We start from the raw sequence: 55,056 nt of genomic DNA, 5'->3' as shown, positions 1-55,056 counted from the left end.
CGCTCCCGAATGGACGCGGGACGCGCGAGGCCGGCAGGCCGGAAACGCGACAGGGCGGCGGCCGGTCCACCTCGGACCGGCCGCGCTCCCGGACGGCGGAGCGATGGGCGGCGCCCCGCGAGGGTCACTGTCCGGCACAGAGGACGCGCCGTCAGACTGACGCGCAAAGGACCTGCGAAACAGATGGTTTTCGCAGGTCAAAGCACCCAGCGAGGCCCCGCCGTCCGCACGGCCCGCAGTATCGCCGCAGAGGCCCTGCGGCCGCGCGCACACCGCCCCCATTCCGTGATGCGATTACACATTATTCGCGCCGTCAATTCCCACATCAAATGAAGGGAATTGACTGAACGGAAAACAAAGAGCTGACTCAATTCACGGAAAACATTGTTTTGATAAATTCTCTCCGATAGAGTGCGGAACGCGTCGCCCCGGAAACAATCCCGGTCGCATACGAAATCATCGTGTGCGGAACAGGCGATCCGACCGGAGAAAAGGAGCAGACATGCTCGAGAAGCTGGAAATGCTGGGTGACCGGCTGTTGAGCCGCTTCGTACCCGCCACCACCGCGGCGGCGAGCTGCCCATGCGGTTCCTATCCGTACACGGGCCCGTGCTGGTACACCCTCAGTTGCGGTGGAGGCAAGCACCAGGACTGCTATTGCACGGACAGCGCCCGTTACATTTCCTGCAGCAGCTGCCACTAGCCTCCACCGAGACCGTTGATGGCACACGTCCTGCTGGGCTGCCAGATGCTCGTGGCGGTCGTCTTCGCGGCAGCGGTGGTCAGCAAGCGGCCCGGTAAGGCGTTTGCCGAGTTCACGGCTTCGACAGGTCGGCTGCTGCCTCCCCGCTTGACGGGGTGGCGGCGGCCGGCCGCACGGGGGGTGTTCGCGGCCGAACTGACCACCGTGGTCCTGGTGGCCGTCCCCGCCACCGCCGCGGCCGGGTTCGCCCTCGCCGCCACGCTGCTGACAGGGTTCGCGGTCGGGATCGCCGGGGCCCTGCGCCGGGGCGAACGCACTCCGTGCCGCTGCTTCGGCGCCGCGAGCGCGCGGCTGGGCCCGGCGCACCTGGTGCGCAACCTGTCACTGGCCACAGTGGCGGCGGCCGGACTGGTCATGGCGTCACTCGCATCGGCCGGCCCGACGCAGCCAGGTCCTGCCGCGGTCGCGGCGGTCGCCTCTCTCTCCGGCGCCGCCCTCGTGATCCGCATGGACGATCTCATCGCCCTGTTCGCTCCCACCTCCGTATCCCGAAGCAGAAGGAAGTAGCCGACATGTTCGTTGTCGCGGCCGTGACCCTGTGCGGCGTCCTCACCGTCCTGAACCTGGTCCTCACCCTCGGGGTGATCCGCCGGCTGCGGGACCACACCGACCGCCTCACCGATCTGGCCCAGGCGAGGCCGATGCCCGATCCGATCATCGTCCCGGGCAGCCGCCCCGCCGCGTTCGCCGCCGACACCGTGGACGCCGAGCCGATCACCGAAGCGCACCTGGCCGGCGGCGGGCTGGTGGCGTTCTTCTCCCCGACCTGCGGCGCGTGCGAGGAGTGGATCCCGCGGTTCGCCACGGCGGCCCGGGCTCTGCCGGACGGCCGGCGCCGGGCGCTGGCCGTGGTCGTGGCACCGGCCGAGGCGGACGCGGCCGGCATGGTGGCGAAGCTTCGGGACGCGGCCATGGTCGTGGTCGAGGAGGACAAGGGCCCCCTGGCCACCGCGTTCAAGGTCTTCGGTTACCCCGCCATGTGCCGCCTGGGTGAGGACGGGACTGTGGTCAGCTCCGGGAAAGACGCCGTGACCGTACCGGTGACAGCGTGAGCGGAGCCCCTGCGACGGTCCGGCTCACCCCCCGGATGGCGCTGGGTCACGTCCGCACGGCCGCCCGGCTGGCGCTGAAGGCGGCTCCCGGAAGCCTGGCCGGGCTGGTGGTCCTGACGGTCGCGGGGGGACTGGCGCCGGTGGTGACCGCGTGGCTCACCGGGCTGGTGCTGGACGGTCTGGTCGGTGGCATGTCCGGCCCGGCGCTGGTCTGGCTGACTGTGGCGCTGGCCCTCGCCGGGATCGCCACCGTGGTCCTGCCCCGGCTGTCCCAGTACGCCGAGTCGGAGCTGGGGCGGCGGGTGCGGGTCATCGCGGCGGACCGGCTCTACACCGCGATGAACCACCGGTTGCGGGGCCTCGCCAGGTTGGAGGACCCGCGCTTCCACGACCGGATCCGGCTGGCGCAGCAGGCCGGTAGCACCGCGCCGGGCGACCTGGTGAACAGCGCGACCGGGATCGGGAAGAGCACGCTGACCCTGGCCGGGTTCCTGGTCACCCTGCTACTGATCAACCCGTGGCTGGTACTGGCCGTGGGGGTCGCCGCGATCCCCACCGTACGCGCGGAAGTCCTGCTGGGCCGGCGCCGGGTGGGGGCGATGTGGCGGATCGGCTACGCCGAGCGGCGCCAGTACTTCTACGCGAATCTGCTCAGCGCGCCACGGGAGGCCAAGGAGGTCCGGCTCTTCGGGCTCGGGGCTTTCTTCCGGGACCGGATGCTCACCGAACTGCGGTCCGCCAACGCCACCAACCGGGCCCTGGACCGGCGGGAACTGGGAGTGCAGACCATGCTCGGCGTCCTGGGGGCCGCGGTCGCCGGCGGCGGGCTGGTCTGGGCGATCCAGGCCGCCCGGTCCGGACAGATGACCGTGGGGAACGTGATGGTGTTCGTGGCCGCGGTCGCCGGGGTCCAGGGTTCCCTCTCCGCGATCGTGGGGCAGTTGGGCGGCGCCCACCGGGCGATGCTCATGCTGGACCACTACCACGTGGCGACCACGATGGAATCGGACCTGCCGGTCCCCGCGTCCCCCGCCCCGGTGCCGGCGCTGGTGGCGGGCATCGAACTCCGGGACGTCTGGTTCCGGTACGGCCCGGACCGGCCGTGGGTGCTCCGCGGCATGAACCTCACCATCCCCGCCGGTCGGACCACCGCGCTGGTCGGGTTGAACGGAGCCGGGAAGAGCACGTTGGTGAAGCTGCTCTGCAGGCTTTACGACCCCGTCCGGGGCCAGGTCCGCTGGGACGGGGTCGACCTGCGGGAGACCGACCCGGCCGAACTGCGGGAGCGGATCGGCACGGTGTTCCAGGACTACGTGGAGTACGAACTCTCCGCGGCGGAGAACATCGGCCTGGGTGATCTGACCCACCTCCAGGACAGGGACCGGATCGAGTCCGCCGCCCGGCACGCCGGGGTGCATCATGTGCTGGCCTCGCTGCCGAACGGCTACGACACCATGCTGACCCGGATGTTCCTGGAGGGCGTCGACACCGAGGGCCCTGAGACCGGGGTGCTGCTGTCCGGCGGGCAGGGGCAGCGGCTGGCGCTGGCCCGGGCCCTGCTACGGGACGAGCGGGATCTGCTCATCCTCGACGAACCCAGTTCCGGCCTCGACGCCGAGGCCGAGGCCGAGATCCACGCCCGGCTCCGGGAGCACCGCGCCGGCCGTACCAGCCTGCTGATCTCCCACCGCCTGAACACAATCCGCGAGGCGGACCAGATCGCGGTCCTCGCCGATGGGAAAATCACCGAATGCGGAAACCACGACCAGTTGATCGCCGAGAACGGCGCCTACTCCCGGCTCTTCGCCCTGCAGGCCCAGGGCTACGTCGAGACGGCGCCCCGGTGATCTGGTTGCCACTGGCCGTGACGGGGGTGGCCGCACTCGCGGGGTGGCTGGTGTGGCTGCGCCGGCGGCACCTGGTGGTCACCGTACGGGGCCCCAGCATGACCCCCACCTACCGGCACGGCGACCGGGTGCTGGTGCGGCGTCGCTCGGGCGGCCGGATCCGGACCGGCCAGGTGGCGCTGGTCGACCTCCCCGAGCGGATGCGGCCCGTCCCCGACGGCACCGCCTCCGAAGACATCCTGCGCAATCGGCGGGTCATCAAACGCGTCGCGGCGGTCCCCGGCGACCCGGTGCCGTTCCCCGTCCAGGGGCCTGGGCCGGTGGTGCCCCCCGGCTGCCTGGTGCTTCTCGGCGACAACCCCGACGGCAGCGGGGACTCCCGGCAATACGGCTACGTCCCCACCGACGCCGTGGTGGGTGTGGTGCTCAGGCCGCTGCACACGCGGCCGTGAGGCTCCCGCTCCGTCGCCGGGCGTCGCGGCGCGCTCGGCGGGCGGCCCCATGGGGCCGCCCGCCGCTTCACGCTTCCGCCCTCGGGCTCTGTCAGGAAGTGGAGCTGGGACTCGGGCTGGAGCTCGGCTCGGGGCTGGCGTCGGGCGTCGGCGCGCCGTCCGGGATGGGGCTCTCAGCCGCGGTCTTGTCCGTGCTGTTGGTTCCGTCGCAGGCGGCACCGAGCTCGGGGGTCTCCGGGCCGTTCTTGAACTTGGAGACGAACTTGGGCAGACGGGGGTCGTCGGCGTTCTCCAGGGGCAGTTGCTTGTTCCAGGAGCTCAGAACGACGGGCGACGGGAGGCCGGGGTAGGGGCTGAGCAGGATGTAGTCGGCGGAGGCGACCTTCTTGAGCGTCTCCACCTGCCCCTTGGGCAGGTCCGGACGGTACGTGATCCATACGGCGCCGTGCTCCAGTGCGTGCACGGCGTTCTCGTTGTTGACCGGCTGGTCGTAGATGCCGCACCGCTGCCACACGGAATTGTGCTCTCCGCCCATCGGCGGGATCTCCGCGTATTTGACCTTGGTTTCCTTGTGCGCCCCGCCCTGGTACTTGGCGCTTTTGACCGCGTCGAGCGAGGTCTGCGCCCTCTCGTTGACGAGGTAGAAGCCGACCAGGCCGACCAGCAGCACGACGACCAACCCGCCCGCGCCCCACATGAGCATCGCGGTGCGACGCTCCTTGCGCTTCTGCGCGTCACGCATCCGGGCGAGGTGCTCACGTCTCGCCTGCGCCTTTTCCTTGGTCATCAATCCTCCACAGGGCAACCAACTGCGGGTACTTTATGCCCTGTAGGCATATAGCGAGAATAAATACCACACATCACTTACGCCTCTTGGCGGCCGGTAGGCTGGAGAGGCAATGGACATGGACACCTCAGTAGAGCGCCCCGCCAGATCACGCCTCCCACTGTTGATCTTGGCGATACTCACCAGCGTCGTGGCAGCCGCCTCGCTGCTGGCTCTGGGGAACAGTCAGCCTCCGAGTGACTCCTCGCCCGAAGCGGGCTTCGCCCGTGACATGGCGGTGCATCACGCGCAGGCGGTCGAGATGTCCTTCATCATGCGGGACGCCTCACCGGACGAACCATTGCGAGTGCTCACCTACGACATCATCGTCACGCAGACCGCCCAGCGTGGCATCTTCATGGGCTGGCTGCAGCAGTGGGGGCTGAACCAGTCCGGCGAGCGGCCGGCGATGGCGTGGATGGCCGGTCACGGCCACGGCGCAACGGCCTCGGCCTCTGCCACGATGCCCGGCATGGCCGGCGAGGAGGAGCTCAAAAGGCTCCGCGAGGCCACCGGAGAGGAGCAGGAGATCCTCTTCCTGCAACTCATGACCCGCCATCACGAGGGCGGCGTGCAGATGAGCCAGGCACTGTTGAAACTGTCGGACCGCGACGAGGTGGCCTCGATGGCCGGGCACATCGTCAACGCTCAGGCGGGTGAGATCAAACTGATGACCGACATGCTGCGGCAGCGCGGTGCCCAACCGCTGCCTTCCATCCTTAAATAGCGTCGGCGCGTCCCTGCACGGCCGGTTTCCGGCCAGGGCAGCATGGAGCCAACCTGGCCGGAGGAGACAGAAGATCATGGTGAACGACGAGCCGGAGAACCGCCTGGAGGTGAGCATCTCCGCCGAGGTCGAAGCGGGGCAGTACGCCAACTTCGCCTCCGTCTGGCACACCCAGGATGGCTTCGTCCTGGACTTCGCGGTGATCACCAGACCGCCCCAGCTCGCCAACGACCCCTCCTCGGGACAGCACTTCGTCAGCGTGCCGACCCGGATCGTCAGCCGGATCCGGATCCCCCCGAGCCAGGTGTTCGAGCTGATGAAGGCTCTCGAACAGCAGCTCACCGCCTACGAGAACGAGACGAACCACAAGAGCTGATCCGCGGGGGCCCGTCGTCCCGGCACGTTGGAACTCCCGCGGATCAGGGGACCTCCTTCAGGGCAGGCCGATCGCCACACGGGCCGCGGCCACCAGGCCGGCGGTGCGCTCGACGGCCTGCGCGGCCCCGTCGGCCAGCAGGCGCGACAGCTCGGCGGGATCCGCCGACAGCTCCGTATGGCGCTCCTGGATCGGCCGCAGCGTCTCCACCACGGCCTCGGCCGTGTCCCGCTTGAGCGCGCCGTAGCCCTCGTAGGCGAGCGACTCGACCGGCTGCCCGGAACAGACCGCGAGCAGGGTGAGCAGGTTGGAGACGCCCGGCTTCTCCTGGGGGTCGTAGCGGACCTCGTCCTCGGAGTCGGTCACCGCGCGCATGACCTTGCGGCGGATGTCGGCGGCCGGGTCGAGCAGGTAGATCGTCCCGGCCGCCGAGCCGTCGGACTTGCCCATCTTCGAGGTGGGCGCGGTCAGGTCCATGACCCTGGCGGCGATCGGCGGGTGGGCGGCCTCGGGCACGGTGAACGTCTCGCCGTAGAGGCGGTTGAAGCGCAGGGCCAGGTCACGGGTGAGCTCGACGTGCTGGCGCTGGTCCTCTCCCACCGGCACGAGGTCCACCCGGTGCAGCAGGATGTCGGCGGCCATCAGCGCGGGATAGGTGAGCAGCGACAGACGCACCTCCTCCTGGTTCGCCGATTTCTCCTTGAACTGGATCATCCGCCGCATCTCGCCGAAGTAGGCGGTGCTCTCCAGCAGGTAGGCGAGCTCGGTGTGCGCGGGCACCTGGGACTGGATGTAGACCAGCGAGCGGTCCAGGCCGGAGGCGAGCAGCAGGGTCGCCGCCTCGCGGGTGCGGGCGCGCAGGCGCTCCGGGTCGTGCTTGATCGTCAGAGCGTGCAGGTCGGCGACCGCGTAGACGCAGTCGGCCTCGTCCTGGAGCCGTACGGCGGGCAGGATCGCGCCGAGGAGGTTGCCGAGTGTGAGGTGGCCGGTGGGCTTGAACGCCGAGAAGACGCGCTTGGTCATGGTCACTCCTTGCTGGGAAGGGGACCGCCGCGCGCCGGGCCGTACCCGGAAACGGAGAACGGCCGCCGGTTCACGGCGGCCGTCTGGTTGCGCAGTCGAGGCTGGCTAGCGGGTCCGCCGATGGGCGGCCCGCCACAGCCCCAGACTGTGCTTGTTCATGCTCAGGAGTGTATCTCCTCCGCCACGGCGGCGGCAAAGGCGTCCACGTCCGCCTCGGTGGTGTCGAACGCCGTCATCCAGCGGACCTCGCCGGTGGCCTCGTTCCAGGTGTAGAAGCGGAAGCGTTTCTGCAGGCGCTCGGTCACGTCCGGAGGCAGGATCGCGAAGACCGCGTTGGCCTGTACCGGGCGCGGGACCTCCACGCCGGGGATCTGCCGGACGGCGGCGGCCAGCCGCTGGGCCATGGCATTGGCGTTGCGGGCGTTGCGCAGCCACAGGTCCCCCGCGAGCAGCGCCTCGAACTGGACCGAGACGAACCGCATCTTGGAGGCGAGCTGCATCGAGGTCTTGCGCAGGTAGCGCAGGCCGCGGACGGCGTCGGGGTTGAGCACCACGACGGCCTCGCCGAACATCATCCCGGCCTTGGTGCCGCCGAAGGACAGCACGTCCACACCCACGTCGGTGGTGAACGCGCGCAGCGGCACCTCCAGCGCGGCGGCCGCGTTGGTGGCGCGGGCGCCGTCGAGGTGGACGAGCATGCCGAGCTGGTGGGCGTGGTCGCAGACCGCCCTGATCTCGGCCGGGGTGTAGAGCGTGCCCAGCTCGGTGGTCTGCGTGATCGAGACGACCTTGGGCTGGGCGCGGTGCTCGTCGCCGAAGCCCCACGCCTGCCGGTCGATCAGGTCGGGGGTGAGCTTGCCGTCCGGGGTGGGCACGGTCAGCAGCTTGAGCCCCGCCGACCGCTCCGGCGCCCCGCCCTCGTCGGTGTGGATGTGCGCCGACTCGGCGCAGACCACCGCCTCCCAGGGCGCGGTCATCGCGCGCAGCGCGACCACGTTGGCACCCGTGCCGTTGAACATCGGCCAGGCCTCGGCCGTGGGGCCGAAGTGCCCGCGGAAGACCTCCTGCAGCGCCCCGGTGTAGACGTCGTCGCCGTAGGAGGTCTGGTGCCCCTCGTTGGCGAGGGCGATGGCCTGGAGGATCTCCGGGTGCACCCCGGCGTAGTTGTCGCTGGCGAAGCCCTTCACCAGCGGGTCGTGCCTGCGGATCGCGTCCGTCACTTCTTTCCCCTCAGCGAGGCGGCCGGTGGTGCGATGACCGGCCGCCGTGGTGCCTGTCACGCTCACTCGCGGGTGAGGTCCAGCCTGGTGCCGTTGGCGTCGGTGTCCCAGAGGCCGTCGATCGCCCCGGCGAGGTCGTCGACGTCGGTGAAGCCCGGGAACTTCCGCTCCGGGGCGGCCTCGCGCATGGCCTCGTTCACGAGCGCCTTGACGACCAGGATATTCGCCGTCGCGCCGGTGCCCTCCAGGGCATCGGCGAAGGCCAGCGTCCAGGCCTCGGAGGCGGCCTTGGCCGTGCCGTAGGCGGCGTTGCCCTGGGTGGGGCGCTCGGCCGCCTTGGCCGAGACGATGGCGAACCGGCCGCGCTCGCTCGCCTTGAGCAGCGGCTCGAAGGCGAGCGTGACGTGCTGGAGGGTGCGGACCAGCAGGTCGTGCAGCAGGTCCCAGTCCTCCAGCCTGGTCTCGGCGAAGGTCTTGGACCCGCGCCAGCCGCCGACCAGGTGGACGATCCCGTCCACCCTGCCGTGCTCGGCCTCGATGTCGCGGGCGAGCTTCCTGACGGCGTCGAAGTCGAGCAGGTCGACCGCGAGCGTGCCGTCGGCGCCGGACTTGTCCACGGCGATGACCGTGTGGCCCTTGTCCGTGAAGCGGCGGACGACGGCCTGGCCCGCGGGACCCGCCGCACCGGCAACAAGAATGATCATGCTCGGATCCCCTTCGTGGATTCGACGACGTCGCCGAGCTTACGGCGCAGGGCCTCGTAGAACATGCTCAGGGGGAACTCGTCGGGCAGCACCGCGTCGACCACGGCCTTGGGGAAGCCCTCGACCGGCAGCGCGGCCACGCCGCGGTTCCAGACCGAGGCGGGGTGCGGCTCCACGTAGGCCGCGACGAGCTGGTGCGCGGCCAGCCAGTGGGCGAGCTTGGAGCGGTCGATGCCGTCGCGGTAGAGCTTCTCCACCTCGGCGCGCAGGTCGGCGACGCCGTCGGCGAGCCGGTTCCAGTCGACGCTCAGCCGGTTGTCGGTCCACCGGACGATGTCGTTGCGGTGCAGGTAGGCGAAGAGGAGCTGGCCGCCGAGCCCGTCGTAGTTGCGGACCCGGTCACCGGTGATCGGGAAGCGGAAGAGCCGGTCGAAGAGGATCGCGAGCTGGACGTAGCGGGCGTGCGGCACGCCCTCCCGCTCCAGCTTCACGGCCTCGCCGAACGCGGTGAGGTCGCAGCGGAGCTCCTCCAGCGAGTACAGCCAGTACGGCATGCGCTGCTTGATCATGAACGGGTCGAACGGCAGGTCGCCGTGGCTGTGGGTGCGGTCGTGGATCAGGTCCCAGAGCACGAAGGTGTCCTGGGCCAGCTCCTGCGACTCGATCAGCCGGGCGGCGTCCGGCGGCAGCGCCAGCTTGAGCGTCGCGGCGGCGGCCTCGCTCACCGCGCGGAACCGGGCGGCCTCGCGGTCGCAGAAGATGCCGCCCCAGGTGAAGCGGGGCGGAACCTCCCGGACGGCGATGGTCTCGGGGAAGAGCACCGCGGAGTTGGTGTCGTAGCCGGAGGTGAAGTCCTCGAAGGCGATCGGCACGAACATCGGGTTGTCGTAGCGGGTGTTCTCCAGCTCGGCCAGCCACTCGGGCCAGACGGTGCGGATCCAGACGGCCTCGATGTAGCGGAAGGTGGTGCCGTTCTGGGTGTACATCGGGAAGACGACCAGGTGCTCCAGGCCGTCCACCCGCTGGGTGTCGGGGTGGAAGGCGTTGAGCGAGTCCAGGAAGTCGGGCACGCCCAGCCCCTGCTCGACCCACTTGCGGAAGTCGGCGACGACCGCGGTGAGGTAGGCCTCGTCGTGCGGGAAGCGCGGGGTGAGGCCGTCGACGTGGTCGACGATCTCGGAGATCAGCGCCACCGCCCGGTCGCGGTCGCCCTCGATCGAGCCGTCCTTGGCCTGCAGGGGCTTGAGCGCCTCCACGGCGTCCTTGAGTCCCTGGAAGGCGGAGCGGGCCTCCGACTCCTTCACGGCCGCCGGGGCGGGGACGCGCGCGGCCCAGGTGACGAGGTTGCCCCAGAGCGCCGCGTGGTCGTAGTCGCCGATGGAGTCGTCGCCGAACAGGTCGGAGTCGGCGAGGACCACGACGCGGCCCTTGCCGTGCCGTACGGCCACCGCCAGGGGCCGGCCGGCGGGGTCGGCGGTGGGCGACGTCCGGAACAGGACGGTCGCGTCCTCGGGGGCGACGAGCACGCCGGCGCGGTAGAAGCACGCGCGGCGGGCTCCGGCGAGGAGATCCTGGCCGTCGGTGCCGCCGGGGGAACCCAGGACCCAGGAGGCCACGCCGTTGTGGGCGCTCCGGGGGTCCTGGACGGTGGTGTGCTCGACACCGACGCCGAAGCGGGCGAGCAGCTCGTCGAGGTTGCTGCCGTACTTCTCCTGCTCGCACTCGGCCAGGACGACCAGGCCGCCGCCGTCGGCGACGTAGGCCTCGACCGCGTCGAGCTCCTCCACGGGGAAGACGGGGCTGCCCAGGCCGGTGGTGCGCTCCCAGCGGTCGGCCGAGGGGTGCGCGATCACGAAGACGTCGCTCGGGCTCAGCAGGGCGGGGGTGATCGGGCCCTCGGTGTGCGCGGCCACGGTGTGGCCGAGGCCGCGCAGGATGTCCGCGGCGCGCGCGTAGCTGTTGTCGTCGGGATGCCCGGGATTCATCGTCTCGGCCACGTCCCGCCGGATGGTCCACGACTCGCTGTGCGCCTCGTCGAACAGTACGCGCGGGAAAGCTCTCACGATAAATCCTCCCTCAGATGAGACCTAATGACGGAAAATATACACAATCCCTCCCAATATTGACACATCCCTTACGGCTGAACCCGGAGAACCAGCACGGGACCGCACCCGGGGCCGGACGTCGCCCGCTCCGGACGGCGACAGGTGCGACGTAAAGCTTGCTTGACATGAGAGAGGTGTCAAGGATACTTTCCATGCAGCGGGAGATGTAAAAGGAGCTTTACATTGTGGACAACGACGTCAGGGAGTTACGAGGCTCCGCAGGGCTCTCCCAGCAGGCTCTCGGAGAGCGTCTCGGCGTGTCCCGGCAGACGATCAACGCCATAGAACAGGGCCGGTACGATCCCTCACTCCCCCTCGCCATCCGACTGGCCCGGTTCTTCGGCCGGACCGTCGAGGAGGTCTTCCACTGTGACGACTAAACGCTGGTTCTTCGCGGCGTTCTGCCTGCTGCTCGGCCTGCTGCTGGGCGTGCCGTTCATGGTCCGCGGCGAGGTCGTGATCGGACTCGTGTTCGTCGGCATCATGGCCGGCTACGCCGCCGTCCTCCTGCTGACGCGCAGGCACAGCGAGACCACGGCGATGCTGAGCGGCGAGCTGGGCGACGAGCGGCGCAGGCTCAACGAGCTGCGCGCCCGCGGCGCCATGGCCAACGTGCTCATGACGATCCTGGTGGGCGGGTTCCTCGTACAGGTCTGGCGCGGCGAGGATCACACGCTGTTCGCCGGCCTGGCCGCCGCCGCGGGCGTTTCCTATGGGATCGCGCTCTTCTACTTCTCCCGGCGAGGCTGACACCCCCTCCTGATGCCAGGCGTCGCGTCCCACCCAACCCCTGTGAGGGAAGAGTCTCATGTTCAAGCGGAACGGCCTGGCGTTCTCCCCGGGTCAGCTGCTGGCCGCCGCGGTGGCGGCGGGGCTGGCCGCGCTCATCGCCTTCGCCGTCGTGCCCACGCCGCCGCGGCTCGGGGCCGCGACGACGGGTGACCGCGCGCTGGCCCAGGCCGTGCGCGAAGCGGCGGGATCCGACGGCTACCGCGCCCTGTCCGTGGCACTGGTCGAGAACGGCGTCATCCGCACGGCCGGGGTCGGCGACACGGGCGGGCCCGTCCCGCGTCCGGTCGACGCGTCCACCCCGTTCGAGATCGGCTCGGTTCCCAAGGCGTTCACCGGCATGATCCTCGCCGACATGGCGGCCCGGGACGGCCTCGACCCGCGTTCGCCGGTGCCCGGCCTCAAGGACTCGATCACCTACGAGGAACTGACCAGCCACCGTTCCGGCCTCCCCCGGCAGCCCGGCGGCCTGGGCATGCTGCTGAAGGCGATCACCGCGAACTACAGCCACGGCAACCCCTACGGCGGACAAGACGTCTCCGACGTGCGCGAGGCGGCCGCCTCGGCCGGGCTCTCCGGGCGCGGCAAGGTCTCCTACTCCAACCTCGGCGTGGCGGTGCTCGGAAACGCGCTCGCCGAGCGGGCGGGCCTCCCCTATCCCGAGCTGCTGAAGCGGCGGGTGCTGGAGCCCCTCGGCATGAAAGCCACCACCACGTCGGCCCTGCCGTCGGGCAGGGCGCACGGTTACACGGAGGCCGGACACGAGGCGGACCCATGGACGGGCACGGGCTACGTCCCGGCGGGCATCGGTGTCTGGTCCACCAGCGCCGACCTCGCCCGCCTCGCCGACGCGATGCTCAAGGGCAGCGCCCCGGGCGCCGACGCCGCGACGCCGCGCTTCACCGAGGACCAGACCCGTCGCATCGGCTACGGCTGGTTCACGACGAAGACCAGCAAGGGCCAGGTCACCTGGCACAACGGCGGCACCGGCGGCTTCAGCTCGTACGTCGGCTTCGACCGCGACAGCAAGCGCGGCGTGGTCGTGCTGGGCAACACCGACAAGGGCGTCAACCACGTGGGCCTGCGGCTGCTCGGCCACGACGCGCCGGAGCCCTCCCCCAGTACCCAGGCCCTCATCACGATCGCGATCACCCTGCTCCTGCCCCTCGGCGCCGCCCTGACCGCGTGGGAGTCGGCGACCCGCCGCACGCCGACCCGCAACCGCCCCCCGCTCGACCGCCTCGGCGTGGTCAACACCACGACCACCGCCGTCCTGATCCTCTGGATGGCCTGGCTGGTCGGAGCCTGGGGCACGCTGCCCTCCGCCCTGTTCATCCTCGCCACGGCGGCCACGGCCGCCGGCACGGCCCTGACCCTCACCCGCTGGCGCGACCTCCCCGCGGCCCGTCAGCCCGGCCGCTGGCTCCCCTCCCTCTTCGGCCTCCTCGTCAACGTCGCGATCGCCACAGCCCTCCTCCTCGCGACCTGACCCTCGCAGGCCGCCCGGCGACTCCTCAGCCACCACGCGACACGTCCGTTTCCCCGCCGGGTCCGGAGTCTTCCCGGACGCCGGTACGGCGAGTTGATCGATCAGGAGAAGCGGCGGCCCTCGTCCCGGCGGTACGCCCAGGTGGCGGCGGCCGCGGCGAGGATGATCCAGACGGCGAAGGCGGCCAGGGAGACGGGAGATGGGGTGCGGCCCGCCACCGCGGCCCACATGAGTTCGATCGCACCCCGGCTGGGCACGAACGGTGCCAGGGACTGCACGAAACCCGGCATGACCTCCAGCGGCACCAGCAGCCCGCCCAGCGCGGCGATCGGGAAGTACGCCACCTGCGACACCGCGATCGCCGCCTTGGGCGACACCGCGTACCCGATGAACAAACCCATCAGCATGAACGGCACAGAGCCCACCAGCAGCGCGCCGATGCCCAACGCCAGGCGGAGCGGGGAGATGGCTGCGGCGGTGAGGAAGGCCGAGATGAGCAGGACCGGCACCACCGACAGCAGCATGCCGGCCATCGTGGTCAGGATGCGGCCGGCGAAGCGGGGCAGCGGGCCTGCGGGCAGCGTGCGCAGGTAGGGGTCCCAGGGCTGCTCGCGGTCGTGTGCCACGCTGATGCTCAGCCCGATCAGCGCCGCCGACATGGCGCCGAACAGCATCATCCCGGCCGTCGCCGATGTGGCGCTCATCGGGTCGGCGCCGGTGAAGGGCACTACGAACGCCAGCATCGCGGCCGCGGGGAAGAACGCGCTCGCCACCAGCGCGATCGGGACGCGCAACTGCTCCAGGAACTGGTAGCGAGTGTGGATGAGGATGAGATCAGACACGAGTCTCCTCCTTGGAGGTGATGGTGATGAAGGCCTCCTCCAGCGAGGTCGGCCGCACCTCCAGGTCGGCGAAGGCCGTCCCGGCGCGTACCAGCTCGGTGACCAGCCGGTCGGAGTCGGCGGTGAGCAGGTGCACCCGGCCGGCCTCGACCGAGCTCCGCAAGATCCCGGGTAGTTCAGGTACAACCGGCGCAGCGAAGGAGACCCGGCGCACGCCCACCACGTCGCGCACGGCCCGCACGGTGTCGTCAGCCAGCACCCGGCCCCGGCCGATCACCACCACCCGCTGCGCCAGCGCCTCGATCTCCTCCAGGTAGTGGCTGGTCAGCACCACTGTGCCGCCGTCGGCGTGGAAGCTCCTGATCCCCTCCCACAGGGTTCGCCTGGCCTCCACGTCAAGCCCGGTGGTGGGCTCGTCGAGGAACACCAACCGCGGCCGGCCCGCGAATGCCAGCGCCACCGCCAGACGCCGCCGTTGCCCGCCGGACAGCCCCCCGACCTGCCGTCTGACCAGGTCAGCGAGGCCGAACCTGGCCAGCAGCTCCGCCGCACCGTAGCGCTCGGGGAAGTGCGCGGAGACGAAGTCGACGATCTCGCCGACACGCAGCGACTCCGGCAGCCCGCTCTCTTGGGGGGTCACGCCGATGCCCCGCCGTACGGCAGGGTCGGAAGGCGAGCCGCCGAACAACTCCACCGTGCCCGACGTCGGCCGGCGCAGCCCGACCAAGAGGTTGATGAGGGTGGACTTGCCGGCGCCGTTCGGGCCGAGCAGCCCGACCAGCTCGCCCGCCCTGATGTCGAGCGAGACGCGGTCGAGCGCGAGCACGTCACCGTAGCGGCGGGTGGCCTCGATCGCTCTGGCGAGGACGGTCATGTCATGTCTCCTGTGCAGTGTCAGCGTTGTCCAGCGGGGTGCGCATGGTCGTGGGCGGGCCGCCCGCGCATGATTGGCGGGTGACGGACCCGGACGGGTTCATCGCGGCGTCAGCCCCAGGACGAGCACGATGCCGACGACCAGGTGCATCAGGATCAGCACCAGCATCGTGGGTATACCGACGGCGCTGCCGAACGGCCCGAGCAGGGACAGGACGAGTACGGCCAGGGCGACGATCGTCCAGATCCGGCCGGGCCGGGACGCGAACCGCTCCAAGACGGTCAGCAGAGCCCAGCCCGCCAGCCCGACCAGCAGGCTCACCACCAGGACCGATCCCGGTTCGACCGGCTGCGTGCCGGTGCCCATGCGCACGGTCGGAGTGGTTCCGGCGACCGGCACGGCCAGGGCCCAAACGGCCAGGGCGGCCGCGGGGGCGCCGGCGACGGTGAGGAGGATTCGCTTGGCTGAGGTGTTCATGCCGGTCAGCTTCGCCCGGTCGCCCGATCCGCCACATCGGGCGCGCGGTCGCTCTGTGTTCTCCCCCGGTGGGGTACGGGTCCTCCTTTGGTAGGTGACGGCGCCTGCCTTTGGTAGGTGATGGCGCCTGCGGACCGGCGATTACCCTGACCCGGTGAACAAAACCCGCCCCCCGCACCCGATCGCGGTGGCGATAGTGGTCCTTGGGATGGGCGGCCTGAGCGCCCTGACGCTGTGGAGCCTGGCCGACGGGCCCACGTGGGGGCTGGACGTCGTCGTCACGACGGTGAGTCTGGTAGCGGCGCTCGCCCAGCTGTGGTGGCCGACCTCGGGAGCACTGGCCGCCACCCTCCTGGCCGCCCTCTCCCCCGTGGCCACTCCGGCGGCGACGATGGGGGCGCTGCAGGTGGCCCAGCGCAGGCGCTTCCCCGTCGCGGCGGCGGTGGCGGCCGCAGGCGTCGCGGCACGCCCTTGCTGATCGACATCCGCAACCCGCTGGCCCCGGCGGGCACCGCCCCACTCGCGCCCGGCAGCGGCCTCGGCCTGGTCGGGCTCACCGAGCGGGTACGGCTGGCCAGCGGGCAACTGGATCACCGCAACGCCGAAGGAGAGTTCCGGCTCCAGGCCCGGCTACCATGGCCCGCGTGATCCGCGTGTTACTGGTCGACGACGATGCCCTGATCCGCGCAGGGTTGTCCATGATGCTGGACGGCGCTGCCGGCATCACGGTCGTCGGCGAGGCGGCCGACGGCCAGGAGGCGATCACGGCCACCGACGCCCACGCCCCTGACGTCGTCCTGATGGACCTGCGGATGCCGCGGGTGGACGGCATCACCGCCACCCGCCGGCTGCGCGCCCGTGCCCGCCCGCCTGAGGTGATCGTGCTGACCACATTCGACACCGACGAGAACGTCCTGCACGCCCTCCGCGCGGGCGCTGCCGGGTTCCTACTGAAGGACACCCCGCGCCGCGGATCGTGGAGGCGGTCACCCGGGTCGCCGCGGGCGATCCGATCCTGTCCCCGCGCATCACCCGGCGGTTGATGGAGCGCACCGTCGCGCAGGCCGGCGCCTATGAGCGAGCCCGTGCCGCGCTGGCCGCCCTCACCCCCCGCGAGCACGAGGTGGCCCTGGCGATCGCGCGCGGCCAGACGAACGCCGACATCGCCGCGGGCCTGGCCATGGGCATCACGACCGTGAAGGCGCACGTCTCCAGCATCCTCACCAAGCTCGGCATGGACAACCGCACCCAGATCGCGATCCTCGCCCACGACGCGGGTCTGACCTGACCAGCCTGGAGCGAAGCAAGCGCCGGTATCGCTCATCTCCGCGTACGCGCCGTACTACCTGGAGAGCCTGGGAACGCCCTCCGACGAGGCGTACCTCGCTGGTGAGCACCGACGACATGCTGCACACCGTGCTCCGCCGCCGCGCGAACGGCGAGTCGGTGGAGGCCATCCGCCTGGACCTGATCATCCCTACCGGCAAGCGCGAGGGACAGCACCCCAGCCTGGCGAGCATCTACCGGGCGCCGGCCGAGCACGAGAAGCGGCAGGCGTATCCCAAGGCCGTGGAGCAGGCCCACGCCGACTCCGCCATGCTCCAGGCGCGCACCCGATCGGCACGGCCAACCAGCCGCATCATCGCTGACCAGCGATATCCGCCCGATTTTCGGCGGCGACCACGGCTACCTCGACACGGACCCCAACGGCATCGGTGAGCGGCCGATCATCCGATGGACGTCGGCGCTCACCTCGCTAAACCGTGTCGTCGGTGCGGACCCAGCGGGTGAAGGCGGCCCACTCCCCCGATGTGAACACCAGCGCCGGACCCGCCTGGTCCTTGCTGTCGCGGACACCGACCCGGCCACCGGACAGCTTCGCGACCTCCACGCAGTTACCGCCGTTGCCACCCGAGAACGGCGACTTCACCCATACGGCCTCGTTCAGTTCCCGATCCATCGTTTCTTCATCTCCCCAATAAGCTCAAGCGACGCTCGCTGAGGAAGTGCCTCGGCTCGGATCGCCTCGTATTTGGTCGTGATGTCCGCTACGTCGTCGGGGCGGTCGGTGACCTGGCCCTGGCCAGCCGACTCCATGTAGACAGTATTGGCGAGCCCTCGGACCTGCGCAATGACAAAACCGCCCAAAAGACCGACCGTGCTGCCCGACCCGAAAGGCAGGACCTGAATGGTGACATGCGGCATATGTCCAGCATCGAGAAGATGATCCATCTGTGCTGCCATGGTCGTGTCGTCACCGATGCGGCGGATGAGCACACCCTCATCGATGACGACCCAGAGCATGGGCGCGTTCTCCCGCTCCAGGACGTGCTGCCGCTCTAGCCGGGCGGTCACATCCAGCTCGGTCCGCTCTGCCGAGGCGCGAGGCTCACCGTTGAAGAGCACCCGCGCGTAGTCCGCTGTCTGGAGCAGCCCCGGCACGAGAAGCGGCTCCCAGGTCCGCAGACTGTCAGCCGCCTGTTCGACCTCCACCCAGGGGCGGAACCAGGCCGGCAACCGGGCTGCGACGTTGTCCATCATCTCCTTGATCCGGATGAGCGCTCCCTCGACTCCGAGCGCCTCGTCACACCTCCGCACGAAATCCTCGGTCGGAGGCCGCCGCCCGGTCTCCGCCATGGAGATCGTGCCCAGCGCGAATCCGGTCCGTCTGGCCAGCTTCCCCTGGGACAGCCCGGCCTGCTGCCGGTATCGGCGCAGCTCGTAGCCGAAGAACGCGATCGGCGACGTGGTGGGATCGAGGTCTTTGGGATTCGGCATCGGTGGTCACCCCGGTTTCACCAGCGGTTTCACATGAACCGTTGAACATAAACGCATTCGTTCCGCTACTCACTGTAGTGATGCGATGTGATCCTTGAAAAGTGATATCGGGAAATCGACCGGTGGAGCAGGTGGACATGGATTCCGTGGTGCGCCCCGAAGAGAAAGACATGGACGCCGGGCCCGAAGTGCTCGGAGAGGCATTCCTGAAACTCGAACCGACTTCGGCCGCACAGGCACGCGGTTATATAAGTTCCTGGATCGGGGGCGACCACCCGGCATACGAGAACGTGGTCCTGACGACGTCGGAACTGGTGACGAACGCCATTGTGCACAGCAGCCGGGGGCGCCCTCACGACCTGATCCTGCTCACCCTCACCCGGATGGCGGACCTCCTCCACCTGGAGGTCCTGGATCCGGGCGGCACCGCCTGGGAACCGCGTCCGCCCGAGGCCGTACCGGACGACGGGGAACGCGGGCGCGGCCTGGCCATCGTCGGCGAGATCTCCCGGCGGCGCTGGGGAGTCCACGACCACGGGCCGCTGGGCCGCACCGTGTGGTGCGACGTCGACGGCATCCCCGCCCCGGCGGAGCGGCCATGCGGGTGATCGTGACCATCACCCGCGACGGAGTCAGGATCAGCGCCCCCGAGCAGGAGGGCGTCCAGTTCGGATTCGACGCCTGGGAGGCGTTTCTCCGCCGGGCCAAGAAAGGCTGGTTCGACCTGACACCGCCATCGGGAGCGTCAAGGTGAAACCGACCCGGATTCCAGCACCACCCTGCCCTGCCGCACTTCCGCGCGCCGCTTCGAGGAGGGGCGGGTGAACAGACGGCCGATCCGGTCGACGATTCCCTCCGCGACGTTTATCAAATCATCCGGTCCGCCGGTGCGTGTTCTCACGACCACCCGGCAGGAAAGGGCGTCGAGACGGAAATGCACGCCGGTGCTTCCGCAGGGCCCCGGCGTTGATTCGCTTTGTCCAGTTCCAGCATGTTGATTAGATGTCGTAGACGGCGACCGCGGCCTGGTGGTCGAGGAGGTCGCGGCGAGCGCGGGCGATGTTGGCCCGATCAGCCAGACGCATGGTGCTGATCGCCAGGTTGCGGAAGCCGGCCAGGGCTCTGGGCGCGGTACCCGTCCTGAGCTGGGAGTGATCCTCTCGGAAAGTCACGTCCCGGACCCAGTGGAGCCGGTTCTCCACTGACCGGTGCGCCCGCTCGTAATGGTTGTGGTGAGTGGGCCTGGCCAGCGTGGTGGGCGCCCAACTGCTCGGTGATCAGCCGGGCGGTGGTCATCGGCCGCCAGCTCCGCTTCCCACAACGCCAGGTCGGCGAACCGGTCAAGACAAGGGACGAAACAGGGGCCGGCCGGGGAAGATGGGGACACGAGCGCGACTCCTGCGGCGATCTTCGGATTCGAGACCTGAAAGATCACCAGAAGTCGCGCTCTTTCGCATCCCACCTGCCGAAACCGTCAACCGCGCCATACCCCATCAGAACTCAAGAACGCCGGGGCCCTGGGGTTCGCTGGGGCCTCTTCGGCCTCTATGGCCACAGGACCTGGGCTTATGTGCTGATGCTCCGACTTCTCTAGGTGTTGATGAGGCTTCAGGGATTCTGAAGGTCTACGGGGGTCCCAATGCTCTTGACCCTGCATGAAATTCAATACATAGTGGATGATGTTTCATACAGAGGAGAGTCTGATGACCAACCCCCACCCGACTTACGAGCAGATCACCACCCGCGGCGGCTCCGAGATCCACCTGCGGCTCGGCACCGCTGAGACCGAGCTGCTCGGCGAGGCCGCACTGCACCTGGCCGCCGGCCTGGACACCGCTCTACGCGCCATGGCCGAGCTGCGCGCGGGCGCCTGGGACCGCACTGCCCCCGGCCCGCATGATGATGGACGGCCCGGCGCCCAGCGTCAGCGCATGGGCGAGACCGTGCACGCCCTGGCCCGCGACCTCATCCCGCGCCTGGAGGCGATCCAGGCCGCCACGCTGCGCCGCTGGAAAGCAGAGGGAGCCAGCTACGCCGAGATCGCCTCAGCGATGGGCTTGAGCAACGCGGCCGGGGCGCCGAACCGGGCCACCGCTCAGTCCCGGCTGCGCGCTCTGGAGGACGCCGGGCCGTCCCCGCTGGAACGCTGGGTGTGCGGGCCGATCACGCACGCCCGCGACGTGTGCGACCACACCTCCATCGGCGTCATCGTCACCGACGAGCACGGCCGGTATCTGCTGATCGAACGGGCTGAGTACCCGCACGCCTGGGCTCCGCCGGCTGGGCATGTCGACGACCGCGACACCCCGGGAAGGACCGCCTGCGAGGAGGTCGCCAAGGAGACCGGCCTGACCGTCGGCCAACTGGAGCACATGACCGGCGGGTGGCGGCCCAACCGGTGCTGCCGTCTCGTCCGCCAGGGACGCACGCCCGGCCACCACTGGACCGTCTACCGCGCCGTCGTTACCGGCGAGCCGGCCCCGTCCGCCGACAAGACGCACGTCGCCCGCTGGGTGACCGGCGCCGAGCTTCAGGCACTGGCCGACCGGACCGCCGCCTACGCCCGCGGCAAGGTCACCGAGACCGAGTGGGCCGCCTCCCCCGGCCTGGAGGACGTGTGGAGGTGGTGGCTGCGCCGGGTCGGCATCCTCGACACCACGGACGCGGCCAGATGAGAGCCCGGCCGCACCCCTGATCACCCGCGCCCCCGCACAGGCGTGCGGGCGGCCATCATCTGGATCGGCCGAGCACGCTTGCCATCCTGGTCGGCGGCTCGGTCGCCGACGCCGTGCCGGCCACACGGAGTAACGCTTCGATACTCGCGCCAACCCTCAGGTGGCTCTCGAATTCACTAACACGGCTCCAGCCCCACCAGGCGCTCACAGAGCCACTGACCGACATCCGGCTCCCGAAGATCAGAGGTCTCTGACACCACCTGATCCGAGGGGAAACCGTGCCCGTCACATCATCATCGCCCACGCCACCACGGCTCGGCCACCAGCGCATCCTCGATCCGTGAGGTGTCGTAGCCGACCTCAGCGTCGAGCGGCGGCCGTCCGGGCGGCGCCCCTTCCCTGTTGACGTCCTCGACCCGCCCCCTCATTATGAACATACGTTCATGAACAAGCGTTCATAACGAGGGCCGTACGGACGCCGGGGAGCCGGCGCGGCCGTTCGGCAGCACCCGGCCAGGAGGAGAACCGATGAGTTCCATCGCCAACACCGAGCAGGCCGACGCCTGGAACGGCTACGAGGGAAACCACTGGGCCGATCACCAGGACCGCTACGACGCCGTGAACAGCGGCTTCAACGACCACCTGCTCGCGGCGGCGGCCGTCGGCGAGCGGGACCGGGTGCTCGACGTCGGCTGCGGCAACGGGCAGGTGACGCGGCTGGCCGCCCGGCGGGCACGGCTCGGGCACACCACCGGGATCGACCTGTCGGCACCGATGCTCCGGCGGGCACGTGCCTGCGCGGCCGACGAGGGTGTCGCCAACGTGACCTTCGAGCGGGGAGACGCCCAGATCCATCCCTTCCCCGACGCGGGCTTCGATGTGGCCGTCAGCCGGTTCGGGATCATGTTCTTCGCCGACCCGGTCGCCGCGTTCGCCAACATCGGCCGCGCGCTGCGGCCGGGGGGCCGCCTGGCCTTCCTGTCCCTGCGGGAGATGGGCGACAACGACCTGGGGCCCGTCTTGACCGCGATGGCCGACCACCTCCCGGCGAGGCCCGCCACCACCGGCCCCGGCGCTCCGGGGCCGGAGTCGCTGGCCGACCCGGGCCGCATCCGCGAAGTGCTCACCGGGGCGGGCTTCGAGGCGGTGACCTCGGTGCCCGTCGACGCGCCCCAGCTGTGGGGCCGGGACACCGAGGACGCGGCCGCCTTCCTCGGCGCCTGGGGTCCCGTCCGCTTCATGCTCGACCAGGTCGACCCGGCCGCCGCAGCCCGCGCCCGCGACGCTCTCACGGAGGCGCTCCGTGCCCACGAGGAGCCCGGCGCCGTACGGCTGCGCGGCGCCGCCTGGCTGGTCACCGCCACCCGCCCCTGACCGCCCGCCGGTCACCGCCGAGGACCGGCCGGACGCCGCCCGGGTACGGCCGCGCGGTGTCGGCCGGGGACCGTTCACCCGGCCGCCGCCGGGGTGGGGCCGCCAGCCGGCCGGCGGTCTTCGGCCCCCCACGGCGGCGGCCGGGCCACGACCGTCAATACGATGCGATGTGATGTCACCGAGAAAAGCAGCCGCCCTGCGTGACGGCGACGGCGGTCGGACCCTGCGCGAGCACCTGATCGCCGCCGCCGAACGCCTCATATCCCAGCGCGGCACCGCCGGGCTCACCGTGCGCGACATCGCCCGCGAGGCCCAGGTCGCCGACGGCGTGCTCTACAACCACTTCGCGGACAAGGAGGAGCTTCTCGCGCTCGCCCTGCACGCCCATGTCCAGAGCGTCGAGCGCGAGCTGGGCGAGCTGCCCTCCCGGGCGGGCACCGGCACCGTCGAGGGCAACCTGCGCGCCTACCTCATCCACGGCCTGGCGCTGCACGCCGCGATCCTGCCCGCCTTCGCGGGCCTGATCTCCCGGCCCGAGGTGCTCACCCTCTTCGCCGGCATGCCCAATCCCGTCGGCAACGGGCTGGGGCTGCGGACGGCCCTCGCCGGATACCTGCGCGCCGAGCAGGATCTCGGCCGCCTCGCCCCGGACGCCGGTGCCGAGGCCGCCGCCACGATGATCGTCGGCGCCTGCCACGAGCTGGTCCTGCCCCACCTGCTCTGGGGCCGGGAGCCGGCCGCGTTCGAGATCCCACCCGGCTACGTGGACGATCTGGTGACCACCCTCATGAAGGGCCTCGCCCCGGCCCGGCCCGCCTGAACCCCGATCCGGCGCGGCCCACGGCACCCGCTCTCCCGGACAACCGGCCGGTCCGCACGGCCATCTCCCCCGGTCGCCGGAGAACCCGCCCGGCTGGGCCCGCGCCCTCGGGTTTCCGGAGAATCGGCTGGTCAGCGTAACTATCGTTGCGGAAAGCGACCCCCCGCGTTCTATCGTCGCGGCAGCGGCCGGCGATCACACCCCGGCCCTGACGGACGGAGCATCCGCGATGAGCAAGATCGTAGTTTTCGGCGCCGGTGGGCGGGCCGGCCGGCGGACGGTCGCCGAGGCCGTCGCCCGCGGCCATCAGGTCACCGCGGTGGTGCGCGATCCGGCCAGGTATGAGGGCCCGGCCGGTGACGAGGTGACGCTGGTGGCCGGCGACGTCACCCGGGCGGACAGCGTGGCGGCGGTCGCTGCCGGGCACGACGCGGCGATCAGCGCCGCCGCCCGGCTCGACGTGCCGGCGGAGGAGTTCTACGTGGGTGCGGCGCACGCCCTGCTGGACGGCCTGGCACAGGCGGGCGTCGGCCGGCTGGTGGTCGTCGGCATCGGCACCCTCCTGGAGACCGCGCCCGGGGTGCGGGTCATGGACGCGCCCGGCTTCCCGGCCGAGGCCAGGGACTTCTCCCTCGGGCACGCGGCGGAGCTCGACGTCCTGCGCGCGGCGGACACCGGGATCGACTGGCTGATGGTCACGCCGCCGCCGACGCTGCTCGACGACGAGGCCGCACGGACCGGCCGCTACCGGGCCGGCGGCGAGCAGGTGCTGCCCGGCGGCGAGGAGGCGGGCCTGCTTTCTTACGCCGACCTCGCGGTCGCGCTGGTCGACGAGATCGAGAACCCGAAGCACCACCGGACCCAGGTCGCCGTGGCGCCCTGACCCGGCCCGGCCGGCGCCTGCCTCCGGGGTGAGACGGTCTTACCCGTGAGAGGGACAGCGGATCCGCCCGGCGACGGACGACCGGCCGGGGGACGGCGACCTACTTTCCTTGCGACAGTCCCGCATAGGCAAGGAACCCCCATGTTCAAAGACTCCGCCGACTTCCGGCGCGTGGCCGCAGGCACGCTGCTGATCGTCGCCCCGCTGCTCCAGGCCGTGGCCGTCGTCCTCGACCCGGGCACCTGGGGCGACGACCGCGAGGCGGTCAGCTACGGCGTCAACCCCACCCTCGCCCAGGTCGAGTCGGCCATGTACCACTGGGCCTACCTGCTGATGGCCCTGGCCGCCCTCGGCCTGCTGCACGTGATGCGCCGCCGTTCCGTGGTCTTCGGCCACATCGTGGGCCCGCTGACCATCCTCGGCTACATCAACCTGTCGGGTCTGCTCCTCGTCGACCCGGTGGAGTGGTGGCTCGGCCGGCACAACAGCCCCGAGAAGGCCCAGCTCATCCTCGACGAGATGCTGAACCTCCCCGGTGTCGTCTTCGGCTTCCAGATGCCGTGGGTGTTCCTGGCCATCTTCGGCCTGCCGATCCTGGTGATCGGTGTCTGGCGGGCCGGGTTCGCGCACTGGTGGGTCCCGCTCGTCGTCGGCGTCGGCTACGCCAGTTCGATGGCCGTCCCGTACGGCCCCGTCACCGTCGTGCTGTGGGCCATGCCGGTGGTCGCGCTGGGCTCGCTCGGGGTGAAGATGCTCCGGATGAGCCGTGAGGAGTGGGTCTCCTTCTACCCGACCGCCGCCCCGGGCCGGACCACGCCCGACTCGTACGCGAACACGACCGCCTGAGCCCGATCACGCAGATGAAGCTTCATCAGCACCCGCGCCACATGGGTCTTGACCGTGGCCTCGCCGACGAACAGCTGCCCCGCGATCTCAGCGTTGGTCAGGCCACGGGCCAGGAACCGCAGCACCTCCAGCTCGCGCGGGGTGAGGTCGGCGAGCTGCGGCGGGGGCGCGGGGTCGTGACGGCCGGCGAAGGAGGCGATGACGCGGGTGGTCACGGCCGGATCGAGCAGCGCGTCACCGCCGACGACGACGCGGATGGCCTCCACGAGCTGCTCGGGCGGCGAGACCTTGAGCAGGAACCCGCTGGTCCCGGCGCGGAGCGCGGCGTAGAGATTCTCGTCGGTGTCGAAGGTGGTGAGCATGACGACCTTCGGCGGGTCCGGCCAGTCGAGCAGCTTCCTGGCGGCGGTGAGACCGTCCATGCGCGGCATGGAGATGTCCATCAGCACGATGTCCGGCCGGGTGCGGCGGGCCACGGTGACGGCTTCCAGCCCGTCGGCCGCCTCCCCCACCACCTCCATGCCGGGCTCGCTCTCCACGACGAGCTTCAGCCCGACGCGGACCATCGCCTGGTCGTCGGCGATCACGATGCGGATGCTCACTTCTTCTCCTCGCTCAGCGGATCGCCGGCTCGTTCGGGGGACCCGCATGTCATTGGCTTATCCGATCCGCTCATTCGCGAACGCTTCCTGGGAGATCGGCAGGGACGCGTGGACGCGGAAGCCGCCCTCGGGACGGGGGCCCGCCTCGAACACGCCGCCGAACAGCGCGGCGCGCTCGCGCATGCCGACGAGACCGTTGCCCGTCGACAGCCCGGAGGAGGCGCTGCCGCCGCCGTCCACGACCTCCAGCTCCACCCGGCCCGCGTGGTAGGAGATCGAGATCCGGATCTCGGACTCACACGCGTGCTTGACCGCGTTGGTGAGGGCCTCCTGCACGATGCGGTAGGCGGACAGGTCCAGCCCCGGCGCGAGCCGTACCGGCTCGCCGGAGACGTCCAGGGTGATCCGCAGCCCGGAGGAGACGAGCGTGCTCACCGTGCCGGGCAGCAGGGCCAGGCCGGGCTGCGGGATGGCCTCGTCGAGCGGCATGCGCAGCGCGCCGAGCATGACGCGCAGCTCCTCGACGGCCTCGCGGCCCATCCGCTCGATGCCGAGGAGCACCTCGTTCTCCCCGACCTGCGTGCGGCGGAGCACCCCGGCCTGCATGACCATCATGCTGACGCTGTGCGCGACCACGTCGTGCAGCTCGCGGGCGATGCGGACCCGTTCCTCGGCGACGGCCTCGGCGGCCTGGCGCTCCCTGTCGCGTTCCACCTGCGCCGCGTGGTCGGCCAGGCGGCGGGCCCGGGTGGCGTGGGCGTGCACGGCGAGCCCGGTGAGATAGGCGGCGCCGAAGACGACGGTCAGGAAGATGACCTCGTCGAAGGGGAGCAGGCGGTGGTCGACGGCGCCGGAGTCGAAGACCAGGATGCCGGTCACCGCCCAGGCGAGGCCCGGCTTGAACGGGAGTTCGGCGCCGACCGTGTGGAAGACGATGAGCAGGGAGGCGAGCTGCCAGACCTGGCAGTGCTCGTAGCCCTGCCGGTGCCAGGCGTACTGGGCGAGGATCATCAGGATGTAGACCGCGACCGGCGCCTTGCGGCGGAACCACACCAGCACGCCGGTGACGACCGCCTGGCCGATCCACCACAGCTCGGGGGTCTCGGTCGCGCCGTACTCGGTCGCGACGGTGAACGCCTCCAGCGTGCCGAGGGCGATGATCGCGCATCCGATGAGTAGATCGATCTTCGACACCGTGCGGAGGTGCCGGGTGAGCGACACCGTGCGGGGGTGCCGGACAAGGGGGAGGGGAACCGCCATGCGGGGAGACTAAGCCCTCGCGTCCTCATTTCATATAGGACAAAACGCCCAGACCAGCCGGATGCAAGTCGACCACAAGTCACGAGGCCGGGAAGGACACGCTCCGCACGAGCCGGTTGGCGAGCGCGTCGTCACACGTGCCGGGCGCACAGAAGTAGATCATAAGTGCGGGTTCGTCCGGCCGTTCCACTGCCCATCCCGTGAACTCCAGCTTGCCGCCGCGCTGCGGATCCGTGATCGACCCCTCCAGCCGTACGGCGGGCTTGCCGCCCACCAGCACCTGGACCACCTCGGAGTAGACGTTGACCGTACCGGGCAGCGAGGACTGCAGGGTCTCCTGGAGCTGCTGTGCGCCGCCGCGGGGATCGAGGGTGTCGAGGGTCTGCGCGTAGATGCCGGTGGCCTCCTCCGGCGTGTCCTTGATGATCTCGTTGACGGCCGCCCAGTCGGCGGTGACCGGCGTGGCGAACAGCGCGTCGAACTCCCCCGCCTTCGGCGAGGCCACCATGAACACATCCGCGTGCGGGCGCGGGGTCCAGTCCTCGGGGTGCTCGAACCCGATCGGCACGGCGGCCGAGCCGGCGTAGGGCACCCAGGCGTCGCCGCCGCCCCGCAGGAAGGCCGCGAGAACCCCCAGCAGCGCGATGATCGCCACGATCGCGACTCCCGCGCCGATGAGGATGCCCCGGCCGCCGGATCGGGGCCCCCTGTTCTCCTTCACCGGCTTCACCGGCCGGGCGCTCTGGCTGAGCTGGTAGGACTGGCCGCTGATCGCGTCACGGAGCTCGGCGACGAACTGCGTGCAGGTGTCGTAGCGCTGCTCGGGCGACTTGGCCAGTGCCCGGGCCATGACGCCGTCGACCTCCATCGGGAGCTCGGGCCGGAGCGTGCTGAGCGGCGTGGGCGACTCGGCCAGATGCGCCCAGAGCAGCGCGATCTCGTTGTCGCGCTGGAACGGCAGCCGCCCGGCCAGCGCCTCGTAGACCACGCAGGCCAGGCCGTACTGGTCGCAGCGGCCGTCGATGTGCTCCTTGTTGATCTGCTCGGGAGACATGTAGCGGGGGGTGCCGATGAACTGGTTGGTCTGGGTCAGCCCGGAGATCGAGGTGCGGTGCTTGGTGATGCCGAAGTCGGTGAGGTAGGCGTGGTCTCCCTCGGTGTGACCGGCGATCAGGATGTTGGCGGGCTTGACGTCGCGGTGGATCAGGTCGTGCGCGTGCGCGGTGTCCAGCGCGGCGGCCACCTGCGCGAAGATCCGGTTGACCTGGCTGATCGGCATCGGCCCCCGGTCGTAGAAGAGGCGGCGCAGGTCGGGGCCGTCGACGTAGCGCATCGCGATGTAGAGCGTGCCGTCCTCGGCGGAGTCGGCCTCGTAGATGGGGATGATGTTGGGGTGGTCGATGCTCGCGACCGTCCGCGACTCCAGCACGAACCGCTGGCGGAAGCGGTCGTCCTCACCCAGCAGCGGGTTGAGGATCTTCAGCGCCACCCGGCGGTTGAGCCGGGAGTCCACCGCGAGGTAGACCACGGCCATGCCGCCTTTGCCGATGATGTCCTCGACGTGGTAGCCGGCCACCTCCTGGCCGATCAGGGCTCTTTCGTTCACGGCCGTCACGTCTCGGAGGGGTGGCCGCAGTAGCCGCAGAAGCGGTGCGCGGGGCCCAGCCGCATCCCGCAGGCGGTGCAGTACTTCTGGGCCGCCGTGTCCGAGGGCTTGGCGCCGGGATGCCGGTGGGCGGCCGGGTCGGCGGGCTTGGCCCCGGGGTCCCGGGCGACCAGCACGGGCTGACCGGGCGAGGTGGGGGGCGTCTTGGGCAGGGCGGGGAAGGATCGGCTGACCACGACCGTGGGATCGGCCGTCTCGTCGAGCGGCGAGCGCCGCGGCGCGGGCGGCGGGCCGGCGATCGGCACGGGAGTCGTCCCGGGCCGGGTGTCCCCCGGCCGGGTGGTGCCGAGGTGGCCGTTGCCGGGCGGCCCCTCCTCCGGCCCCGGCGGGGACCTGCGTCTCCAGAGCAGCAGCGCGCCGGCCAGCACGGCCGCCACCAGCACGCCGCCGGCGGCCAGGAACGGCCACAGCGGCGGCTCGCCACCCTCGTCGCCGCCGGGGGCGCCGGCCTTCCTGACCCCTTCGTCCTCCGCGGTGCCGCGCTTCTGCTGGGCCGTCTTCAGGTGCGCCGCCGCCACGGTGTGCCCCGGATACAGGTCGAGGACGCGCTGGAAGGCGGGCACGGCGTCGCCGTAGTACTTGGTGTGGAAGCGGGTCAGCGCCTGTTCGAAGGCGGCGTCGATCGGGCCGCGCCTGGGCGCGACCTTGGCCTCGGCCAGCGCCTTGGAGATCTCCCGGACGCCGATCATCCGGCCGTCCTTGCCGCCGCCGACCAGCAGCCCGACGACCTCGCCCTTCTTGTCCTCGATCACCGGGCCGCCGATCAGGCCCTTGTCGATGAGGGCGCCCAGCTTCACCGGCTCGTCGACCTTGTTCTCGGGGTCCTTGAACTGCCGCCCGCCCGTACCGGCGCCCCCGGCTCGCAGGTGGGCGATGTCCACGGTCTCCGGCAGGTTCACGGCGGGCCGCCCGGTGAACCCGGCGACCGCCACCGGCGAGCCCTCCTTGTCGGGCACCGTGGCCGCGAGCGGCGCCGTGGGCAGGCCCGCGCCGCCGTCGGCCCGCCCGACGGACATCAGCACGGCGGGGCCGTCGGGCCTGGAGTCGGCGCGGACGATCTCGGCCTTGAACCCCTCCTTGTCGGGAGGGGAGATGTTGGGGAAGACGTGGATCTCGGTGGTGATGTCGACGATGCAGGTCGCGGTGGGCTGCTTGGGCGGGTAGCACTCCTGCAGGTGGTGGTTGAGCTGGTCGTTCTTGATCTTGTGCCGCTCGAAGTCCGCGGGGATCTTGACCTTGTGGTGCTCGGCGAAGATCTTGTTCGCGGCGTACACCGCGATGTCCTTGTCGGTCCTGACGACCCGCGTGAGGGTGACGACACCGCCCTCGGGGGTGACGACGGTGCCGGTGCCGGTGCCGATGGGCACCTCGTAGCTCCGCTCCACGTGGACCAGCTCGCCGATGTGGTCCAGCAGGGTGATGTCGACGCGCGCCTTCGCCTCGACCCGGACCACCGCGGGGGTCACCAGGTCGGTGATCCCGCTGGGATGCTCGTGCGCCAGGGCAGGCGTCATGGCGGCGACCGCGAGCACGAGGCCGCCGAGGAGGGTCAGAGCAGATCCGGACCGCCGCATCGCCACTCCATAAGGGGGATAAGGACAAGCGTGGCAACCGTAGTGCAGAAGTCAAGGGAATGGCGGATAGACAAGCGCTTGCTAGGGAAATAGCCTGCGCTTCGTGAGTGAGCGGAGCGAGCGAGCCAGTGGACACAGCGGCGTTCGCGGTGGACGCCGCGGCGGGCCACCGGGCGGAGGGCACCGGTGAGCCACGCGATCGGGGTCGACGTCGGCGGGACGTTCACGGACGCGGTGCTCAGCGGGCCGGACGGGCGGATGTCCGTCGCCAAGTGCCTGAGCACCCACGACGACCCCACCGACGGGATCGTCACCGCGGTCACCGCGGTGCTGGGCCGTACCGACCCGTCGGCGGTGACCAGGGTCGTGCACGCCACCACGCTGGCCACCAACGCGGTCCTGGAGCGCCGGGGCGTCCGGGTGGCCTACGTCACGACCCTGGGCTTCCGCTCGGCGATCCCCCTCGGCCGGTACGCCCGGGTGGAGGAGGACCGCTACGACCTCCGCTTCGACCCGCCCGCCCCGCCGGTCGCGGCGGAGGACTGCTTCGAGGTGCCCGAGCGCGTGAACAGCCGCGGCGAGGTGCTGCGGCCACTGGACGAGGCGGCCGTGGTCCGGGTCGGCGAGGAGATCGCACGGCGGGGCGTCACCGCGGTCGCCGTCTGCCTGCTGCACTCCTACGCCAACCCGTCCCACGAGCGGCGGATCGCGGAGATCCTCGGGGCTCTGGTCCCGACCGTGGTGATCTCCTCGGAGGTCTGGCCGGAGCTGCGCGAGTACGAGCGGGCGACCACGACCATCATGTCCGCCTACGTCGGGCCGGTGATGGCGGGATACCTGCGGCGGCTGACCACGCGGCTGGCCGCCGTCGGGATCACCGCCCCGGTGCACGTGATGGACTCCGCCGGCGGCGTGATGTCGGCCGAGCTGGCCGCGCGCCGGGCCGTGACCACGATCGAGTCCGGGCCCGCGGCGGGGGTGCTGGCCGCGGCCGCGACAGGGTATCCGGACGTGATCTCCTTCGACATGGGCGGGACGACGGCCAAGACCTGCGTGATCAGGAACGGCACGCCGGAGATCACCCACGAGTTCCACGTCGGCGGCAAGGGCAGCTTCGGCGGCCGCCGGGCCGGGACCGGGGTGCCGGTCAAGACCCCCGCCATCGACCTGGCCGAGGTGGGCGCCGGAGGGGGCAGCGTCGCGTGGGTGGACCCGGCCGGCGCCCTGCGGGTCGGACCGAGGTCGGCGGGCTCCGAGCCCGGTCCGGCCTGTTACGGCCTGGGCGGCGAGGAGCCGACGGTGACCGACGCCAACCTGGTTCTCGGCTACCTCGACCCCGGCTCCTTCGCCGGGGGGACGATGCCGCTGTCCCGGGATCTCGCCGAGAAGGCCGTCGACCGGCGCCTGGCCGGGCCGCTGGGGGTGTCCGGTGCCGAGGCCGCGCACGCGGTTCACGAGATCGCCAACGCCTCGATGGGGTCGGCCGTGCACGTGGTCACCGTGCAGCGCGGCATCGACCCGGCCGGTTTCGTCATGGTCGCCTTCGGCGGCGCGGGACCCATGCACGCCGCCCGGGTCGCCTCCCGCTTCGGCATCTCCACCGTGGTCGTCCCGGCGTACTGCGGCGTCGGCTCGGCGGCCGGCCTGCTCTCCGGCGACCTGTCCACCGACCGCGTCCTGTCCGCCCTGGACGCCGACCCCGGACAGGTCTTCGCCTCCCTCGCCGCGGCGGCCGCCCGCGACCTCGGGGTGAGCACGGACTCGCCCGGCGTGTCCGTCACGCGCTCGGCCGACATGCGCTTCACCGGGCAGGCCCACGACCTCACCGTCCCGTGGACCGACTCCCCCGCCGAGCTGGCCGGCCGCTTCTCCGCCCGCTACCTGCAGGTGTACGGCATAGCCCAGGAGGGCCCCACGGAGATCGTCGGCTACCGCGTCCGCGTCACCCAGGCCGCCGCCCGCACTCCCCGCACCCCCGCCCCTCCCGGCCCGCCCGCTCCCGCCGGCCTCTCCGGCGCCGGTACGGCGGGCGGCGGGGCCGGGCACCCCCGGAGGAGGCGGAGTGCCTACTTCCCCGAGACGGGCGGGTACGTGGAGGTGCCGGTGTTCACCCGGGCCGGCCTCGGAGAGGTCGCCGGGCCGGCGATCGTCGAGGACGCCGAGTCGACGATCGTGGTGCCCCCCGGATGGACGGCCCGGCTCGCGGAGACCATGAGCGTGATCCTCACGGAGGCGGCCAGGTGAACGACACCCCGGCGACCGGGACGGACGGCGCCGCGTCCCGCGGGACGGGCGAGCCGGCCCCTCGCGCCCCCGGCCCTCACGGAGACGGCGGTTCCGGCGAGACGGACCCTCGCGCCCCCGGCCCTCGGGGAGACGGGGATGCCCGCGAGACGGACCGCCACGGCCCCGGCCCTCGGGGAGACGGGGGCGCCCGCGACGCGCTGACCGCCGAGGTCCTGCGGAACGCGCTGGTGGTGGCCGCGGAGGAGGCCAGCATCGTGGTGGTGCGGTCGGCCTACTCCACGTTCATCGTCGAGGGGTCGGACGCGTCGGCGGCGATCCTCGACGCGGGCGGGCGCCTGGTCGCGCAGTCGATGGCCACCACGCTGATGAACAGCATGGCGCTCAAGGTGGCGCTGCCGGAGCTGCTGGCCGACATCCCGGCCGGGACCATGCGCCCCGGCGACGTGTTCGTGCTCAACGACGCCTACCGGGGTGGCGTGCACACCAACGACCTGCTCGTCTACCGGCCCGTCTTCGTCGGGGGCGTCCCCGCCTACTTCACCGCCACGATGATCCACGTCTCCGACCTCGGCGGCCTGTCGGCGGGCGGCATGGCGCCGCTGGCCACCGACATCTTCCTGGAGGGCCTGCAGCTCCCGCCCGTCCGGCTGGCCACCGAACGGGGCGTCGAGGCCACGGTCGAGGCGATCCTGCGGGCCAACAGCCGCACCCCGGACAAGGTCATGGGCGACGTGCGGGCGCTGATCGCGGGCACCGCCGTCGCCGCCGCCAGGGTCGAGGCGCTGATCGCCGAGTACGGCCCGGCCGGGCTCGCCGGGAGGATCGACGACTACCTGGACTACACCGAGACCAGGACCCGCACGGCCCTGGCCGCGCTCCCCGCCGGCCGCTACGAGGCCTCCTACCTGATCGACGACGACGGCATCGACGCCGGCACCCCGCACACGGTCAGGGTCGCGGTCATCCTGGAGCCCGGGGCCGGGGCCGTACTGGACTTCGAGGGCACCGGCCCCCAGGTCCCCGCGGCGATCAACTCCTCGTCGTCGCAGTCGCTGGCCGCCGCCGTGTTCGCGGTGCGGTGCTTCCTGGACCCGTCCATCGCGATGAACGACGGCTGCCTGCGGGCGATCGAGGTACGGCTGCCGCCCGGCTCGCTGCTGAACGCCTGCTCCCCCTATCCCTGCGGCGGCCGGTTCGTGCCCGTCTACGCGGCGATGGAGGCGATCTTCCAGGCGCTGTCGGACGCGATGCCCGACCGGGCGATCGCGGCGAGCGGGATCCTGCAGCCCTTCTCCATCGCCGCCGTGCGGGCGCCGTACTGGATCCACCTGTCCTACGACTTCGGCGGGGTCGGCGCCCGGCAGGGCAAGGACGGGCCGGACTCGACGGGCGTCCACTTCGGCATCGGCCGCAACTCGGTCCCCCAGGCCGAGCCGGTCGAGACCCGCTGCCCGCTGATCGTGGAGTCGGTGGAGACCGTCCCCGACTCGGGCGGCCCCGGCCGCCACCGCGGCGGGCTGGGCTCCCGGACGGTGATCCGCTTCCTGGCCGACGCCCACGTCACCACCCGTGGCGACCGGCTGCGCAACGCCCCACCCGGCCGTTCCGGCGGCCTGCCGGGACGGGTCGGCGGCTTCTACCGGCGGCACCCGGACGGCTCGCTCGAACGCCTGGGCTCCAAGGTGAACAACGCCCTCTTCGCCGCCGGAGAGGCGTTCGTGATCGAGACGACGGGAGGCGGGGGCATCGGTTCGCCGTACGACCGGCCGCTCGACGAGATCGAGGCAGACCTCAGGACGGGGAGGATCACCGCCCGGGGCGCGCTCACCGACTACGGCGTCGCCGTACGGGATGACGGCACGGTCATGCGGGAGGCGGGGTGACACCCGGCGGGGCTCCGGAGGCGGCCCCTCCGGCGTGGCCGGACGGGGACCGCCCGCCACGGTACGGCTCCGCGCGGCCGGATGAGCACGGCGGATGCGGCTACGCGGGCGAGCACGACGGGTGCGGCTCCGCGCGGCCGGATGAGCGCGACGGATGCGGCTACGCGGGCGGCCGGGCGAGCACGGCGGGGTCGAAGCTCGCCCGGAAGGGCGCGGTGACCGTGGCGACCTGCCCGGCCTCGCACCTCCGGACGAGGCGGTAGCCCTCTCCGTCCAGCTCGTGGACGTAGACCGCCGGCCCCTCGGCGGGCTCCACCCGCCAGTAGAACGGGATGCGGGCGTCGGCGTAGGCGCTGGGCTTCATGACGCGGTCGCGTCTGCGGGTGTGCGGGCTCACCACCTCGACCGCGAGCACCACGTCCCGGGGGGCGAACGCCGCTTCCGCGCCTGCCGCCAGAACGCCCGGCACCACGGCGACGTCCGGGACGAGGAAGTCGGCCGTGCCGACGTGCAGGTTGATCCGGGGGAGCGGTGCGAGCTCCGGCCCGCCCGCCTCCTCCAGGAGGCGCACCAGACGCATGACCACGAGCTGGTGCACGGGGGTGGGGGGCGGGCTCACGAGGAGGCTCCCCTCGAAGAGTTCGTACCGGTTCCCGTCGTCGGGGAACCGGAGCAGGTCGGCGACGGTGAACGGCGGCCTGCCCGGCAGAACCGTCCGGATCACGTGCGCGGCCGGTCGCTCGATCCTCACGGGGGTCTTCTTAACGGTCACCGTCCCAGTATCGGCGTCTCCACCCCTCTCAGACGGCACTTTCCGTAATCAGACGGCTCTTCAGCGTGATATCGCTCCGATCGGCCCAGTCGAGGGCGCCCCGCCGTACGGCGTCGTGGACCGCGCGGGCGACCCGGGCGCCCCAGAGCGACCGGGGGCCGCCGAACAGTTCCTCGGGACCGTCGTCGCGCACGGCCACGCAGACGGCGTCGGAGGCCGTGCCCGTGCAGGGGAAACCGGCCTCCAGCAGCGCCTGGGACTTGGCCTCGGTCACCGTCATGACCGCGTTGACCAGGGCGGCGTCGCTCATCGCGACCGGCACGGCGACGATGATGTTGACCGTCCCCGGCAGATACATGGGCGCGAGTTCGGGATCGGCGGCGCCGTCGGGGGCGGCGGCCCAGGTGGGGACCCGTAGCCCGACGGTCGCCACCGCCTCCGCTCCCCCGTCCGCCGCCCGGGTGAAGTGGTCCACCGACGCCGCGGTCAGCATGCCGACGCCGGGCCCCGGCGGTGCCATCTCCAGCAGGTGGTCCACCGGATCCATCCGCGCGTAGCCGCCGATCACCTGGGCGTTGAGCACCCACCCGGCGGGGCCGATGCCGCCGCCGACCATCGCCGAGGAGATCGCCCGCCAGCCGGGGCCGAACTCCCACAGCAGCGAGGCCAGCCGGGCCCCGTCCTCGTCACGGTGGCTCAGCTTCACGGGTACTCCCATCGGGTTCCGGGCCGGCGACCGGGGCCGGTCCCGGCGCGGCGGCCGGACGTCAAGGGCGCTCCAGATGAACCTGGGGCCTGCCTCCGGCGCCGGTCCCGACACGGACGCGGGCGTCGAAGTGCTCGCCGATCAGTCTCTCCGTCAGCACCTCGGCCGGGGTGCCGGAGGCCGCCACCCGGCCCCCGGCGATCAGCATCATCGAGTCGGCGTACTGGCCGGCGAGGCTCAGGTCGTGCAGGGTCGTGACCACGGTCAGCCCGTCGGCCAGGCGGAGGCGGTCGAGGAGTTCCAGGACCTGCTGCTGGTGCCCCAGGTCAAGGGCGGTGGTGGGCTCGTCGAGCAGGAGCACGGGAGCCTGCTGGACCAGCGCCCTGGCGAGCACGACGCGCTGGCGCTCGCCCCCGGACAGGTGGCCCAGCGTGCGGGAGGCGAAGGACGACAGGTCGAGTCGCTCCAGCACCGACGCCGTCACCTCGCGGTCGCGGCGGCTCTCCCGGCCCAGATAGGGGATGTACGGCGTGCGGCCCAGCAGGGCGTAGTCGAACACGGTCATGTCGACCGGGAGCGCCGGGGCCTGCGGGGCGTAGGCGAGCAGCCGGGCCCGGTCCCTGGCCCTGAGCCTGCGGACGGGCGTGTCGTCGACGAGCACCTCGCCGGAGCAGGGCAGCACCCCGGCGAGCGCCCTGAGCAGCGTGGACTTGCCCGCGCCGTTGGCCCCGATGACGGCCAGCCAGTCACCGCCCCGCACCTCGAACCCGACGCCGGACAGCACGGTCCGCGTCTCCAGGACGACGGCGAGGTCTCTCACCCTGACGTGGCTCACCCGATCCCCCCGTCCCGCGCCCGCTCGTCCCATGGGCTCTCGTCCCACGGGCTCTCGTTTCGCGGCCCTCTCGTCCCGCGGCTCGGGGCCCGTGTGGGCGGGCGCGCCGCGCACGCCTCCCGGCCCGCTCACGTCTCCACCCGCCTGGTCACGCGCAGCACCGCGACGAAGAACGGCGCGCCGACGAAGGCGGTGACCACGCCGATGGGCAGCTCGGCCGGGGCCAGCACGGTCCGGGCGATCAGGTCGGCGAGGACCAGGAAGGCGGCGCCGCCGATCAGCGAGAGCGGGAGCACCGTCCGGTACGAGCCCCCGGCCAGGCGGCGGACCACATGCGGGACCACGATGCCGACGAAGCCGATCAGCCCGCTCACCGCGACGGCCGCGGCGGTGGCCAGGGAAGCGGCGAGCAGCACGACGAGCCGGACGCGGGCGACGTTGAGGCCGAGGCTGACCGCCTCGTCGTCGCCGACCGAGAGCACGTCGAGCAGCCTGCCGTGGAGCAGCATGATCACCACTGAGACCACGGCGTACGGGGCGACCAGTGCGATCTGGCTCCAGCCGCCGCCGACATCGCCGAGGATCCAGGCGTAGATGCGCTGGAGCTCGTCCACCCGGAGCTGCTGCAGGAAGGTCTGGATGGCCGTGAGGAAGGACGAGACGGCCACGCCGGCGAGGACCAGCGTGGCGGTGCCCCCGCCCCGGCCCGCGACGTTGCCCAGCGCGTAGGCGAGCAGGACGCCCCCGATGGCGCCCGCGAACGCGGCGGCCGGGATGGGGAGGGCCGTTTCGTCGCCTTTCATGAACACGATCGCCGTCGTGGTCATGAGACCGGCGCCCGCGGCGGCTCCCAGGAGATAGGGGTCGGCCAGCGGGTTGCGGAACACGCCCTGGTACCCGGCGCCCGCGATGGCCAGCAGGCCGCCGACGATCGCGCCGAGCAGGACCCTGGGCAGCCGGATCTCCGCCAGCAGGCCCTGCTCGACCGGCGCCAGCCCCGAGTCGGCCGAGACGAACGGCAGCCAGTCGAGCAGTTGCAGCGCCACCTTCTCCGGCGGGATGTCCGCCGCGCCGATCAGCAGGGCGGCGAGCATGCTGGCCAGCAGGACGCCCGACGCCGCCAGCGACGCCAGCGGACGGGCCCCGGCCGCCCGCCGTACCGGGACGCCGTCCATCGCCGCCCCGCGCCCCGCCGTACCGGCGTCCGGGAAGGGTGCCACGACGGAGGCGGCATCCCCCCGGCCGGCGCCGGAGACGGGAGCCACCCCCGAAACGGCATCACCCCGACCGGCACCCGGGGAACGGGGACCCGTCGGGGAGGCGCCCGTCTGGCCGGCGCCGGAGACGGGAGCCACCCCCGAAACGGCATCACCCCGACCGGCACCCGGGGAACGGGGACCCGTCGGGGAGGCGCCCGTCTGGCCGGCGCCGGAGACGGGAGCCACCCCCGAAACGGCATCACCCCGACCGGCACCCGAGGATCGGGGGCCCGTCGGGGAGGCGCCCGTCTGGCCGGCGCCGGAGGGGCGGGAGAGGTCGGTCACTTATTCGGTCGCGGCGCTCTGCACGGCGTCGCCGACCTGCTTGGCGAGGTCCACCACACGCGGGCCCCAGCGGGAGGCGACGTCGTCGTCGAGGGCGATGACCTGGTCGTTCTTGATGGCGGAGAGCTTGGACCAGCCGGGGCGCTTGGCGAGGGTGTCCTTGGACTGCGCGCAGCACTTGGTGTCGGCCAGGAAGATGAGGTCCGGGTCGGCCTGGGCGACGAACTCGGCGGAGAGCTTGGGGTAGCCGCCGGCCGCGTCGGGGGCCTTGTCCGCGACGTTGGTCAGGCCGAACAGCCCGTAGATCTGGCCGATGAAGGTGGTGGACGTGGCCGAGTAGGGCGTGGTGTCCAGCTCGTGGTAGAAGGTGAGCTTCTTGTCCTTGGGCGCGGCCGCCGCGAGCTCGTCGATCTGCTTCTTCATCCCGGCCACGACCTCGTCGGCCTTGGCCTTGTTGCCGGTGGCCGCGCCGAGGTCGGCGATCTGGTCGTAGGCCTCGTCGAGCTTGGTGGCCGAGGGCTCCAGCAGCACCGGGACGTTGACCTTGGTCAGCTCGGCCACGATGTTGTCGGCGTCGTTGGCGAGCACCACCAGGTCGGGCTTCTTCGCGATGATCGCCTCGGCGTTGGGCTTGAAGCCCGAGAGGTCGGTCTTCGGCGCCTCGGCCGGGTGGTTCGACTGGTCGTCCACCGCGATGACCTGGGCGCCGGCGCCGACGGCGAACAGGCTCTCGGTGGCGGTGGGCGACAGCGAGACGATCCGCTCGGGCCTCTTGGCGATGGCGATCGAGCCGTTGCCCGCCTCGACGGTGACGGGGAAGTCCGCCGCGCCCGAGGCCGCCGGGGACGTCGCGGCCGCGCCGGAGCCGGCCGCCTCCGGAGTGGCGGGGGCGGGGCTCTGACCGCATCCGGCCAGGGTCAGCGCGCCGAGCAGCACGCCGGCGAAGGCGGTACGTACGGGCCTCAAGAGAGGTCCTTTCAGTTACCGGAACCGAGAGACCCGTGAAAACGACGGATCACCCTTTTCCACGAGGGTTGACGGCGTCGGCGCAGCGGCAGGCGACCTGGCTCGGCCCGAGGGGACCATGACAGTTGCGGGACAGCGCCGGACTCGCACCGGACTTCGCTGCGCGCTGCGCGTCGGACAAACGTTATCAATCCTCTTGGACACTCCGGCGTCAAGGGCTCCCCCGGCCCCATCCGCCCGGAGGAGGTGAACGCGCGGCCGCGGACGGCGCGCGGCGCTAGCTGAGCTGCCGCTCCGCGGCGGCGATGATCTCCTGAAGGCGCAGGCCGTGCGCGGCGTCGAGGGGGTGGCCCCCGCCCCGGCTCACGGTCTCGGCGAACTCCGACAGCATGACGGCGAACACGTCGGGGCCGAGCTGCTCCCCGTTGATGGACTCCCGGCCGAGCCGGCCGTAGATGTCCACATTGGAGGGCGGTGTCTCGCCCGGCGCGCTCATGCACAGCGAGGCCTCGCTCACCGCGCCGGTCTCGTGCTCCAGCAGCAGGCCGACCCAGCCCAGCGGGTTGCCGTGGGCGCGGACCCCGGTGACGCGGCCGAGCGCGGCGTCCAGCATGTCGATCATGTGCGGGCCGACGTCGAGGATCGCGCCGCGCTCCAGCCGCCACGGGGTGGCGAAGTCGCCGCCGAGCATGGCCCCGGAGATGTTGGCCGCGTATCCGCCGAACGGCTCGATGGCCGAGACCCGCGCCAGGAAGGACCGGGTGGCGGCCGAGTAGCGCCAGGTCAGGACCATCTGCGAGGCCACGCCCGCCTCCCCGACCGCGTCGGCCAGCCGCCGGGCGCCGTCCAGGTCGGCCGCGAGCGGCTTCTCCAGCAGCAGCGCCTTGCCCGCCTTGGCGGCGAGCACGCCCAGCTCGGCCTGTACGGCGGGCGGAACCGAGAACGCGACCGCCTCGCAGTTGTCGAACAACTCCTCGAGGCGCTCGAAGACCGGGACGCCGAATCTCGCGGCCGCCTCGGGGCGCCGCGCCCACACGCCCACCAGGCGCGTGTCCGGCCCGGCCGCCAGCATCGGCGCGTGCACCATCTCCGCCCAGGGCCCCGCGCCCACCAAACCCACAGATATCGTCACGACCCCAGCTTCTCACGCCCCCACACCCTGATCCCGTGCTCGGGGCGGTGCGCGGCGGTCGCGCCGGTCTCCGGCGCGACCCCCGTGACCAGCGTGATCTCGCCGCCGGAGCGCGTCACCACTCCACGTGCAGCGCGGCCAGGCCCCGGCCGACGATCGAGGTGCGGTAGGCGACGGGACTGCCGGGCGCCTGCCGTAGCCCCGGCAGGCGGCGGCCGAGCACCTCCAGTGCCGTGCGGAGCTGCAGGCGGGCCAGCGCGGCGCCTACGCAGAAGTGGATGCCGTAGCCCAGCGTCATGTGCGCGTCGGCGTTGCCGCGGTCGATCCGGAAGCGTTCGGGTTCGGGGAAGACGGTCTCGTCGTGTGCGGCCGAGTCGGTGGACAGCAGGCACAGCGAGCCGGCGGGGATGGTGACGCCGTGCATCTCGACGTCGGTCCTGGCGTGGCGGAAGGATCCGAGGCTGGCGCCGTCGACGCGCATGCACTCCTCGACCGCGTTCTGGATCATCGCGGGCGGGACCGGCCAGATCTCCTCGCGCAGCAGGCGCAGGACGCTGTTGCCGAGCTGGTTGGGCACGGTGTCGTTGCCGCCGAGCAGGATCGTGGAGATCAGCTCGACGACCTCGCGGTGCGACAGCTCGGTGCCGATCAGCGAGGTCATCAGCGAGACGAAGTCGTCGCGCGGCTCGGCCGCACGGGCGGCGACCAGCTTGTCGACGTAGTCGAGGTAGGCCAGGAAGCTGTCGGCGAGCACGAGCTGGCGGTCCGGCGGCTGGGGCGACAGGAAGAGCTGGAACCAGTCCTTCACGTGCTTCTGGACGAGGGCCTCGTCGGCCTCGGGGACACCGATGAACCGGGCGGTGAGCTTGACCGACGGCACGTGGGCGAGCTCCGCGACGAAGTCGCCGGCCCCCCGGGGGGCGACCCTGTCGAGCAGCTCCTCGTTCAGGTCCCTGAAGAGCCCCTCCATCGCGGCGACCGCGCGCGGGGTGAACGCCCGCGACACCGAGCGGCGCAGCCGGGTGTGCGCGGGAGGGTCGACGTTGGCCACGAAGCTGGACAGGAACGAGCCGTGCTCGCCCAGCACGCGCCTGGTCTCCTCGGCGAGGCTGCGGGAGATGGTCAGCGAGCCCTCGGAGGAGAAGCGCCGCGGATCGCCGTAGGCGGCGCGCACGTCCTCGTGGCGGGTGATGACGTAGGCGCCCAGGTGCTCGCTGTGGAACACCGGCCGCTCATGGCGGAGCCTGCGCAGGAAGTCGTACGGCGCGGCGACGTGCCAGGCCGCGCTGACGTCGAAGTCACTAGCGGTGATCATGACATGCCTCTCTGTACGGTCGGTACGGCGCCGCGGCCGTCGCGGTCGGTACGGCCGGCACGGTCAGTACGGCTCGCGCCGGGCGAAGATGTCGCGGGGGTTGCCGACGAGCATCTGGCGGATCTGCTCCTCGGTGACGCCCCGCCTGCGGAGCTCGGGCAGCACGTCCCGGGAGATGTGGAGCAGGTGGTAGTTGGGGTGGCGCCGCCGTACCACGTCGTGGTCGAAGCGGTCGTTGAAGCAGTAGGAGTCGTGCGACAGGACCATCCGGCCGGCGTGACCGCGCTCGGCGAGCTTGGCGACGACGGCCACCCGGTCCTCGAAGGAGCTGATCGTCTCGATGCCGAACCGGTCCATGCCCAGGTAGGAGCCGCCTGCGATGAGCTCCTCCAGGTAGGCGACGTCGGTGGAGTCCCCGGCGTGCCCGATGATCACCCGGGTCAGGTCCACCCCGGCCCCGGCCAGCAGCCTCTGCTGCTCCAGGCCGCCGCCGGAGGCGCTGTGGGAGTGGGTGGAGATCGGCACACCGGTCGCCCGGTGGGCCTCGGCGACCGCGCGGAACACCCGCTCGCAGCCCGCCGTCATGCCGAGATGGTCGGAGGCGCACTTGAGGATGCCCGCCTTGACCCCGGTGTCGCCGATGCCGTCGGTGATGTCCCTGACGAAGAACTCGGCCAGCCGGTCGGGCCCGCCGAACAGCGAGCCCGGCCCCCGGTTGCCGAAGTAGGGCGGGAGCGCGTCGTAGGTGTAGAGGCCGGTGGCGACCACGATGTTGACCTCGGTCAGCTCCGCCACCCGCCGCACGGCGGGCACGTAGCGGCCGAGCCCGATCACCGTGAGGTCCACGATCGAGTCGATGCCGTGGCGTTTGAGCTCGGTCAGCTTGTCCGCCGCCTCCCGGGCGCGCCGTTCCAGGTCCCAGCCCTCGGGGATGTCCGGCCAGTTCCACAGGATCTCCGGGCTGAGCCCGAAGACGTGCTCGTGCATCAGCGTCGCCCCGAGGTCCTCGACCGGGCCGTTGACCGTCTCGGTGCCCGCGGACGGCTCCCGCCGCTCAGCCCTCATAGGGGACCACCGGGAACTTGGGGTGGTCGAAGGGCCGGTTGACGGTGAGGCCCAGGCCGTCCGTCTGCCCGTACGGCGTGCCGGTGTAGAGGGCGTCCGCGTCGAAGTAGGTGACGGTGAACGACAGCCTGGCGCTGTCGCGGCGGTTGGCGGCGGCGCCGTGGACCGTCAGCGCGTGGTGCGCGGTCGCGTCTCCCGCGGCCAGGTCCAGCGGTGGGGAGAGGTCGAGCTCCCCGAGCCAGGGGTGCTGGCTGAGCTGGTCGTCGCCGTCGCGGGTGAAGGACCGGCCGAGGAGGCCGTGCCGGTGGGAACCGCCGTAGAAGCGCAGCGACCCCATGTCGGCGGGCACGTCCACCAGCGCCAGCCAGACGGTGAGCATGGCCGAGCGGTCCATCGGCATCCAGGGGAAGTCCTGGTGGAACTCCGTGGCCCCGTGCCCGCCGCCCGTCCGGTCACGCCCGTCCGGGTCCTCGCCGGCCCGGCTCCCGCGCTCCGGCTCCTTGATCAGCAGGTTCGTCACCTGGACCCGGACCCCGGCGACGCCGTGGAGCAGCCGGGTGGCGGCCCGGCCGAGGGCGGGGGCGAGGGCCAGCTCCCTGAAGTGCCCGTCGGTCTCGGCGATGTCCCTGGACTGGCCGAACGCCTGGTCCACCTTGGAGGTGACGGCGCGCGGGCGGTCCCGCAGACGGCTCAGCGCCCGCTCGCGGAGCAGGGCCACGTGATCGGGGCCGACCAGGCGCGGCAGCCGTACCCAGCCGTTGTCCTTGAAGAACGCGGCCTCGCCGTCGGTCACGTCCCGGACCGGGGTGTTGTCAGCCATGGGGCCAGTGTCGAGCCTCCCGCCGAAATAAAGCAAGCGCTTGGTATACAGAGGGGGCGGCGGGCCGCGCCGAAGGCGGGGCGGGAGCTGTCCGGCGCGACACCCTCGCGACGACCTTCACCCCCCGGCGGACCGGCGGCCGCGCCGCGCGGTTCCCTTGGCCGCCCGGCGCATCTAGGCTTTAGCAAGCGCTTGGTCAGAGTAGAGGGGGTGCCGATGGACCGCCCGTTCCGGTTCGCCGCCGTGGTCCGCGAGGCGGAGTCGGCCAGGGCCTGGGCCGACAAGGCACGCCGCCTGGAGGGCTCGGGCTTCGACGTGCTGCTCGTCCCCGACCACCTGGTCGGCCCCCGGTTCGCGCCGGTCGCGGCGATGACCGCCGCCGCGTGCGCGACCAGCCGCCTGCACGTCGGCACCCTGGTGTTCGCCAACGACTACCGGCACCCGGCCGTGCTGGCCAAGGAGGCGGCGACCGTCGACCTGCTGTCGGAGGGTCGCCTGGAGCTGGGCCTCGGCACCGGCTGGATGGCCGCCGACTACGTCTCCGCGGGATTGGCCCTCGAACCCCCCGGGACCCGGGTGGGCCGGCTCGCCGAGGCGATCACCGTCCTCAAGGGGCTCTGGGCGGACGGCCCGTTCACCTTCCACGGCGAGCATTACCGGATCACCGGCCTGGAGCAGTGGCCCAAGCCTGCCCGCCGGCCCCACCCCCGGCTGCTGCTCGGAGGCGGCGGCCCCCGCATGCTCGGGCTCGCCGCCCGCGAGGCCGACGTGATCAATCTCGGCATGCGGGTGCGGGCCGACGGCACCGGCCCCGACGGCATGGACGGCGGCCTGGAGGCCTTCCTCGCCAAGGTCGACGTGGTACGGCGGGCCGCCGGCGACCGCTACGACCGGATCGAGCTCGGCACGAGCATCCAGCAGCTCGGCGTCCGCAGGCCGGACGAACCGTGGAGCGCCGCGGACTCCTCCCGCCAGGACGAGACCCCCCAGGTCCTGCTCGGCACCCGGCAGGACATCACGGACAAGCTCCGCTACTGGCGCGACACCCATGACCTGTCCTACTTCGTGCTCCACCACGAGCGCGACCTGGAGGCCTTCACCCCGATCGCCGAAGAGCTCGCGGGGCGCTGACCGGCCGCCCCGGGCCGTACCGGCATGATGGGGGGCATCATGAACGAGATGATTCTGCTGCGGCACGGCGAGACCGAGTGGAGCCGGGACGGACGCCACACCGGGCGCACCGACCTGCCGCTGACCGACAAGGGCGACAACCAGGCGCGGGCGCTCGCCCCGCTGGTCAAGGGCCGGACGTTCGACCTGGCCCTGGTCAGCCCCGCGCTGCGGGCCCGCCGGACGGCCGAGCTGGCCGGGCTCACGGACTACGAGACAGATCCCGACCTGTGGGAATGGGACTACGGCGGCTACGAGGGCATCACCACCCCGGACATCCGCGAGACCCGCCCCGGCTGGTTCCTGTGGCGGGACGGGGTCATCCCCGGCGACACCGAGCACCCCGGGGAGAGCGCGCGGGAGGTCGGCGCCCGCGCCGACCGGGTGATCGCGCGGGCCCGCGCGGCCGACGGCGACGTGGTGCTGGTCGCCCACGGGCACTTCCTGCGGGTGCTGTGCGCCCGCTGGCTCGCCCTGCCCCCGGAGGACGGCCGCCACTTCCGCCTGGACACCGGCACCTACTCCCGGCTCGGCTACGAACGCGACGAGCCGGTCATCCTCACCTGGAACGCCCCCGTCTGATCCGCCGGCGCGGCCCGGCTCTCCCGCCCCGGGGCGGTGAGGCCCCGGGCCGCGCCCGCTCCCGCTCCCGCGGACACCCGCCGGGGCCGCGCCCGAAACGGCCGCGGGCGCTCCGGCCGCACCCGCTCTCCCGGTTACCCGCCGGGCGGGGCCTGCGCCGGCGAGAGCCGCGAACCCGGGAACGGCGCGAGCAGGGTCTCCCGCCACGGACCGTCGAGGAAGTCACGGGAGCGCCTGCTCCAGTCGAGCAGCCGCGGATCCGGCTCCACCTCGTCGTCCAGCCCGAGCGCGGCGTCCCTGGCCCGCTGCAACGACAGATGGTCCTCCAGCGACATGCCCCAGACCGTGACGACCTCGCTGTCGCAGAACAGCACCTCGTACAGGCCGATCGGCCGGTGGCCGTGGTCGGCCAGGACCGGCGCGCGCTCCCGCCGGACCGCGTCGAGATACTCCAGCGCCGCGCCGGGCCGCACCCGGGCGCTCTCGAACAGGTAGAAGGGCGCCGCGTAGCCCTCGGCGGTGATGTCGGCCAGTGCCGGGCTGCCGGCCACCGCGCCGAGCGGCCGGGAGAAGGCGGAGAAACGCAGGTCGTCGATATCAGACAGGAAGAGCCTGTCGTTCACGCCGTCGTAGATGTTCATCATCTGCCGCCAGCCGCCGTCCCAGCCGCCGTGGCAGTCCCAGAGGGTGACGGCCTTGAACTGCGGATGGCCGGTGATGCCGACGGCGTAGAAGGCGCCCACCAGGTCGATCTCACGCGACCGGATCGACAGTCCCCTGGTCAGTTCGGGGGCGTCGAGGGCCTCGTCCTCCTTCTTGTAGCGCGTGAGCCAGGTCAGGTACTCCAGCGGCTTGCGGGAGTTCATCGGCCGGAAGTCGACCTCTTCGATCAGGTAGATCCCTCGCCGCATGGAAGGCGCCTCCTCAACCCAAGCGAATGCTTGGTTGGCACACTAGTCGAGGAGCCGGAGTCCGTACAGAAGCCGGAGTCCGTACAGGAGCCGGGGGGACGCGGGCCGCACGGCCGCCCCGCCGTCGCGCCGTCGCGCCGACCCGTCCTCGCATCATCCGGTCATCGCACCGTCGCGGCACCGCACCGTCCTCGCGGCGTCGCACCGTCGCGGCGTCGCGCCGGCATCGCACCGTCGCGGCACCGCATCGTCCTCGCGGCGTCGCGCCACTCCGGCGGCGCGCCGTCGTGCGGAGGGCCGGGCACGGTCGCCAACCGTGCCCGGCCCCGATGGCGGCCCGGTGGCCTCAGCCTTCGCCGCCGTGAACGTCGATCCCCAGGTCGACGGCTACCACGTCCTTCCCATACCGTCAGGCGGCCGCGGCGTGCGGTTGCGGGCCCCGTCCGGTGAGCCATTCCAGTACCTTGCGATGGCCGTGGCAGGCGTCTTCGAAATGCCCCCAACGCCAGTAACGAGGCTGGTCGCGGACCCCTGTGACCCATGTCCGATAGGAAACCGAGGTGACCTCCCCCTGATCCATGGCCGCCGAGGCGACGCCATAGGTGCGGATCACGACACGACCGCCGGGCGCGAACAGCACGTCGTCGGCCACGGGATACAAGGTCATCTGGTCAAGCATGGTCTGGGCCCCCAATTCCTCTGCCCCAATGTCACTCCGGGAACTCAGAATCTGCCCGATCCGCCTACTCGTTGCGTTACATCACCGACGCACCGAAGTTAAGAGGTGAGCCGGATGTAAAAACAGTGTTACACCATCAGGCCGTCGAACTCCCCGTCCTTCACCCCGAGCACCAGCGCGCGAATCTCGTCGCGGGTGTAGATCAGGGCCGGACCGTCGGGGAAACGGGAGTTCCGAACCGCGATGCTGCCGTCCGACAGCTCAGCGAGTTCCACGCAATTACCCTGTGAATTGCTGTGACGGCTCTTGCGCCAGCTGGCCCCGGCCAGGTCCGTGGCAGGCATGCCGTTGTAGGTGTGCTCCATTTAGATCTCTCTGAGAAGGTCGCCGAGGATCTCGGCGGTGCCCCCAGGCGTGGTGCTTTCCACGCACAGCTGCTCCATGGCCGTGAGGTACGGATCGATATCCTCACGCTTGTCCAGGTAGAGGGCACCCCAGAGCTGCTCGACATAAACGACGTCCGACAGGTCGGACTCGGGAAACCGCAAGATGCTGAACGCGCCACCCTCGGCCGCGTGCATTCCGAACCGGAAGGGCATCACCTGAAGGGTGATGTTGGAGAGCGTGGCCACCTCCAGCAGGTGCTGGAGCTGCTCACGCATGATCTCCTTGCCTCCGATCGGCCGCTTCAGGGCCGCCTCGTCGACGACCGCCCACAGGCGCGGGCCGTCCTTCTTCGTAAAGCGGTCCTGCCGCTGCATACGCATATGCACACGACGCTCGATCTCCGCCTCCGGCGCGTCCGGGTAGCCCAACCGGATCACTGTGCGCGCGTAGGCGGACGTCTGCAGCAGGCCGGGAACGAACTGCACCTCATAGGTGCGGATGACGTTCGCCGCCTCCTCCAGCCCCACGTAGGTGGTGAACCAGTTCGGCAACAGGTCGCCGAACTTGTGCCACCAGCCGGGGGTGTTCGCCTCGCGGACCATCTCCAGCAGGCCGCGCCGTTCTGCGTCGTCGAGCACGCCGTACAGGGTGAGCAGGTCTTCCACGTCCCGTGTCTTGAAACCGACACGGCCGAGCTCCATCCGGCTGATCTTGGACTCGGAGGCGCGGATGTGAAATCCGGCTACCTCTCGGGGGAGTCCCTTCTCCTCACGCAGGCGGCGCAGGCTTGCGCCGAGCATGATGCGCCGAACGGTGGAACCGGTACCGGGCGGGTCCATGGACACGTGTGTGCTCCTCGCTCGCTTTCCTGATCGACAGTCTGTCACTTCGCGGCCCAAGATCCCTAGCCGCGGACAAGATCCCCTTTCCATCCGGATTGCCGAATCATGGGTAACCGTAGCGGTTGCACACCCCTTATGCACGTGCATTCGCTCTTGCACCTGCACAGGAGTTTGCACCATGATGATCGCTGTGCAGTCCGCTCAAACCGCGCCCCCCCGAACGTCATGGACAGCGCTCGACTGGTGGCCCCCAGTCGGCTGGTGGCCCGACGCGGCGCGTGATCTCCTCTCCGGATCACCGGCCATGGCCAGCGCGACCTTCGTGCTCCCGCCCCAGGCCGAGTCGGTGCACTCCGCCCGCAGCTTCGCCACGGGCACCCTCACCGGCTGGAATCTCGCCCACCTGAGCGAGAACATGGAACTGGTCGTCTCGGAGCTGGCCACCAACGCGTTCAGGCACGGCCTGCGACTGGCCGAGACGCGCGCCAAGGAGCCCATCAGGCTCTCCCTGCTCCGCCGGGACGGCCTGGTCGCCTGCGCGCTGAACGACCCCGGATCGGGCTTCCCCACCCTCCGCGACCCGTCGCCGCTGGACATCGGCGGCCTCGGCCTGCACATCGTCGAGTCGCTCAGCCTGCGATGGGGCTGGGCACCGCTGGCCCCCTACGGCAAAATCGTCTGGGCCGTCCTCCGGTAGATCCTCCGGCCGGCCCTCAGCAGACCATCCCGGACAGGCGCCGCCTCTTCCCCTCACCTGGCGCCGACCGGTTCCGGGACCGCCACGCCTCCCCGCCGGCGGTCCCGGGGCCGGTCAAGAATCCGGGCGGACACCTCTGGAACACATTGCATTCTGCGCGGTGCATGCCTTCGGAGATGCCCTCTGCATTACCGTGGATGCCTATGGCTCACGGAGAGTCCCCGCGCGAGATTCCTGAGAGAGCTGCGAGATGGACGATCACCTGCTCGGCTGGTTGAAAACCCTCGACGAAGAACGGCTCACCCGAGTTCTGGCCAACCGCTCGGACGCCATCGCCCCACCGTGGCCGCGCCGCCTGGACACCCTGGCGCAGCGGCTGGGCAACGGGTTCGCGGTGATGGCGGTCATGCGGGGGCTTCCGCTGCCGTGCCTTGAGGTCGCGCAGGCGTCACTGGCCCTCGGCGACCAGGTCGACCTGGAGACGCTGGCCCGGTTCATGGGCGTGCCGGAGGCCGAGGTGGCCCCCTGGGTCGACCGGCTGTTCGACCATGCCCTGGCCTGGCCGGACGACGAGGGGCGGATCCGGGTCGCCGGCGGGGTCGCCCGGTGGTGGACGGCCCCGTGCGGGCTCGGCGAGCCGCTCGCCCACTACCTCAACTCCTGGACGGTCAGCGCCGACGCCCTCCGCGCTCTCGCCAGGGCACTCGGCCTGCCGCACGGCCCCAAGCGCCGCACGGTCACCAGGGTCACCGAGATGCTCTCGGACCCCGGGCGGGTGACCGCCATGATCGAGCGGGCGCCGGAGGGCACGGAGCGGCTGCTGGAGGAGTTCGCCTGGGACGGCCCGATCCGCGACGTGGACGGCGGCCGGTTCGTCGTGCCGGGCGCCCCGGAGAAGTGGGCCGCCGACCACGGCCTGCTCTTCCGGCCGAGCTGGAACGTGGCCGAGATGCCACGGGAGGTGGCGCTCGCGCTGCGCGGCCCCGGCTACCACCCGCCGTTCACCCCCTGCCCGCCCGACCTCGCGACCGTCCCGGTGGACCCCGAGGCGGTCGACCACCTGATGACGCTGGCCGCCCCGCACGTGGTCGAGCGCTGCGCCGCGATGCTGGAGAACACCGCCAAGTTCCCGCTGCCGCTGCTGAAGGCCGGCGGGGTCGGCGTGCGCGAGGTCCGGCGGCTGGCCAAGGACACCGGCTGCGACGAGGACGAGACCCGGCTCCTGCTGGAGATCTGCGCGGTGGCCCGGCTGCTGGCCTGGGACGAGCCGGCCGGCGGGCTGGTGCCCACTGAGAAGTTCGACCGCTGGCGGCTGGACGACGCGGCCGCCAGGCTCCGGGTGCTGCTGTCGGCGTGGTGGCGGATGGAGCGCTCCTCGCTCCGCCGGATCGACGGCAAATACGGCACCGTGCTCGGCGACGACCCCGCCGGGGCCTCGGTCGGCAGGGCCCGGCGGGCGGTCCTCGGCGTGCTGGCCCGCCTGCCCGCCAGCACGGCGTGCGCCGACCGGGCCGGGCTGGTCGGGTCGGCGCACTGGCACGCCCCGCTGCTCGACCAGGCGCTGCTGGCGGAGTGCGCCCCCGCCGTGCTGGAGGAGGCCCGGATGCTCGGGCTGATCGCCTACGACACGATCACCGACCTGGGCCGCGCGCTGGCCGCCCTGGACGCCTCGGCGGGAGACGAGAACGACGACTCCAGCCCGGCCGTGGAGCACGATCCGGTGCTGGTGGAGTGCTCGACCCGCGCGCTGGCCAGCGTACGGCGGAGCGCGCTGTTCGGCGCCGACCTCACCGCCGTGGTGACCGGGCCGCCCTCCACCGAGCTGGCCGAGCTGCTGGACCGGGCCGCCGAGCGCGAGTCGCGCGGCGCGGCCTCGGTGTGGCGGTTCACCCCGGTGAGCGTGCGCCGGGCGATGGACTCCGGCTACACCGCCGACGCCCTCCTGGCCGACCTCGGAGAGGTCGGCGCGGTGCCGCAACCCCTCGACTACCTGGTGCGCGACGTGGCCCGGCGGCACGGCGAGGTCACCGTGACCACGGTCGCCTGCATCGTGCAGGCCTCCGACCCGGTGCTGCTGGCCGAGATCGCCGGGCACCGGCGGCTGAGCAGGCTGGGCCTGCGACTGCTCGCGCCGACCGTGCTGGCCAGCGCGATGCCCGCGGGCAAGACCCTCGCGGCACTCCGGGAGAACGGCTACGCCCCGGTGCCGATCGAGGACACCGGGGAGATCACCGTCCGCCGCGCCCGGATCGAGGAGCCGCAGAACGGGCGGCTGATCCTGCTGCCCGGCGGCCGGGTGGCCGAGCTGGAGCAGCCGCCGCACCACCTGGTCGAGCCGCCCCCGGACCCGCACGAGCACGCCCGGCGGCTGATCGCCGGCGAGGACGGCGCCATCCGGCAGCAGGGCAGGACGTGGGCGGTCATCGGCCGCATGGCCTCCCGGCTGCCGACCGCCCAGCAGTCGCTGCTCGGCTTCGTGGTGGACCGCGGCGTGCGGGCGGCGATCACGCTGACCGACGGCCTGACCGCCACCATCAGCCACGGCGAGCTGCGCAGCGGCGTGCTCGACGCGTGGTGCGAGGAGGCCGGCGACTACCTGGAGTTCCCGCTGGCCGACATCGTCGAGGTCCGCGGCACCTACGCCTGACCCCGCCGAGGTCCGTGTCCGACCCCACCGGGCCCCACGCCTGTCTCACACCGGAGCCCGTGGCCCCGTGTCCGCCCCCCTCAGCGGCCGGGACGGCAGGCGGTGCCGGCCGGGGGAAGTCGCAGGCTGGTCAGATACCGGTTCACGTGGGCGATGGCACACGTGTCGCCACTGAGGTAAAGCCCGTGGCCGTGTCCCTCGTAACGGACCGTCGACGAGCCCGGCACCCGCAGGACGAGATCCGCGCTGCCCGCGTAGTCGACCCAGGTGCCGACGCCCAGGAACGGTGGGAGGTCCTCGACGGGCAGCGGAGCGCGCGGGTTGGTGACGGGCGTCGGCCAGCCCACACAGGCGAGCGGGTGCCACTGCTCGTTTCCGGCGAAGTTCGGCGAGAGCCGCCCCCCTCGCCGGCGCCCTTCCTGGTATTCCTCATAACTCCCGTACCCCATGCCATCCGGGCAGTGGGTCATGTTCATCCCCACGAACGAGGGGGCCTTCAGGCTCTCCGTGGCCTGCTTCACGTAGTCGGCGAACCCTGAGGCATCGCCTTCGGCGGCTCTGCGGACGGCTTCGGCGAGCTGTACCCATCGGGGGCTCTCGGGCTCCGGGCCGGGCGATATGAGACTGGGGGCGGCGGCGACCTTCAGGTCGAACCCGGTGTAGGCGGCCTCCGGCGGCTCGCCCCTGACAGGCACCGGAGATCGGTCGGCGCCGGTCACGAGCCTCCGCCAGATCGCGCCGACATCCTCGCCGTGCAGCGCGCAGGAAGTGGTGGCCCCGCACCAGGCGGCGAACCGCCCGAACTGCCTCTCGACTGTCGGATAGCTCATCCGGTCGTTGTCGGCACGATCGAGAAGCTGGTTGACGGCGCCGTCCATCACCATCGCACGGATGCGGGAGGGGAACAGGCGCGCGTAGGCCACCGCCGGGACGCCGCCGTAAGAGGTGGCGATGAAGCTCAGCTTCTCCTCACCCAGGGCGACGCGGACGGCCTCCACGTCCCGGGCGACGGAGGCCGAGTCCAGGTGACCGAAGAACTCCGGGTCCGCCTTACGGCATCGCTGCGCGGATGCCCGGTTCGCCTCCGCCAGAGCGGCGTGCTGCACGCGGTCGTCCGGCAGGAAGATCCAGGGGCCGGAGGCGAGGCACTGTGCCGACAGCACGCCCAGGTCGAAGGTGTTCCGTGGGGCGAAACTGACCACGTCGAATCGTCTCCGCAGGTCCATGAAGCCGCCCGCGGACTTCTTCAGGTCCTTCACACCTGAATGGCCAGGACCGCCGGGGATCGAGAACACCGTGCCGATCCGGCGCTCCGTGCCGGTGGCCGGCAACATTCCGAGCGGCAGGGCGATCTTCCGTCCGGACGGCTCCGTCCAGTCCACCGGCACCTGGATCGCCGCGCACCGCATCTCCGGCGGGGCGTCCTTGTCCGGACACGCCTTCCACGCCAGTGTCGAGGGGGCCGGAACCGCCGAGCCGTCCGCGACGGCTGGAACCGCCCCCGCCAGGATGATCACGGCCACGCCGGCGGCCAGTACGTTGACCCTGCGCCCCTTCAACGCGATCGCGACGGCACCCGCCGTCAGCGCCGCGACCGGGTAGGCGGCCAGCAGGGCACCCGCGGCCGGTGGGGACAGCAGGCCGCCTCCCACCCCGGCGATCTGGGAGGGAAGGTTCTCGATCATGAAAGAGCCGAGCTGCGCCCTCAGCGGTGCCGGCAGGGTTCTCGCCACGACCGGGAGCACGAACAGGATCATGATCAGGGCGATCAGGGATCCGGGGGTGGAGCGGATCACCGCCCCCAGGCCGAGTCCGATCAGGGTGACCGCCGCCATGGACACCCCGGCGGCGATCACCCCGATCAGCACGCCCGGCTCGGCGAGGGGAGTGCCCAGCGTCCGTCCGTCGAGAAGCAACTGGCCGGCGCGTTCACCGAGGACCGCCTGGCCGGCGAAGTGCATCGCGAACCCGAGGACCTGGCCGGCGACCAGGGAGACGGCGGCGAGACCCGGGACCTTGGCGAGCAGGAACGCCTGCCGTCGCGGCACGGCCGCCAGACTCGTGCGGATCATGCCGGTGGAGTACTCCGAGGTGATCGCGAGGGCCCCCAGGGCACCCAGGACGAAGTAGGCGACCGGGAGGCCGTTGCCGAGCCCGTCGCCATTGCTCGGGAAGCGCAGTCTCTCCTCCGGGGACTGGCCGTCGAAGCCGCGGGTGATCAGGTATGCCACCCCGGCGCTGAGCAGCACAGCCAGCAGGGACACGGCCAGAAGGTAGAGGTTCGAGCGGAGGGAGCGGAGCTTCAGCCACTCCGAGGCGATCACGTCGATCATCGGGCCGCCCTTACGGCACCGGCCGGATGGGCGGTGTACTCCACGCTCTCCTCGGTGAGTTCCATGAACGCCTCCTCCAGGGAGGCGCTGCGCGGTGTCAGCTCCCGCAGCGCGACCCCCTCGGTCAGAGCCAGCGAACCGATCTCTGCCGCGTCGACGCCGCTCACCGACAGGCCGCCGTCGGCTTCCGTGGTCACCGTCGCCCCGCGCGCCTCGAGAGCGCCGGCGAGCCGTGCCGGATCTGGTGTGCGCACCAGCACGCCGCGCTGAAAACGTTCGATCAGGGACTCCATCGTGGTGTCGGCGATCAGCCGCCCGCGCCCGATGACCACGACGTGGTCGGCGGTGAGCGCCATCTCACTCATAAGGTGACTGGAGAGCAGGACCGTGCGGCCCTCGGCCGCGAGCGACCGCATCAGATCGCGGATCCAGCGGATGCCCTCCGGGTCCAGCCCGTTCAACGGTTCGTCGAACATCAGCACATCCGGGTCACCGAGCAGCGCCACCGCGATTCCGAGCCGCTGCTTCATCCCGAGGGAGAAGCCGGCGATCCGCTTGCCCGCGACACCCGTCAGACCGACCTGCTCCAGCACGGCGGTCACCCGCCGGTCCCCGATGCCGTTGCTGCGCGCCAGGCAACCGAGATGGGCCCGCGCGGTGCGTCCCCCGTGAACGGCGCCGGCGTCGAGCAGGGTCCCCATCGAACGCATGGGCCGGCGGAAAGACGTGTAGGGGCGACCACCCACCAGCGCCGTGCCGGAGGCAGGGACCTCCAGGCCGAGGACGGCCCGCATGGTCGTGGACTTTCCCGCGCCGTTCGGACCGAGGAACCCGGTCACCAGCCCGGGTTTCACCGCGAAGGACAGATCGTCGACGGCGAGCGTGCCGCCGTACCGCATGGTCAGGTTGCCGACCTCGATCACGGTCATCACCTGCCCGTACGGCCGGCGCCCGGCCGGCCGGGTCTGTCGGCGGGTCTCGTCGGGGCCGGGAAATCGCCGATGGCCGGCGTGCCGGCCGGACTGGTCATCACAGGGGCTCCCATCGCTTGAGTGATCCGGATCAAGCCTCCATGCGTGGCCCGCCGGCCTCCATCGGCCCGCGCCCACCCGCCGGGTGGGATATCACCACCCCCGTGGTGGGTCTGGGCCTACCGTCTCCGGTCCGCCCACCGTGCAGACTGTCTCCGTGACCATGATTCGCCGCGCTCTGCGGGGCGGGCTCGTTCCGACCGGCGGGCTGTTGCTGAACATCGCCACGGGCGTGGCCGCTCTGCTGCTGACCGCCGTGGTCCTGACGGGCGTCGCGCTCATCCCGGTGGCGGGGCTCGGCCTCGCGGTGCTGGCCCGCGCGCTCGTTGCGGTCCGGTCCCTGACGCGCTTCCAGCGGGGCCGGGCGGGCCGGACGCTGGGGCGCGACATCGCCGAGCCGTACCGCTCACCGGCGGGGCCGGGGGTCCGGGCTCATCTGATCCCCTGT

Annotated in this window: 59 protein-coding genes and 1 pseudogene (1 of these 60 cut by a window edge); 27 read left to right on the top strand and 33 right to left on the bottom strand. The window is 71.6% G+C overall.

What is annotated here, in order from left to right; genetic code table 11:
* Positions 1 to 721: 721 nt before the first annotated feature.
* From SROS_RS12425 to SROS_RS12410, 4 genes are read left to right on the top strand one after another with little or no spacing between them, the layout of a single operon-like run.
* The gene (locus tag SROS_RS12425; RefSeq protein ID WP_012889282.1) at positions 722 to 1,270 is read left to right on the top strand and encodes a MauE/DoxX family redox-associated membrane protein; all 549 of its coding nucleotides are present in this window, start codon (positions 722 to 724) and stop codon (positions 1,268 to 1,270) included.
* 5 nt (positions 1,271 to 1,275) lie between these two features.
* Positions 1,276 to 1,815, top strand: a complete 540-nt coding sequence (locus SROS_RS12420; protein WP_012889281.1) for a thioredoxin domain-containing protein — start codon at positions 1,276 to 1,278, stop codon at positions 1,813 to 1,815.
* Positions 1,812 to 3,662, top strand: a complete 1,851-nt coding sequence (locus tag SROS_RS12415; RefSeq protein WP_012889280.1) for an ABC transporter ATP-binding protein — start codon at positions 1,812 to 1,814, stop codon at positions 3,660 to 3,662. Before SROS_RS12420 ends, SROS_RS12415 begins: the two co-directional genes overlap by 4 nt.
* Positions 3,659 to 4,114 carry a S26 family signal peptidase gene (locus SROS_RS12410; protein WP_012889279.1) on the top strand — a complete coding sequence of 152 codons (456 nt, stop codon included), beginning with the start codon at positions 3,659 to 3,661 and terminating at the stop codon, positions 4,112 to 4,114. The genes SROS_RS12415 and SROS_RS12410 overlap by 4 nt, the downstream gene beginning before the upstream one ends.
* A 91-nt stretch (positions 4,115 to 4,205) precedes the next feature.
* Here the strand turns inward: SROS_RS12410 and SROS_RS12405 are convergent, their stop codons facing one another.
* Positions 4,206 to 4,901: a thioredoxin-like domain-containing protein gene (locus tag SROS_RS12405; protein ID WP_012889278.1), complete on the bottom strand. Its 696-nt coding sequence runs from the start codon at positions 4,899 to 4,901 to the stop codon at positions 4,206 to 4,208.
* A 169-nt stretch (positions 4,902 to 5,070) separates the two neighbouring features.
* On the opposite strand from SROS_RS12405, the gene SROS_RS12400 reads away from it, so the two are divergent.
* Together SROS_RS12400 and SROS_RS12395 are read left to right on the top strand one after the other, a co-directional pair.
* The gene (locus SROS_RS12400) at positions 5,071 to 5,667 is read left to right on the top strand and encodes a DUF305 domain-containing protein (protein WP_245564617.1); all 597 of its coding nucleotides are present in this window, start codon (positions 5,071 to 5,073) and stop codon (positions 5,665 to 5,667) included.
* Positions 5,668 to 5,743: 76 nt separating this feature from the next.
* On the top strand, positions 5,744 to 6,043 hold the full coding sequence (locus SROS_RS12395) for a DUF3467 domain-containing protein (RefSeq protein WP_012889276.1): 300 nt from the start codon (positions 5,744 to 5,746) through the stop codon (positions 6,041 to 6,043).
* Between the two features lie 57 nt (positions 6,044 to 6,100).
* Here SROS_RS12395 and trpS read toward each other — a convergent pair whose 3' ends face one another.
* The 4 genes from trpS to SROS_RS12375 form a co-directional block, all read right to left on the bottom strand.
* On the bottom strand, positions 6,101 to 7,066 hold the full coding sequence (gene trpS / locus SROS_RS12390; RefSeq protein WP_012889275.1) for a tryptophan--tRNA ligase: 966 nt from the start codon (positions 7,064 to 7,066) through the stop codon (positions 6,101 to 6,103).
* 161 nt (positions 7,067 to 7,227) lie between these two features.
* Entirely contained in the window at positions 7,228 to 8,286 is a 1,059-nt protein-coding gene (locus SROS_RS12385; protein ID WP_012889274.1) for a threonine aldolase family protein, read from the bottom strand.
* Between the two features lie 62 nt (positions 8,287 to 8,348).
* Complete coding sequence (locus SROS_RS12380) at positions 8,349 to 8,990, bottom strand: SDR family NAD(P)-dependent oxidoreductase (protein ID WP_012889273.1); 642 nt, start codon at positions 8,988 to 8,990, stop codon at positions 8,349 to 8,351.
* Positions 8,987 to 11,053, bottom strand: coding sequence for a DUF6421 family protein (locus SROS_RS12375; protein WP_012889272.1), 2,067 nt, complete (start codon positions 11,051 to 11,053; stop codon positions 8,987 to 8,989). The genes SROS_RS12380 and SROS_RS12375 overlap by 4 nt, the downstream gene beginning before the upstream one ends.
* 227 nt (positions 11,054 to 11,280) lie before the next feature.
* On the opposite strand from SROS_RS12375, the gene SROS_RS12370 reads away from it, so the two are divergent.
* From SROS_RS12370 to SROS_RS45885, 3 genes are read left to right on the top strand one after another with little or no spacing between them, the layout of a single operon-like run.
* Positions 11,281 to 11,475, top strand: a complete 195-nt coding sequence (locus SROS_RS12370; RefSeq protein ID WP_012889271.1) for a helix-turn-helix transcriptional regulator — start codon at positions 11,281 to 11,283, stop codon at positions 11,473 to 11,475.
* A complete protein-coding gene (locus tag SROS_RS12365; protein WP_012889270.1) occupies positions 11,465 to 11,845 on the top strand; it encodes a hypothetical protein in 381 nt (126 codons plus the stop codon). The genes SROS_RS12370 and SROS_RS12365 overlap by 11 nt, the downstream gene beginning before the upstream one ends.
* Positions 11,846 to 11,903: 58 nt before the next feature.
* On the top strand, positions 11,904 to 13,373 hold the full coding sequence (locus tag SROS_RS45885) for a serine hydrolase domain-containing protein (RefSeq protein ID WP_012889269.1): 1,470 nt from the start codon (positions 11,904 to 11,906) through the stop codon (positions 13,371 to 13,373).
* Positions 13,374 to 13,474: 101 nt separating this feature from the next.
* Here the strand turns inward: SROS_RS45885 and SROS_RS12355 are convergent, their stop codons facing one another.
* From SROS_RS12355 to SROS_RS12345, 3 genes are all read right to left on the bottom strand, one after another.
* The gene (locus tag SROS_RS12355; protein WP_012889268.1) at positions 13,475 to 14,215 is read right to left on the bottom strand and encodes an ABC transporter permease; all 741 of its coding nucleotides are present in this window, start codon (positions 14,213 to 14,215) and stop codon (positions 13,475 to 13,477) included.
* Positions 14,208 to 15,089 (bottom strand): ABC transporter ATP-binding protein, encoded by an 882-nt coding sequence (locus SROS_RS12350; RefSeq protein WP_012889267.1) that lies wholly within the window; start codon positions 15,087 to 15,089, stop codon positions 14,208 to 14,210. Before SROS_RS12350 ends, SROS_RS12355 begins: the two co-directional genes overlap by 8 nt.
* Before the next feature lie 99 nt (positions 15,090 to 15,188).
* On the bottom strand, positions 15,189 to 15,566 hold the full coding sequence (locus tag SROS_RS12345) for a DUF6069 family protein (protein ID WP_012889266.1): 378 nt from the start codon (positions 15,564 to 15,566) through the stop codon (positions 15,189 to 15,191).
* 154 nt (positions 15,567 to 15,720) lie between these two features.
* Here SROS_RS12345 and SROS_RS51640 point away from each other — a divergent pair, with 154 nt between their 5' ends.
* The 4 genes and pseudogenes from SROS_RS51640 (at position 15,721) to SROS_RS52100 (ending at position 17,285) form a co-directional block, all read left to right on the top strand.
* Positions 15,721 to 16,044: a hypothetical protein gene (locus SROS_RS51640; RefSeq protein ID WP_012889265.1), complete on the top strand. Its 324-nt coding sequence runs from the start codon at positions 15,721 to 15,723 to the stop codon at positions 16,042 to 16,044.
* Positions 16,038 to 16,214, top strand: coding sequence for an ATP-binding protein (locus SROS_RS49455; protein WP_174435252.1), 177 nt, complete (start codon positions 16,038 to 16,040; stop codon positions 16,212 to 16,214). Before SROS_RS51640 ends, SROS_RS49455 begins: the two co-directional genes overlap by 7 nt.
* A pseudogene (locus SROS_RS12335) lies at positions 16,202 to 16,854 on the top strand (response regulator transcription factor). Before SROS_RS49455 ends, SROS_RS12335 begins: the two are co-directional and overlap by 13 nt.
* Before the next feature lie 101 nt (positions 16,855 to 16,955).
* Positions 16,956 to 17,285 (top strand): hypothetical protein, encoded by a 330-nt coding sequence (locus SROS_RS52100; RefSeq protein ID WP_043651876.1) that lies wholly within the window; start codon positions 16,956 to 16,958, stop codon positions 17,283 to 17,285.
* Between the two features lie 37 nt (positions 17,286 to 17,322).
* Here SROS_RS52100 and SROS_RS12325 read toward each other — a convergent pair whose 3' ends face one another.
* Entirely contained in the window at positions 17,323 to 17,526 is a 204-nt protein-coding gene (locus SROS_RS12325) for a DUF397 domain-containing protein (protein WP_012889263.1), read from the bottom strand.
* Positions 17,511 to 18,344 (bottom strand): helix-turn-helix domain-containing protein, encoded by an 834-nt coding sequence (locus SROS_RS12320; protein ID WP_012889262.1) that lies wholly within the window; start codon positions 18,342 to 18,344, stop codon positions 17,511 to 17,513. The genes SROS_RS12325 and SROS_RS12320 overlap by 16 nt, the downstream gene beginning before the upstream one ends.
* Before the next feature lie 137 nt (positions 18,345 to 18,481).
* Here SROS_RS12320 and SROS_RS12315 point away from each other — a divergent pair, with 137 nt between their 5' ends.
* On the top strand, positions 18,482 to 18,952 hold the full coding sequence (locus SROS_RS12315) for an ATP-binding protein (protein WP_012889261.1): 471 nt from the start codon (positions 18,482 to 18,484) through the stop codon (positions 18,950 to 18,952).
* A complete protein-coding gene (locus SROS_RS50905) occupies positions 18,943 to 19,098 on the top strand; it encodes a hypothetical protein (RefSeq protein ID WP_012889260.1) in 156 nt (51 codons plus the stop codon). The genes SROS_RS12315 and SROS_RS50905 overlap by 10 nt, the downstream gene beginning before the upstream one ends.
* Here SROS_RS50905 and SROS_RS50900 read toward each other — a convergent pair.
* Positions 19,090 to 19,284, bottom strand: coding sequence for a hypothetical protein (locus SROS_RS50900; protein WP_169369290.1), 195 nt, complete (start codon positions 19,282 to 19,284; stop codon positions 19,090 to 19,092). The genes SROS_RS50905 and SROS_RS50900 overlap by 9 nt on opposite strands.
* Before the next feature lie 58 nt (positions 19,285 to 19,342).
* A complete protein-coding gene (locus tag SROS_RS51635) occupies positions 19,343 to 19,516 on the bottom strand; it encodes a hypothetical protein (protein WP_174435251.1) in 174 nt (57 codons plus the stop codon).
* Between the two features lie 531 nt (positions 19,517 to 20,047).
* Here SROS_RS51635 and SROS_RS49450 point away from each other — a divergent pair.
* Positions 20,048 to 21,019, top strand: coding sequence for an NUDIX domain-containing protein (locus SROS_RS49450; protein WP_012889259.1), 972 nt, complete (start codon positions 20,048 to 20,050; stop codon positions 21,017 to 21,019).
* 293 nt (positions 21,020 to 21,312) lie between these two features.
* Here the strand turns inward: SROS_RS49450 and SROS_RS50890 are convergent, their stop codons facing one another.
* The gene (locus tag SROS_RS50890) at positions 21,313 to 21,456 is read right to left on the bottom strand and encodes a hypothetical protein (RefSeq protein ID WP_169369288.1); all 144 of its coding nucleotides are present in this window, start codon (positions 21,454 to 21,456) and stop codon (positions 21,313 to 21,315) included.
* A gap of 91 nt (positions 21,457 to 21,547) precedes the next feature.
* On the opposite strand from SROS_RS50890, the gene SROS_RS12300 reads away from it, so the two are divergent.
* The 4 genes from SROS_RS12300 to SROS_RS12285 all read left to right on the top strand — a co-directional run bounded on the left by SROS_RS12300 (position 21,548) and on the right by SROS_RS12285 (position 24,942).
* Complete coding sequence (locus SROS_RS12300) at positions 21,548 to 22,393, top strand: class I SAM-dependent methyltransferase (protein WP_012889258.1); 846 nt, start codon at positions 21,548 to 21,550, stop codon at positions 22,391 to 22,393.
* A 172-nt stretch (positions 22,394 to 22,565) separates the two neighbouring features.
* Positions 22,566 to 23,213 (top strand): TetR/AcrR family transcriptional regulator, encoded by a 648-nt coding sequence (locus tag SROS_RS12295; protein ID WP_012889257.1) that lies wholly within the window; start codon positions 22,566 to 22,568, stop codon positions 23,211 to 23,213.
* Between the two features lie 229 nt (positions 23,214 to 23,442).
* Entirely contained in the window at positions 23,443 to 24,096 is a 654-nt protein-coding gene (locus SROS_RS12290; protein WP_012889256.1) for an NAD(P)-dependent oxidoreductase, read from the top strand.
* A gap of 141 nt (positions 24,097 to 24,237) precedes the next feature.
* A complete protein-coding gene (locus tag SROS_RS12285; RefSeq protein WP_012889255.1) occupies positions 24,238 to 24,942 on the top strand; it encodes a hypothetical protein in 705 nt (234 codons plus the stop codon).
* On the opposite strand, the gene SROS_RS12280 is transcribed toward SROS_RS12285, so the two are convergent.
* The 4 genes from SROS_RS12280 to SROS_RS12265 form a co-directional block, all read right to left on the bottom strand.
* A complete protein-coding gene (locus SROS_RS12280) occupies positions 24,882 to 25,544 on the bottom strand; it encodes a response regulator (RefSeq protein WP_012889254.1) in 663 nt (220 codons plus the stop codon). The two genes, SROS_RS12285 and SROS_RS12280, sit on opposite strands and share 61 nt — an antisense overlap.
* A gap of 57 nt (positions 25,545 to 25,601) precedes the next feature.
* On the bottom strand, positions 25,602 to 26,804 hold the full coding sequence (locus SROS_RS45880; protein ID WP_012889253.1) for a sensor histidine kinase: 1,203 nt from the start codon (positions 26,802 to 26,804) through the stop codon (positions 25,602 to 25,604).
* 79 nt (positions 26,805 to 26,883) lie between these two features.
* Positions 26,884 to 28,410, bottom strand: coding sequence for a serine/threonine protein kinase (locus tag SROS_RS12270; protein WP_245564616.1), 1,527 nt, complete (start codon positions 28,408 to 28,410; stop codon positions 26,884 to 26,886).
* Between the two features lie 5 nt (positions 28,411 to 28,415).
* Positions 28,416 to 30,044 (bottom strand): trypsin-like peptidase domain-containing protein, encoded by a 1,629-nt coding sequence (locus SROS_RS12265; RefSeq protein WP_012889251.1) that lies wholly within the window; start codon positions 30,042 to 30,044, stop codon positions 28,416 to 28,418.
* Positions 30,045 to 30,230: 186 nt separating this feature from the next.
* Here SROS_RS12265 and SROS_RS12260 point away from each other — a divergent pair, with 186 nt between their 5' ends.
* The gene (locus SROS_RS12260; protein ID WP_012889250.1) at positions 30,231 to 32,288 is read left to right on the top strand and encodes a hydantoinase/oxoprolinase family protein; all 2,058 of its coding nucleotides are present in this window, start codon (positions 30,231 to 30,233) and stop codon (positions 32,286 to 32,288) included.
* On the top strand, positions 32,285 to 34,174 hold the full coding sequence (locus SROS_RS12255; protein ID WP_012889249.1) for a hydantoinase B/oxoprolinase family protein: 1,890 nt from the start codon (positions 32,285 to 32,287) through the stop codon (positions 34,172 to 34,174). Before SROS_RS12260 ends, SROS_RS12255 begins: the two co-directional genes overlap by 4 nt.
* A gap of 160 nt (positions 34,175 to 34,334) precedes the next feature.
* Here SROS_RS12255 and SROS_RS12250 read toward each other — a convergent pair whose 3' ends face one another.
* The 10 genes from SROS_RS12250 to SROS_RS12210 all read right to left on the bottom strand — a co-directional run bounded on the left by SROS_RS12250 (position 34,335) and on the right by SROS_RS12210 (position 43,329).
* Entirely contained in the window at positions 34,335 to 34,925 is a 591-nt protein-coding gene (locus tag SROS_RS12250) for a Uma2 family endonuclease (protein ID WP_169369286.1), read from the bottom strand.
* Positions 34,926 to 34,974: 49 nt separating this feature from the next.
* Positions 34,975 to 35,664: an adenosylcobinamide amidohydrolase gene (locus SROS_RS12245; protein WP_012889246.1), complete on the bottom strand. Its 690-nt coding sequence runs from the start codon at positions 35,662 to 35,664 to the stop codon at positions 34,975 to 34,977.
* A gap of 49 nt (positions 35,665 to 35,713) precedes the next feature.
* Entirely contained in the window at positions 35,714 to 36,487 is a 774-nt protein-coding gene (locus SROS_RS12240) for an ABC transporter ATP-binding protein (protein ID WP_245564615.1), read from the bottom strand.
* A 128-nt stretch (positions 36,488 to 36,615) separates the two neighbouring features.
* Complete coding sequence (locus SROS_RS12235) at positions 36,616 to 37,662, bottom strand: FecCD family ABC transporter permease (protein ID WP_043655390.1); 1,047 nt, start codon at positions 37,660 to 37,662, stop codon at positions 36,616 to 36,618.
* A 369-nt stretch (positions 37,663 to 38,031) separates the two neighbouring features.
* The gene (locus SROS_RS12230) at positions 38,032 to 38,997 is read right to left on the bottom strand and encodes an ABC transporter substrate-binding protein (RefSeq protein ID WP_012889243.1); all 966 of its coding nucleotides are present in this window, start codon (positions 38,995 to 38,997) and stop codon (positions 38,032 to 38,034) included.
* A gap of 277 nt (positions 38,998 to 39,274) precedes the next feature.
* Entirely contained in the window at positions 39,275 to 40,129 is an 855-nt protein-coding gene (locus tag SROS_RS12225; protein WP_012889242.1) for a Gfo/Idh/MocA family protein, read from the bottom strand.
* Positions 40,126 to 40,248: a hypothetical protein gene (locus SROS_RS53835; protein WP_281048009.1), complete on the bottom strand. Its 123-nt coding sequence runs from the start codon at positions 40,246 to 40,248 to the stop codon at positions 40,126 to 40,128. Before SROS_RS53835 ends, SROS_RS12225 begins: the two co-directional genes overlap by 4 nt.
* A complete protein-coding gene (locus SROS_RS12220) occupies positions 40,245 to 41,444 on the bottom strand; it encodes a cytochrome P450 (protein ID WP_012889241.1) in 1,200 nt (399 codons plus the stop codon). Before SROS_RS12220 ends, SROS_RS53835 begins: the two co-directional genes overlap by 4 nt.
* Positions 41,445 to 41,507: 63 nt before the next feature.
* Entirely contained in the window at positions 41,508 to 42,509 is a 1,002-nt protein-coding gene (locus SROS_RS12215; protein ID WP_012889240.1) for a phosphotriesterase family protein, read from the bottom strand.
* On the bottom strand, positions 42,499 to 43,329 hold the full coding sequence (locus tag SROS_RS12210) for a phytanoyl-CoA dioxygenase family protein (protein ID WP_012889239.1): 831 nt from the start codon (positions 43,327 to 43,329) through the stop codon (positions 42,499 to 42,501). The genes SROS_RS12215 and SROS_RS12210 overlap by 11 nt, the downstream gene beginning before the upstream one ends.
* A 216-nt stretch (positions 43,330 to 43,545) precedes the next feature.
* Here SROS_RS12210 and SROS_RS12205 point away from each other — a divergent pair, with 216 nt between their 5' ends.
* Positions 43,546 to 44,460, top strand: coding sequence for a TIGR03621 family F420-dependent LLM class oxidoreductase (locus tag SROS_RS12205; protein WP_012889238.1), 915 nt, complete (start codon positions 43,546 to 43,548; stop codon positions 44,458 to 44,460).
* A 39-nt stretch (positions 44,461 to 44,499) separates the two neighbouring features.
* Positions 44,500 to 45,081 (top strand): histidine phosphatase family protein, encoded by a 582-nt coding sequence (locus SROS_RS12200; protein ID WP_012889237.1) that lies wholly within the window; start codon positions 44,500 to 44,502, stop codon positions 45,079 to 45,081.
* Between the two features lie 134 nt (positions 45,082 to 45,215).
* Here the strand turns inward: SROS_RS12200 and SROS_RS12195 are convergent, their stop codons facing one another.
* From SROS_RS12195 to SROS_RS12180, 4 genes are all read right to left on the bottom strand, one after another.
* Complete coding sequence (locus tag SROS_RS12195) at positions 45,216 to 45,992, bottom strand: hypothetical protein (RefSeq protein WP_012889236.1); 777 nt, start codon at positions 45,990 to 45,992, stop codon at positions 45,216 to 45,218.
* Between the two features lie 409 nt (positions 45,993 to 46,401).
* Positions 46,402 to 46,659 (bottom strand): hypothetical protein, encoded by a 258-nt coding sequence (locus SROS_RS12190; protein WP_245564614.1) that lies wholly within the window; start codon positions 46,657 to 46,659, stop codon positions 46,402 to 46,404.
* A gap of 140 nt (positions 46,660 to 46,799) precedes the next feature.
* A complete protein-coding gene (locus SROS_RS12185; protein ID WP_012889234.1) occupies positions 46,800 to 47,036 on the bottom strand; it encodes a DUF397 domain-containing protein in 237 nt (78 codons plus the stop codon).
* Positions 47,037 to 47,858 carry a helix-turn-helix domain-containing protein gene (locus SROS_RS12180; RefSeq protein WP_148269038.1) on the bottom strand — a complete coding sequence of 274 codons (822 nt, stop codon included), beginning with the start codon at positions 47,856 to 47,858 and terminating at the stop codon, positions 47,037 to 47,039. It lies immediately after the preceding gene.
* Between the two features lie 346 nt (positions 47,859 to 48,204).
* Here SROS_RS12180 and SROS_RS12175 point away from each other — a divergent pair, with 346 nt between their 5' ends.
* Complete coding sequence (locus SROS_RS12175; RefSeq protein ID WP_012889232.1) at positions 48,205 to 48,597, top strand: ATP-binding protein; 393 nt, start codon at positions 48,205 to 48,207, stop codon at positions 48,595 to 48,597.
* Between the two features lie 250 nt (positions 48,598 to 48,847).
* Positions 48,848 to 51,244 (top strand): helicase-associated domain-containing protein, encoded by a 2,397-nt coding sequence (locus SROS_RS12170; RefSeq protein WP_012889231.1) that lies wholly within the window; start codon positions 48,848 to 48,850, stop codon positions 51,242 to 51,244.
* Between the two features lie 80 nt (positions 51,245 to 51,324).
* Here SROS_RS12170 and SROS_RS12165 read toward each other — a convergent pair whose 3' ends face one another.
* Both SROS_RS12165 and SROS_RS12160 read right to left on the bottom strand, forming a co-directional pair.
* Positions 51,325 to 53,577, bottom strand: a complete 2,253-nt coding sequence (locus SROS_RS12165) for an alpha/beta fold hydrolase (protein ID WP_012889230.1) — start codon at positions 53,575 to 53,577, stop codon at positions 51,325 to 51,327.
* A complete protein-coding gene (locus tag SROS_RS12160; protein WP_148269532.1) occupies positions 53,574 to 54,500 on the bottom strand; it encodes an ABC transporter ATP-binding protein in 927 nt (308 codons plus the stop codon). Before SROS_RS12160 ends, SROS_RS12165 begins: the two co-directional genes overlap by 4 nt.
* A 271-nt stretch (positions 54,501 to 54,771) precedes the next feature.
* Here SROS_RS12160 and SROS_RS12155 point away from each other — a divergent pair, with 271 nt between their 5' ends.
* A protein-coding gene (locus SROS_RS12155) for a sensor histidine kinase (protein WP_012889228.1) crosses the window boundary here: on the top strand, positions 54,772 to 55,056 show its 5' portion. It continues 933 nt past the right edge of the window; the window shows 285 of its 1,218 coding nt (coding positions 1-285); its start codon is at positions 54,772 to 54,774; its stop codon lies beyond the right edge, outside the window.

Origin of the sequence: Streptosporangium roseum DSM 43021 (genome assembly GCF_000024865.1) — a bacterium.
In the GTDB taxonomy this organism is placed as follows: domain Bacteria; phylum Actinomycetota; class Actinomycetes; order Streptosporangiales; family Streptosporangiaceae; genus Streptosporangium; species Streptosporangium roseum.
Note: the sequence above shows the minus strand (reverse complement) of the source record. Positions and strands in the feature narration are given on the sequence as shown.

What these genes read in the sequence shown, in the direction of transcription:
- SROS_RS12245 (WP_012889246.1), bottom strand. Translation starts at nt 35,664, where the DNA reads ATGGGAGTACCCGTGAAGCTGAGCCACCGTGACGAGGACGGGGCCCGG.
- SROS_RS12185 (WP_012889234.1), bottom strand. Translation starts at nt 47,036, where the DNA reads ATGGAGCACACCTACAACGGCATGCCTGCCACGGACCTGGCCGGGGCC.
- SROS_RS12320 (WP_012889262.1), bottom strand. Translation starts at nt 18,344, where the DNA reads ATGCCGAATCCCAAAGACCTCGATCCCACCACGTCGCCGATCGCGTTC.
- SROS_RS12220 (WP_012889241.1), bottom strand. Translation starts at nt 41,444, where the DNA reads ATGATCACCGCTAGTGACTTCGACGTCAGCGCGGCCTGGCACGTCGCC.
- SROS_RS12325 (WP_012889263.1), bottom strand. Translation starts at nt 17,526, where the DNA reads ATGGATCGGGAACTGAACGAGGCCGTATGGGTGAAGTCGCCGTTCTCG.
- SROS_RS12170 (WP_012889231.1), top strand. Translation starts at nt 48,848, where the DNA reads ATGGACGATCACCTGCTCGGCTGGTTGAAAACCCTCGACGAAGAACGG.
- SROS_RS12165 (WP_012889230.1), bottom strand. Translation starts at nt 53,577, where the DNA reads ATGATCGACGTGATCGCCTCGGAGTGGCTGAAGCTCCGCTCCCTCCGC.
- SROS_RS50905 (WP_012889260.1), top strand. Translation starts at nt 18,943, where the DNA reads ATGCGGGTGATCGTGACCATCACCCGCGACGGAGTCAGGATCAGCGCC.
- SROS_RS12315 (WP_012889261.1), top strand. Translation starts at nt 18,482, where the DNA reads ATGGATTCCGTGGTGCGCCCCGAAGAGAAAGACATGGACGCCGGGCCC.
- SROS_RS49450 (WP_012889259.1), top strand. Translation starts at nt 20,048, where the DNA reads ATGACCAACCCCCACCCGACTTACGAGCAGATCACCACCCGCGGCGGC.
- SROS_RS12405 (WP_012889278.1), bottom strand. Translation starts at nt 4,901, where the DNA reads ATGACCAAGGAAAAGGCGCAGGCGAGACGTGAGCACCTCGCCCGGATG.
- SROS_RS12210 (WP_012889239.1), bottom strand. Translation starts at nt 43,329, where the DNA reads ATGGCTGACAACACCCCGGTCCGGGACGTGACCGACGGCGAGGCCGCG.
- SROS_RS12200 (WP_012889237.1), top strand. Translation starts at nt 44,500, where the DNA reads ATGAACGAGATGATTCTGCTGCGGCACGGCGAGACCGAGTGGAGCCGG.
- SROS_RS45880 (WP_012889253.1), bottom strand. Translation starts at nt 26,804, where the DNA reads ATGGCGGTTCCCCTCCCCCTTGTCCGGCACCCCCGCACGGTGTCGCTC.
- SROS_RS12190 (WP_245564614.1), bottom strand. Translation starts at nt 46,659, where the DNA reads ATGACCTTGTATCCCGTGGCCGACGACGTGCTGTTCGCGCCCGGCGGT.
- SROS_RS12195 (WP_012889236.1), bottom strand. Translation starts at nt 45,992, where the DNA reads ATGCGGCGAGGGATCTACCTGATCGAAGAGGTCGACTTCCGGCCGATG.
- trpS (WP_012889275.1), bottom strand. Translation starts at nt 7,066, where the DNA reads ATGACCAAGCGCGTCTTCTCGGCGTTCAAGCCCACCGGCCACCTCACA.
- SROS_RS12425 (WP_012889282.1), top strand. Translation starts at nt 722, where the DNA reads ATGGCACACGTCCTGCTGGGCTGCCAGATGCTCGTGGCGGTCGTCTTC.
- SROS_RS12380 (WP_012889273.1), bottom strand. Translation starts at nt 8,990, where the DNA reads ATGATCATTCTTGTTGCCGGTGCGGCGGGTCCCGCGGGCCAGGCCGTC.
- SROS_RS12300 (WP_012889258.1), top strand. Translation starts at nt 21,548, where the DNA reads ATGAGTTCCATCGCCAACACCGAGCAGGCCGACGCCTGGAACGGCTAC.
- SROS_RS12205 (WP_012889238.1), top strand. Translation starts at nt 43,546, where the DNA reads ATGGACCGCCCGTTCCGGTTCGCCGCCGTGGTCCGCGAGGCGGAGTCG.
- SROS_RS12420 (WP_012889281.1), top strand. Translation starts at nt 1,276, where the DNA reads ATGTTCGTTGTCGCGGCCGTGACCCTGTGCGGCGTCCTCACCGTCCTG.
- SROS_RS12175 (WP_012889232.1), top strand. Translation starts at nt 48,205, where the DNA reads ATGGCCAGCGCGACCTTCGTGCTCCCGCCCCAGGCCGAGTCGGTGCAC.
- SROS_RS12180 (WP_148269038.1), bottom strand. Translation starts at nt 47,858, where the DNA reads ATGCTCGGCGCAAGCCTGCGCCGCCTGCGTGAGGAGAAGGGACTCCCC.
- SROS_RS12215 (WP_012889240.1), bottom strand. Translation starts at nt 42,509, where the DNA reads ATGAGGGCTGAGCGGCGGGAGCCGTCCGCGGGCACCGAGACGGTCAAC.
- SROS_RS12265 (WP_012889251.1), bottom strand. Translation starts at nt 30,044, where the DNA reads ATGCGGCGGTCCGGATCTGCTCTGACCCTCCTCGGCGGCCTCGTGCTC.
- SROS_RS50890 (WP_169369288.1), bottom strand. Translation starts at nt 21,456, where the DNA reads ATGTTCATAATGAGGGGGCGGGTCGAGGACGTCAACAGGGAAGGGGCG.
- SROS_RS12395 (WP_012889276.1), top strand. Translation starts at nt 5,744, where the DNA reads ATGGTGAACGACGAGCCGGAGAACCGCCTGGAGGTGAGCATCTCCGCC.
- SROS_RS12285 (WP_012889255.1), top strand. Translation starts at nt 24,238, where the DNA reads ATGTTCAAAGACTCCGCCGACTTCCGGCGCGTGGCCGCAGGCACGCTG.
- SROS_RS12295 (WP_012889257.1), top strand. Translation starts at nt 22,566, where the DNA reads ATGTCACCGAGAAAAGCAGCCGCCCTGCGTGACGGCGACGGCGGTCGG.
- SROS_RS12235 (WP_043655390.1), bottom strand. Translation starts at nt 37,662, where the DNA reads ATGGACGGCGTCCCGGTACGGCGGGCGGCCGGGGCCCGTCCGCTGGCG.
- SROS_RS12345 (WP_012889266.1), bottom strand. Translation starts at nt 15,566, where the DNA reads ATGAACACCTCAGCCAAGCGAATCCTCCTCACCGTCGCCGGCGCCCCC.
- SROS_RS12350 (WP_012889267.1), bottom strand. Translation starts at nt 15,089, where the DNA reads ATGACCGTCCTCGCCAGAGCGATCGAGGCCACCCGCCGCTACGGTGAC.
- SROS_RS12290 (WP_012889256.1), top strand. Translation starts at nt 23,443, where the DNA reads ATGAGCAAGATCGTAGTTTTCGGCGCCGGTGGGCGGGCCGGCCGGCGG.
- SROS_RS45885 (WP_012889269.1), top strand. Translation starts at nt 11,904, where the DNA reads ATGTTCAAGCGGAACGGCCTGGCGTTCTCCCCGGGTCAGCTGCTGGCC.